The sequence below is a fragment of the Thermogemmatispora sp. genome (assembly GCF_042408735.1).
GTDB lineage: Bacteria > Chloroflexota > Ktedonobacteria > Ktedonobacterales > Ktedonobacteraceae > Thermogemmatispora.
The window spans coordinates 1-47,292 of record NZ_JBHOQV010000121.1 but is presented as its reverse complement, the minus strand read 5'-3'; the positions used below and the strand labels follow the sequence as shown (position 1 = coordinate 47,292).

General features: G+C 62.2%; 34 protein-coding genes and 1 rRNA gene. 14 read left to right on the top strand and 21 right to left on the bottom strand.

What is annotated here, in order from left to right:
* The 14 genes from ACFMO7_RS10870 to ACFMO7_RS10805 all read right to left on the bottom strand — a co-directional run.
* A 16S ribosomal RNA gene (locus ACFMO7_RS10870) occupies positions 1–136 on the bottom strand; the annotation flags it as partial.
* Positions 137–734: 598 nt separating this feature from the next.
* Positions 735–2,003, bottom strand: a complete 1,269-nt coding sequence (locus ACFMO7_RS10865) for an MFS transporter (protein WP_376795509.1) — start codon at positions 2,001–2,003, stop codon at positions 735–737.
* A 415-nt stretch (positions 2,004–2,418) separates the two neighbouring features.
* Entirely contained in the window at positions 2,419–3,315 is an 897-nt protein-coding gene (locus tag ACFMO7_RS10860) for a DUF1932 domain-containing protein (protein ID WP_376795508.1), read from the bottom strand.
* A 3-nt stretch (positions 3,316–3,318) separates the two neighbouring features.
* Positions 3,319–4,017: a 4-carboxy-4-hydroxy-2-oxoadipate aldolase/oxaloacetate decarboxylase gene (locus ACFMO7_RS10855; protein WP_376795507.1), complete on the bottom strand. Its 699-nt coding sequence runs from the start codon at positions 4,015–4,017 to the stop codon at positions 3,319–3,321.
* Positions 4,014–4,739 (bottom strand): PIG-L deacetylase family protein, encoded by a 726-nt coding sequence (locus tag ACFMO7_RS10850; RefSeq protein ID WP_376795506.1) that lies wholly within the window; start codon positions 4,737–4,739, stop codon positions 4,014–4,016. Before ACFMO7_RS10850 ends, ACFMO7_RS10855 begins: the two co-directional genes overlap by 4 nt.
* 141 nt (positions 4,740–4,880) lie before the next feature.
* The gene (locus ACFMO7_RS10845) at positions 4,881–5,798 is read right to left on the bottom strand and encodes a DUF6282 family protein (RefSeq protein WP_376795505.1); all 918 of its coding nucleotides are present in this window, start codon (positions 5,796–5,798) and stop codon (positions 4,881–4,883) included.
* 161 nt (positions 5,799–5,959) lie between these two features.
* A complete protein-coding gene (locus tag ACFMO7_RS10840) occupies positions 5,960–6,607 on the bottom strand; it encodes a GntR family transcriptional regulator (RefSeq protein WP_376795504.1) in 648 nt (215 codons plus the stop codon).
* Positions 6,608–6,612: 5 nt separating this feature from the next.
* Entirely contained in the window at positions 6,613–7,560 is a 948-nt protein-coding gene (locus ACFMO7_RS10835; RefSeq protein WP_376795503.1) for a VOC family protein, read from the bottom strand.
* Between the two features lie 470 nt (positions 7,561–8,030).
* Entirely contained in the window at positions 8,031–8,951 is a 921-nt protein-coding gene (locus ACFMO7_RS10830; protein WP_376795502.1) for a prephenate dehydrogenase, read from the bottom strand.
* Between the two features lie 182 nt (positions 8,952–9,133).
* On the bottom strand, positions 9,134–9,919 hold the full coding sequence (locus ACFMO7_RS10825; protein ID WP_376795501.1) for a hypothetical protein: 786 nt from the start codon (positions 9,917–9,919) through the stop codon (positions 9,134–9,136).
* Between the two features lie 178 nt (positions 9,920–10,097).
* Positions 10,098–11,351: a GTPase gene (locus ACFMO7_RS10820; protein ID WP_376795500.1), complete on the bottom strand. Its 1,254-nt coding sequence runs from the start codon at positions 11,349–11,351 to the stop codon at positions 10,098–10,100.
* A gap of 1,015 nt (positions 11,352–12,366) precedes the next feature.
* Positions 12,367–13,284 carry an LLM class F420-dependent oxidoreductase gene (locus ACFMO7_RS10815; RefSeq protein ID WP_376795499.1) on the bottom strand — a complete coding sequence of 306 codons (918 nt, stop codon included), beginning with the start codon at positions 13,282–13,284 and terminating at the stop codon, positions 12,367–12,369.
* Positions 13,285–13,328: 44 nt separating this feature from the next.
* Positions 13,329–15,398, bottom strand: a complete 2,070-nt coding sequence (locus ACFMO7_RS10810) for an arginine--tRNA ligase (RefSeq protein ID WP_376795498.1) — start codon at positions 15,396–15,398, stop codon at positions 13,329–13,331.
* A 487-nt stretch (positions 15,399–15,885) separates the two neighbouring features.
* The gene (locus ACFMO7_RS10805) at positions 15,886–16,473 is read right to left on the bottom strand and encodes an acetate uptake transporter (RefSeq protein WP_376795497.1); all 588 of its coding nucleotides are present in this window, start codon (positions 16,471–16,473) and stop codon (positions 15,886–15,888) included.
* Positions 16,474–17,200: 727 nt separating this feature from the next.
* Here ACFMO7_RS10805 and ACFMO7_RS10800 point away from each other — a divergent pair.
* The gene (locus ACFMO7_RS10800) at positions 17,201–18,388 is read left to right on the top strand and encodes an acetyl-CoA C-acetyltransferase (RefSeq protein WP_376795496.1); all 1,188 of its coding nucleotides are present in this window, start codon (positions 17,201–17,203) and stop codon (positions 18,386–18,388) included.
* Between the two features lie 237 nt (positions 18,389–18,625).
* Positions 18,626–19,462 (top strand): LLM class flavin-dependent oxidoreductase, encoded by an 837-nt coding sequence (locus tag ACFMO7_RS10795; protein ID WP_376795495.1) that lies wholly within the window; start codon positions 18,626–18,628, stop codon positions 19,460–19,462.
* A gap of 114 nt (positions 19,463–19,576) precedes the next feature.
* Here the strand turns inward: ACFMO7_RS10795 and ACFMO7_RS10790 are convergent, their stop codons facing one another.
* A complete protein-coding gene (locus tag ACFMO7_RS10790; protein WP_376795494.1) occupies positions 19,577–20,500 on the bottom strand; it encodes a prenyltransferase in 924 nt (307 codons plus the stop codon).
* A 942-nt stretch (positions 20,501–21,442) separates the two neighbouring features.
* On the opposite strand from ACFMO7_RS10790, the gene ACFMO7_RS10785 reads away from it, so the two are divergent.
* The 7 genes from ACFMO7_RS10785 to ACFMO7_RS10755 all read left to right on the top strand — a co-directional run bounded on the left by ACFMO7_RS10785 (position 21,443) and on the right by ACFMO7_RS10755 (position 30,014).
* Positions 21,443–22,285, top strand: a complete 843-nt coding sequence (locus ACFMO7_RS10785) for a heme NO-binding domain-containing protein (protein ID WP_376795493.1) — start codon at positions 21,443–21,445, stop codon at positions 22,283–22,285.
* Between the two features lie 976 nt (positions 22,286–23,261).
* A complete protein-coding gene (locus ACFMO7_RS10780; protein ID WP_376795492.1) occupies positions 23,262–23,903 on the top strand; it encodes a Chromate resistance protein ChrB in 642 nt (213 codons plus the stop codon).
* 286 nt (positions 23,904–24,189) lie between these two features.
* Positions 24,190–24,354: a hypothetical protein gene (locus tag ACFMO7_RS10775; RefSeq protein WP_376795491.1), complete on the top strand. Its 165-nt coding sequence runs from the start codon at positions 24,190–24,192 to the stop codon at positions 24,352–24,354.
* A gap of 604 nt (positions 24,355–24,958) precedes the next feature.
* Positions 24,959–25,828 (top strand): hypothetical protein, encoded by an 870-nt coding sequence (locus tag ACFMO7_RS10770; RefSeq protein WP_376795490.1) that lies wholly within the window; start codon positions 24,959–24,961, stop codon positions 25,826–25,828.
* Between the two features lie 212 nt (positions 25,829–26,040).
* Positions 26,041–26,622, top strand: coding sequence for a cob(I)yrinic acid a,c-diamide adenosyltransferase (locus ACFMO7_RS10765; protein WP_376795489.1), 582 nt, complete (start codon positions 26,041–26,043; stop codon positions 26,620–26,622).
* A 123-nt stretch (positions 26,623–26,745) separates the two neighbouring features.
* Positions 26,746–27,336: an RNA polymerase sigma factor gene (locus ACFMO7_RS10760; protein WP_376795488.1), complete on the top strand. Its 591-nt coding sequence runs from the start codon at positions 26,746–26,748 to the stop codon at positions 27,334–27,336.
* Complete coding sequence (locus ACFMO7_RS10755; RefSeq protein WP_376795487.1) at positions 27,333–30,014, top strand: hypothetical protein; 2,682 nt, start codon at positions 27,333–27,335, stop codon at positions 30,012–30,014. The genes ACFMO7_RS10760 and ACFMO7_RS10755 overlap by 4 nt, the downstream gene beginning before the upstream one ends.
* A gap of 173 nt (positions 30,015–30,187) precedes the next feature.
* Here ACFMO7_RS10755 and ACFMO7_RS10750 read toward each other — a convergent pair whose 3' ends face one another.
* The 4 genes from ACFMO7_RS10750 to ACFMO7_RS10735 form a co-directional block, all read right to left on the bottom strand.
* Positions 30,188–30,967 carry a PHP domain-containing protein gene (locus ACFMO7_RS10750; RefSeq protein WP_376795486.1) on the bottom strand — a complete coding sequence of 260 codons (780 nt, stop codon included), beginning with the start codon at positions 30,965–30,967 and terminating at the stop codon, positions 30,188–30,190.
* Between the two features lie 14 nt (positions 30,968–30,981).
* The gene (locus tag ACFMO7_RS10745; RefSeq protein ID WP_376795485.1) at positions 30,982–32,220 is read right to left on the bottom strand and encodes an NAD(P)/FAD-dependent oxidoreductase; all 1,239 of its coding nucleotides are present in this window, start codon (positions 32,218–32,220) and stop codon (positions 30,982–30,984) included.
* Complete coding sequence (locus ACFMO7_RS10740) at positions 32,217–32,930, bottom strand: O-methyltransferase (protein ID WP_376795510.1); 714 nt, start codon at positions 32,928–32,930, stop codon at positions 32,217–32,219. Before ACFMO7_RS10740 ends, ACFMO7_RS10745 begins: the two co-directional genes overlap by 4 nt.
* A 236-nt stretch (positions 32,931–33,166) precedes the next feature.
* Entirely contained in the window at positions 33,167–37,669 is a 4,503-nt protein-coding gene (locus ACFMO7_RS10735) for a DUF6788 family protein (protein WP_376795484.1), read from the bottom strand.
* A 520-nt stretch (positions 37,670–38,189) separates the two neighbouring features.
* Between ACFMO7_RS10735 and ACFMO7_RS10730 the strand changes: the two genes are divergently transcribed.
* The 3 genes from ACFMO7_RS10730 to ACFMO7_RS10720 all read left to right on the top strand — a co-directional run bounded on the left by ACFMO7_RS10730 (position 38,190) and on the right by ACFMO7_RS10720 (position 42,429).
* On the top strand, positions 38,190–40,556 hold the full coding sequence (locus ACFMO7_RS10730) for an AAA family ATPase (RefSeq protein WP_376795483.1): 2,367 nt from the start codon (positions 38,190–38,192) through the stop codon (positions 40,554–40,556).
* Positions 40,557–40,821: 265 nt separating this feature from the next.
* A complete protein-coding gene (locus tag ACFMO7_RS10725; RefSeq protein ID WP_376795482.1) occupies positions 40,822–41,712 on the top strand; it encodes a sulfurtransferase in 891 nt (296 codons plus the stop codon).
* A 291-nt stretch (positions 41,713–42,003) separates the two neighbouring features.
* The gene (locus ACFMO7_RS10720; RefSeq protein ID WP_376795481.1) at positions 42,004–42,429 is read left to right on the top strand and encodes an iron-sulfur cluster assembly scaffold protein; all 426 of its coding nucleotides are present in this window, start codon (positions 42,004–42,006) and stop codon (positions 42,427–42,429) included.
* 192 nt (positions 42,430–42,621) lie between these two features.
* On the opposite strand, the gene ACFMO7_RS10715 is transcribed toward ACFMO7_RS10720, so the two are convergent.
* Together ACFMO7_RS10715 and ACFMO7_RS10710 are read right to left on the bottom strand one after the other, a co-directional pair.
* Positions 42,622–43,230: a uracil-DNA glycosylase family protein gene (locus ACFMO7_RS10715; protein ID WP_376795480.1), complete on the bottom strand. Its 609-nt coding sequence runs from the start codon at positions 43,228–43,230 to the stop codon at positions 42,622–42,624.
* Positions 43,231–43,303: 73 nt separating this feature from the next.
* Positions 43,304–43,945 carry a flavin reductase family protein gene (locus tag ACFMO7_RS10710; RefSeq protein ID WP_376795479.1) on the bottom strand — a complete coding sequence of 214 codons (642 nt, stop codon included), beginning with the start codon at positions 43,943–43,945 and terminating at the stop codon, positions 43,304–43,306.
* A gap of 702 nt (positions 43,946–44,647) precedes the next feature.
* On the opposite strand from ACFMO7_RS10710, the gene ACFMO7_RS10705 reads away from it, so the two are divergent.
* Positions 44,648–45,703, top strand: a complete 1,056-nt coding sequence (locus tag ACFMO7_RS10705; protein ID WP_376795478.1) for a FecCD family ABC transporter permease — start codon at positions 44,648–44,650, stop codon at positions 45,701–45,703.
* Positions 45,700–47,082, top strand: a complete 1,383-nt coding sequence (locus ACFMO7_RS10700) for an ABC transporter ATP-binding protein (protein ID WP_376795477.1) — start codon at positions 45,700–45,702, stop codon at positions 47,080–47,082. Before ACFMO7_RS10705 ends, ACFMO7_RS10700 begins: the two co-directional genes overlap by 4 nt.
* The last annotated feature ends 210 nt before the right edge of the window (positions 47,083–47,292 follow it).

Here is a 47,292-nt window from a genome sequence, read left to right as displayed (position 1 = left end):
CCCCACTGCAGGGCAGGTTACCCACGTGTTCCTCACCCGTCCGCCACTCCCTCCCCTCGCGGAAAGGGCGTTCGACTTGCATGTGTTAGGCACGCCGCCAGCGTTCGTCCTGAGCCAGGATCAAACTCGCCATCCAGTTCTTTACTAAAGAGCTGATGTCGAGTTCTATCTTCAGCGGCTGACTCCCCAGCCTCCGCTGAGCAAGCCGCCGCCGTACATTCTGCTTCTTTCTGGACGTCAGGGCCATCTGCGCTGTCTTGCCTGACGAACCCACCTCTGGCGAGCGGACCTCTTCAAAGAGGGCCTCCGCCCCGTGGTTCGTCAGCCGCGAACACAGCACATCCGCCTCTGCTGTTTTCCACTCTTCAATTGTCAAGGTACAACGCCTGACCTCACTCAGGCCGTCACCCGCTTGCTCACTGAGCCTCCTATCCGCCAGCTCGCTGAGAGCAGAATCTCCCTACCAAGCGCAAAACCTGGGAACAGAAGGTACTGGCCTGGCTGCCAACGTTGGCTTCGGGCAGCCCACCAGCGATGAGCGGGATAGCCGACTTTCGCTGAGTGGCCTCGCTGGCTTTTTTTCTTTCCCCGCGAGGCGAGTGTGATTATCTCACAGCCCGGAGGCGTTGTCAAGAGGGTAATGGCCAATTTGCCAGAAATTTTCCCAAAATGGGAAGCGGGTCCTAAAAAGGGGCCCGCTTCTGATGGGGGTGAAGGGAGAAGAGCGACAAGGTTCAGGCGGTGGTCACGATTTCCTGGGCCTCGAGTGAGCCATGCCCGACCTTTGTTGGAGCCGTTTCCTTGAGACCGAATGCCAGAAGGGCACTCACCAACATCCCGGCGGCGGCGATCCACATCGGTGCTACCAGGCCCCAATGATCGGCGGCTACGCCACCCAGCCAGGGGGCAAAAGTACCACCCACCAGCTCACCGATAAACTGGGTCAGACCAACCGCGCTGGCTACCAGCCGGTAGGGCAAGGATTCGCCGGGGATAACGACCAGGAAGAGCGGAAAGACCGCCTGCCCCACGGTCGTCAAGAAAGCGACCACCATCATGGCGCCCACCGGGGCCCGCAAGAGGGCCAGACAGATCGGCGATAGGGAGGCGACGAAGGCAAAGAGGATCAGGGTCGGCTTGCGGCCCAGACGGTCGGAGATGGCCGGGCCAACAAAGCCCCAGACAAAGGTTCCCAAACCCACCGCCGACATGATCAGACCCATCTCATCGGGCGAATAGTGACTGACCTCGGTCAAGAAGGTTGGGGCGAAAGTAGTAAAGGCGAATAGCCAGGTCATCGAGAAGATAGCGATCAGCACACAGAACCACATGTTGCGGTGGCGGAAGACGGCGCCGATGTCGGCCAGACGCACTTTGGTGTGCTCGACTGCTTGACTCTCCTGAGCAGTGCCTCGGCCCGGCTCGCGCATCCACTTGAGCAGCACGAAGAACATTACCAGGCCAGGGACGCCCACCAGATAAAAGGCCTCATGCCAGGAGTAGTGCACAGCAATCTGGGTGACAATGATCGGCGTCAAAAACGAGCCGATTAGCCCCAACGAGCTTTGAACAAAGCCCAGGTTGAAGCCGCGGCGCTCGGGCGTGGAGGCCGCTATCACACTCGCCTGTGCCAGCGGCAGCACCGGCCCCTCGGAAATGCCCATGAGGCCACGCACCAGGATCATCTGCCAGAAGCTGCGCGCCAGGCCGGAAAGAAAAGAGAAGAGCGAGAAGGCCAGGGTGATGGGCAGCAGGACTTTTTTCCGTGAGCCAACCAGATCGGAGATCGAGCCAAAGATGAACCCGGAGATCGCCCAGCAGACGGCCAGGATCGAGGCAATCAGGCCAATCTCGGCATTGTTGAGCTTCAGGTCGGGAGCTATGAAGGGGAAGAGGTAGACAATGCTGAGCCGCTCCATGAAGACGAAGCCAAAGGTGAAGAACATCATGAGAACGACGCCGTTCTCATAGCGGAAAAAGGTTCTCTTCTGCGGCGAAGCCATACCGGCAAACTCCTTTTTCTTGTCTGCTCGTTCGTTCGTCCACTTGATATGAAGAGTGATAGGCTGGATGGCACGCCGCGCGGCCCGGTCCGTGACGTGCCCTGCCTGATCGAGCGCTTCCTACCATGGAAGCCAGAGCCTCTACTCCTTGGATACCATCGAGGCGGCCAAGCCCCTATCAAGCGTTTGTATACATGTTGGACCCCTTCCAGCCCGATCAGTACTGAGTTAGGCTGACCTACCCGCTATAGCCAGCGATAGCCTGCAGATGACCCTGTCTAGCGGTTGGCCTCTCGTCCGTGTGGCCCAGTTGCAACGCTCGCCGCTATAGCTGGAAGATCTCATTCGCTGGTTTCCTCTTTGGCCAGGGAAGCTTCCTGGCTTCTGCTGTGCTCTACCTCCTCTCAAGGCCCATCTATGGCTGGAGTCGGCCTAATAAGGTGCGATAAGACCCGCCTGGCCTCTGCTCATCGCCCCCAGTAGCCTCGCGCTGGCGCTCAGCCGTTATTAAGCCGGCCAGCCGTTCCGCCGACCAGCGCAGGCGTTGGGCCGCTCCCGCAGCCGCCAGCGGCTCAATGGCCAGGCTGGCCAGCGTCGCCGCTGCCTCCTGCATCTCATAGGCGCGCCGCCCGGCATGCGCTGCGTGGCGCTCCAGCAGATAGGTACCGAGGTCACCAAGGGGCTTATCGGGAAAGGAAGCGTTGAGCGAGGCTACGACTTGCTCTGTGATCCCCACCTTCTCTGCCGCTAGAAGGGCTTCGAGAAAGAGAGCCTCCAGGCCCTTGAGCACCACGCTGCGGCACATTTTGAGCGTGGCAGCGGATCCCAGTGGACCATCCAGCACGGTTATGTTCATGCCATAGGGAGCCAGCGTCTGCGCCAGGCGCCCGGCTCCTGGTCCATCGGCTACCAGCGGGACACGATGCCGCAGAGGCACCACCGCTGACATCACTGCCACGCTGGTGTAGGTGGCTTCGGGGGCGAGCTGAGCTATGATCTGGCCGATCTCGGCCTTGACCGCCGGCGAACAGGAGTTGAGGTCAGCGTAGATCGTATCCGCTCTTAGATACGGAGCCACTTCACGGGCAACAGCCAGAGCAACTTTGGCAGTAACGAGCGAGAGAATCAGATCGGCTCGTGCGGCCAGCTCGGCCAGGCTAGCTACGAGGTGCACACCACAACGACCAGCACGTGCAGCGAGCGCTTCTGTGGAGACAATATCGTAGGCGTACAGCTCGCCCAGGCCCTCCTCAGCCAGTCCCGAGGCAATGGCAGAAGCGGCCTCGCCAAAGCCGATAAATCCGAGATGCATCGGCTAGCCCTCCCAATCGGCGTAGCGGACATACTCAACCCCTAGAGCCTGGAGTTTGGCGCGCAGGCCATAAATATCAAGGCCCAGCTCACCGGCGGCCAGGCGCTCGCGCGTGGCATTCTCTTTAGCAGTGCGCGCGGCGGCCTGGGCAATGGTCTGCGCCAGACCTTGACGGGGAACACGGACCACCCCGTCCGCATCGCCCAGAATCACATCGCCGGGCCTGATAAGGGTCCCTCCACAAACAACCGGAATGTTGACGGCCCCAGCAGTTTCTTTGACAGTGCCACGGGCCGAGATGGTCCGCGACCAGACAGGAAAGCGCATGGCACTCAGAGCGGCCACATCGCGCACCCCAGCGTCGACGACAAGACCAAGAACCCCATGCGCTCTTGCTGAGGTGGCGAGCAGTTCGCCAAACATGCCATCCATCGATGGGGCCTCCGTGGCAATGACCAGCACGTCGCCAGGCCGACAGACTTCGATGGCAGCATGCACCATGAGGTTGTCGCCCGGGGGACAGAGAACTGTGACGGCGGCCCCCGCGACGTGCGCGTCGGGATAGATGGGCCGCAGGTAGGGCAGCAACAGCCCCTCTTTGCCCAGAGCCTCATGGACTGTTGCCACCCCATAGGCGGCAAGCTGCTCAACGAGCGCCGGCTCGGGACGTGGAACTTCTGTGACAACAACAGGACGCTTCATACAAACTCACCTCCAACGGCGGGATAGACGCGCTGATAGGCTTCGGCGTAGACGACGCGCTGGCCAGAGTTGCGCCCCGCCTGCGTCCCCCGCCGCCTGGCGACATCGGTGTAATAGGTCCAGAGATGCTCTTGAGCCGCCATGCACTCCATTGCCTGGCGCTTTTTGTCAAAGACTGGCGTGATGTCGAGCAGCAGATCGATGCGAAAACCACACTGCTCCGGCTGATGTGGCTCGTAGAGAAAGACCGGCGGTGCCCCAATGACAGGATGGGGAGAAGGATAACCATGCGCCTGGGCCAGGATGCGGCACTCAAGCACAAGCTGGCTGGTGCGCGGATGGTCCATGTTGTAAGGATCCTGCAGAGAATGAGTCAAGATGATGTCAGGTCGATATTGGCGGAATTCCTGGACGAGGACGTCACGAAGCTCCGGAGTAACATCGAGTGGGTAATCGCCAGCATCCAGGAAGCGAATCTCGGCCCCGAGAATCGCCGCGGCACGCTCGGCCTCAGCACGGCGGATGGCCTTAATCTCTTCCAGAGCCTTTCCTTCCTGCCACAGGCGCGCCGACTCGCCTCGCTCCCCAAAGGAGAGGCAGAGGACACGCGCACGCCAACCACGCTGCGCATAGAGGGCAATGGCCCCCCCAGCGCGCCAGACAAAGTCGGCAGCGTGGGCACTCACAACCAGTAATGTGCCGGAATCTGTCGCCTTAGTCATAGACACCGTCTCCTCACTCAACCAAGAGATGGACTAAAACGCGTTTCCCTCTGCCAGCCTCCCCTACCTCACACCGCTGCTGGCAACCTCTTTCTCCTTCTTTCTTTGCTAAGATGACCAAAACCACGGATCTCTCCTTCCTCATCCTCTCTCCGCAACCAGGCGAGCTGGATTGTCAACCAGCATGCGCTGAACCTCACAGCGCGTGAAGCCCTCTGCAAGCAGGCGGGAGGCGAAATCAAGAAGGCCGTTAACGACCGTCGGATTCGAGCGCTGGCCAAGGTCAGATGAGAGGACGGTCCGCTCAGGACCGACGGCGCGAATGGCGGCGAACAGCTTTTCCCAGGGGCATTTGTTGGTGTAGAAGGTGGTGTAACAGCCCTCAATATAGGCCCCCATGCCCGCCAGGCGCTGTTGGTCCTCAATAGAGAGAGCCTGTGAAGGGAAGAGAGCGTGGGTGACCACGATGCGCTTTACACCAGTCTCCCGCGCTGCCGCTACAACGGCCAGGATCTCATCGCGGGCCAGATGGCCCGTGGCCAAGACCATATCGTACTCGGCCACGCAGGCAAGACAGGACCGTACCTCGGCACGCAGGCGTCCGCGCTCATCAAAGACACTAAGTGGCTCTGGAGCATAGCCTCTGGCGCGAATCTCTGCCTGGATACGGGACCAAAACGGCTGGTGTCGCTCCCCTCGGGCCGCCTGCTTCTCCGGGGCCTCGTTGGCCGCATCGACGGTGGGCAGCCAGACCACGCGGGTTCCGGCCCGACCGGCGATATCAACGGCTACCGGATTGAACCCCCCAACAGCATGGTTGAGGGCCACAGCTCCGAAAACCTGTGCGCCCGCAACGGCGGCAGAGACAACCTTAGCCCGCTCGACTGTGGGGAAGTAGTGGGACTTGAGAACGAAGCCACGCCAGCCCAGGGCCACAAACTCGCGGGCCAGCGAGAGATCATCTGTACTGCGCTCGATTAGATCCGGCTCGATGTGGAGGTGGATATCGATAGCACCGGCCAGCAAGCGAATGAGGCCCTCACGCTCTCTCGCGCTCAAACGCTTCACTCTCCTTTACTATTATGCTTAGCTCGTCAGGGCCGAAGCTTCAGCGGTCGTTCGGCCCTGCGAAGCAGGCTGGAACAGAGCTTCAGCCGCCGGCTGCCCGGCACAGCGGGCCAGACCTCCCTGAGCGGCCTCCCCTTGCCCTGCTCGGGCCGTCAGGGGCCTTGCCTCAGGCGGCGCAAGGTCTCGCATACTCCTGAAAGGTGGGCGCGCATAGCCTGCTCGGCGGCATCAGGATCATGGGCGGCAATTGCTTCAACGATCGCCGTGTGCTCACTTAACGAGGTAGTCGGACGACCAGGTGCCAGGATCGTGCGGTACTGGTAGCGCACGCTCTGCGAGCCAAGCGTCTCCAACAATCTGGCCGCCGTGCGGTGGCGAGCGGCCTCGGCGATCGCCCGATGCAAGGCCGTATTGATGGCCGAGTAAGAGACGAGATCGCCTTGTTCGACGCAGGCCCGCATCTGGGCTAACAGGTTGCGCATCTGGGCCACATCCTCGGGCCGGGCCCGCAAGGCCGCGAAGCGAGCCAGCAGCGACTCTATGGCCATACGAGCCTCCAGGATCTCTACAGCCTCTTCATGAGAGACGAAGCGAACACGAGCCCCACGATTTGGCTCGCGCACTACCAGCCCTTCTTGTTCCAGGCGAGCCAACACGGTACGCACGGTTGCGCGCCCCGTCCCCAGACGGGCCGCCAGATCAAGCTCGACCAGGCGCTCATTGGGTTGAAGCGTGCCGTCAATGATCCAGTTGCGCAGACGCTCATAGCAGGTCTGTTCATTCAGCAGTTGAGTTCCCATCTTCCTCAAACCACCGGTGTGCCATAGGTATGGAAGGTTTCGACCGTCTTGTTCCCCCAGGCTTGACCGCGAGCACGCTCTTCCTCTGTCCAGGTGATCGGCCTCCAGTCGGGAGCCAGGACCAGATAGCCACCGGAACAGACCTCGATGCGGTTCTTGCCTGGCTCGTAGACGTAGACAAAATAGGTCTGGTTAATGGCATGCTTGCTGGGGGCAAACTCAATGAAGACGCCGTGGTCAACAAAGAGATTGGCCGCCCGCCAGATCAGCTCGTTGGATTCGACGTGAAAGGCGATGTGATGCAGGCGTCCCCGAGCCCCCGTGGCGTCCTGCGTGTAGACCAGGTCGTAGGATTTGTTGGTAGCCCGGTACCACAACCCCGGACGCCGACCATTGTTGAGCAAAATCTGCTCCGTCAGACGCAGGCCCAGATAGCGCTCGACAAACTCACCATCCGCCTCAGCCTCCGAAGAGAGAAAGTTGACGTGGTCAAGCATCTTGACCCCTACTCCACGCCCGGTCAACTTCTGCGGCTGGTTCTTTAAGGCCGGACGCAGATGAGTGGGAGGCTGATAGTACTCGGTCTCGTAGTAGAGTTCCAGGAGATGGCCGTCGGGACCGCGAACCTGATAGGCCCGGCCATGACCGAGATCCCCTTCAATCCACCTTCCTCGAAAGCCTCCTTGCTCTAGCGCAGCTACGCGCCTCTCCAAAGCCTCTGGACTCATGGCCCGCAGCGCCGTGTGACCAACCCCAGCCTGCTCGTGGGCGGTTAGCTTGAGGGAGTAGCGCTCATAGTCTCCCCAGCAACGGAGATAAGCTGAGCGCCCAAGGCGGGCCACTTCTTCCATACCCAGGACCTCGACGAAGAACCAGAGGCTCTCGTCAAAATTGGGTGTCAATAGCTCAACATGTCCCAGATGAGCAATGTCAAAGCAGAGCGCTTCGGACATGGCTCAGCAACCTCCTTCGTAGCGGGTCAGATACGACTCCCGCCAACAGCCCCGACCAGCGGGCGCGCCAGGCCACTCCGCCTGGCAGGGCCACTCTTGTGCTCTCCACTGTGTCGGCAATATTGTCAACAATGGAGCGGCCCATAAAGAGCACTCGCTTCCTCCAGGCCAGGGAGTGCCATGCCAGCCACCTCGCCCGCCCCGCTTCGCACCTGACTACCTGTCATGGTGCCAGCTCAATCCGCGGGGCGACCACAAATTGTCAACACAATTGTTGACAATATTCCGACAAAAAAAAAAGAAAAGCGATTCACGGCGGCCACGAAGGCTCTTCGCGAGGAGCAACGCCTGCATTGGCGTGCTCCTCACAACTGTTACAATTGTAGCATATTTTTGCCGCAGTGTCAAGGCAAGGCGCCCCTCGCGGGCAAGGAGGCGCGCAGTGTGCCCAGTGGAAGTCAGAGGAGAATCTAGCTGCCTGCCGATGAATTGTGGCCTGGCTCGCCCCGCTGGGGTTTGGGCACACTCGTCGGAGCAAAAGCGGCCTGCCACTGCAGGCGTAGCTCTTGAGCGTGAGCGAAGATCTCATTGAGGTGGGGGTCACGGGCCGCGATGCGATCGCGCAGTCGTGTCAGCGTCAGCAGGTACTCATTCAAGCTGCGGACCAGGGCCTCGCTGTTGGTCAGACAAATATCGCGATACATCTCGGGGCTGCCAGCGGCCAGGCGCGTCATATCGCGGAAGCCGCTGGAAGCCAGCATGGCGGCATCGCCCCAAGAGGGAGCATCGGCGGCGGTAGTCATGAGGGCGATGGCGGCCACAAAGGGCAGATGGCTGACATAAGCGACCTGGCCATCGTGTTCTGCCGGTTCGAGAAAGCGAATGCGGGCCCCCAAGGCTTCCACAAAGGTCGCCACCTTATTGACAGCGCTGGGGCGTGTGCGCGGCGTTGGCGTCAGGCAATAGATGCGTCCCTGGAAGAGGCTCGCATCGGCAGCCTCGACCCCACTGACCTCCTTGCCGGTCATCGGGTGTCCCCCTACAAAGGAGACGTTTTCCGGCAGAAACTCCTCCGCCCAGCTGATGACCTGGGCCTTGGTGCTGGCCACATCGGTGATAACAGTTCCAGGAGTTACACAGCCGGCCAACTGCTGCAGGAGGGCGCGCATGGCCCCCACAGGGGTGGCCAGCACCACCAGCTCGGCCCCGCGCACGGCATCGGCCAGAGCATCATATGCCTGATCGATGGCCCCGACCTTTCGGGCCTGCTCACACACCCCGCGCCCCAGGTCATAGCCGGTAACCTCGCGCGCCGCCTTCGCCCGGTGGAGGGCCAACCCGATAGAGCCGCCAATCAAGCCTAATCCGACAATCGCTACGCGCTGAAACATAGGCCATCCTCACATCAGTCCAGCAAAATGATGATGACGATCAGTGATCGCTGAGTTGATGAAGCCGCAGTTACGGAAGCAACGGAGCCGCCAACGGCCTCGGCAGGTCGCGTCTACCCTCGCGTTGGCGTCGGCGGGAAGGCAAAGAGGCGAGCCAGGAACCGGCCCGCTCACTATTTCAACTAAAAGTAGGGCAGGCTTTCCAGCCAGACTACCCCATCGGGGCCAATGGCCGCCCCCAACATGGCAGTGACCTCATCGCTGAGCAGGGCGCGCTGCTCCTTGCGATATTCGCGCAGGAAGCGCGGCAAGACCTCGGGGCCAGTTCGCTTCAAGAGGTCAAGGGCAAAGCGCTCGAGGAGCAGATCGAAGCAGAGATAATCTTCTGCCGAGGTCTCCTCGTCCCAGCTGAAACTGCGAATAGTGACCGGGGTCTTGCCGTCATCTTCCGCTAGAAAGATTTCGGCATATAGCTCATGCAGGTCTCGATTGACTACGTCCTGCTGGCCATCGAGGCGGTGGGAGAGCCAGAGCGCCGCAAATTGCAACTGCCATTCATCGGCCCAGAGCGGGTAGTCTTCCGGCCAGGGGCGTGGGTCCTGCTCCAAAAAAGCATAGGCCAGCTCGTGATAGAGGAGGAAGGTCAGCTTCTCGGCTGTCGGCTCGCCAATGATGGGGTCAAGCTGGGTCGGCACGACCAGCGAAGGTGGCTCCGTCGCATTGGTAAAATAGGGCAGCCGGGTCTGCGCTTTCCCCAGATCCTCATCATGAGGCACCTTCTCCCAGTCAGAGGGCGCCACCAGGATGATCTCCAGCTCCGGCAGCGGCAGGTTGAGCAAACGGCCTAGCTCTTCCGCCGCCCGATTGAGTTTCAGCAGGAGATGCTGCGCTTGCTGCTCGTACCCCCGCGGATAGTAGAGCAGGAAGCTATTCAGCAGTGTCCGATAACGCTCATAGGGGAACGACATGTTCTTCTTTCTTCTCGTTGTAGTCTCATACCAGGCCAGGGACCCTGTGACTGCAGGCTCCTGGTTAGACCGGCCAACAGGATGCCACGTCACACCTGCCGAAGCGCTGCCCCGCTATCGCGAGATAAGCACGGGCCGACCGGGGGCCGGCGGGCAAGCTCTAAGCGCGCTTTTCCCCCTAACCGGTCCGGCCTGACTCCGCCTCCGCCGCGGAGGGCGTCGACTCTGTCCCTTGAGGCAAGAGCCGCTCCTGCTGCTTGTCTTCGCGAACGTAGCGCTGCAGCTCCTCGGCGGTCTTCTCGCGGCGAAAGCGCTGATAGAACTCATGATAGAGCTGCCGGAGCCGTCGGGGCGCCAGGCTCTTGCCGCTATCGTAGTATTCCAGCGCTACCTGGCCAATGGCCCACGTTCCAGCCGCCGCAATGGCCCCTGCAACCAGGTCGCCGCCAATAGGTACCGCTTTGGCCACTTGCTCCGCCAGATAGCGGAAGCCCGCTCCGCCAGCCATAGTCAGCACCAGCTCACGCGCATGGCGCATTGCCTCAGCGGAGGAGATGGGTTCTCCATAAAGAGCGGCCAGGCGGAGCACCAGGCGAACCTGGGTTCCCAGGATGATGGGGATGTCGATGAAAGGCACCGGCTCCAGACCGGCGGCCAGGCTGAGCAGCGTGGCATTACGGATGATTCGCTGGGCTGCACTGCGCCGGAAGGCCGGCAGCTCTCGTCCGATGACTAGAGCGGCTTCGGGGCTGGATTCAATGATGGCCGGGATTAGCTCTTCGGCAATATTCTGCCCGTTCTGGGCCGAGATCGGGATCACTCCGGCTACGCCAAGGCGTACGGCGATCTGGGTCGCCAGACGATCGCCATCCAGTCCCGCCGGCAAGGCATCAACCTTGTTGACCGCAATGACTGTGGGCTTGTTGGCGGCTTTGACTTCGTTGTACAGCTCTCGGTCCTCCGCCTGCAAACCCCGGACGCCGTCGAACAGGAGCACAATGACGCTGGCCTGCTCCAGGGCATCTCGGGTGATCTCCGGAAGATGGCCGGGGGTATCGATGAGCGTGAACGGGCCAAATTCGGCTGGTACCAGGGTTCGCGTGGTGCCAGCTTCCGGGGAGACCAGGGAGATGTTCTTCCCCATGATCTTGTTAAAGAGGGTGCTCTTGCCAGAATTGGGCCGCCCGACAATCACTACCGTGTGACCGAGACCGGCCATCACTTCCTCATGAGCCTGCTTCCAGTTCACAGCCCGCATGAAGGCTTGCATCAGCGCCAGATTGGTGGGCAGGTTCTTGAGGACATTGATGCCCAGCTCGCGGACGCTCTTCGGACGGTTGCTTTTGCGAAAGGCTCGCGGGAGCAGTTGCTCCACAATGTTCTTCTTGGTCGTTTCCTCACTGGCTGAGGAGTTCGGCTTTTTCTGGGCCACGCGCGTCGTCCTTCCCTGTGCTATTCGTGCCTCGATGAGAGAAAAGCTGCAACCTCAACAATGGCACTTTTCGTAACCATTATAGCTCTTGTGCCCAGGTGAGGCAACCGCCAGGCTCGGCGCCAGCACTGAAGGAAGATCCTGGTTGCTTGCTTCCAAGCGGTCGTAGCACCTCAGCGGCTGGCGGGAGCCAGCTCCTGGCAGGGTAGCTCGCTCGCACTCCCCCTGACAGGGCGCTCCGCTTGTTGGCACGCTCTTCCCCTCGACATCTTCTTCCCCCTCTCCCTCTTCAGAAACCTTTGCGGGACTTTTTCCCACCGCTTCCCACCGCTTCCCACCGCCTCACCCCAGCGCCTCACCGCCGGCTCAGCGATCTCGCTGCCTGGTTTGCGCTTGAGCTTTAGCCCCACGGCTGGCTTGCTCCAGGTCTTGTTGAGGCAAGCGGCTCTTTTTTGCAGATCGCACCTTGCCTGCATGAGACCAGCGGGCAAGAGCAATTGTGCGCTTCAGGATAGGAACTATCGAGCGAGCCGGCTGACCTCGGTGGCCAGGTCCGCGTGACTCCTATCCAATCGCACGCCACCAGCTTCTTTCTCCCGTTCTCCGCGCCCGGGCCACAGCCACAGGCAACGCCGGGCGAAGGCTGGTGACCCTCTCTCGCCCTGTCCTTGTTCTCCAGACTTCGACTTTGAGGTCGATCACAGCCGCGGTCAGCGATGGGTCGGCGCATTTCTCGCCAGTCCCTTCCCGGCGTTCAGACACCAGGGCTATGACCACCTCTACTTACTACTACGGAGATAGCAGAGGTAGAGAGACGCTGGCCGGCCAGTCGTCCCGGCCATCTAGCCTTTGCAATGGCTGATCGACTCCCGCAGGGGCGGTCAGCAGGTACGGTCTGCCAGGCGCTCCGGAGAGAGCCTCGGGAGAGCTGGCTGGCCGCGGCAGATGTGGAGAGGGTCCACAGCGGGCAGCCAGGCCCCCGAGCACAAGGTCAGCCAGGAAAGGCTCCCGCCTCTTACTGAGGTCCGGCCTGCTGTTCTTTTTGCCTTGCCGCCTCCGCCGCGGCCTGGAGCGGCAGCACGACCTCCTCGGCCAGGCGCGCGACGATGTCCGGCGCATAGGGCGCGCGCAGGTTGAGAATGAGGTGCGTGGCGCCCGCCTCGACGAAGGTTTGTAGCGCTGAGCGGAGGGCCTCCAGGGGACGGCCCTGCTCAAGAGGTAGCTGAATCGAGCGCTCGATCTCCTGCGGATTACGTCCAATGGCAGCACAGTGGGCATCGAGTACAGCCTGCTTACGCCGGAACTCGTCGACATCGCTGCCATTATAGTTCCAGATCGAGGCATAGCGCGCCACCACGCGCAGCGTCAGACGCTCGCCGCTGCCGCCGATGACAAAAGGGGGATGAGGCCGCTGGAGCGGCTTCGGTTCACACGGCGCCTCGTAGAGGCGATAGTAGTTTCCCTCGAACGTCACACGCGGCTCTGTCCAGAGGCGCTTGATGACTTCGCAGGCTTCTCCCAGGCGCCGAATACGCTCGCCCGTTGAGTAGAACGGCAGGCCATAGGCGCGGTGCTCGCGCTCGAACCAGGCCGCCCCAAGGCCAAAGTCAAGCCGCCCCCTCGAGATCAGATCGAGGGTCGCCCCCATCTTGGCCAGGAGAGCGGGATGACGGTAGGTGTTACCAGCCACCATCAGCCCCAAACGCAGCCGCTGCGTCTGGGTCGCCAGGGCCGTCAGCAGCGTCCAGCCTTCCAGCATCGGCCCCTGACTCTGCTCCTCCGGCCCCAGCGGGATAAAATGATCGAAGAGCCAGGCGTGCTCAAAGGCCGGCTGGGCATCGGCCTCTTGCCAGACCCGCAGAACTTCCTCATAGCTTACAAACTGCTGCGCCGTTTTGATGCCAAAGCGCAACCTTGGCCTTCTTACAACCATTGCCTTGATCTTTCTACTGCTGTGCTCTTGCGATTGTCACAGGCTCAGACGCGCTCAAGCGGAACGAAGCCGAGCGTGCGCAGCACATTGTTCATCACCTGGGCCGTGGTCCGCACAATCCAGGCGCGGAATGCCTTGACACGCTGATCCTCTTCCTTAACGATGGGAGGTGTGTGCTCGTAGAAATCGCTGAAGTGCGCGGCCAGGTCGTAGGCATAGGCAGCCAGCAGATTGGGGGCCAGGTGGCGCGTGGCCTCCGCCAGGCGGCGCGGATAGGCATCGATATGGCGCAGCAGCTCCCATTCGCTCTGTTCCAGAGCAGGCGGCAGCTCGTCCAGGTGTTCGGGCACCTCGTAGCCGCTCTCCTGCAGGCGACGGAGAATGCTGTTGGCACGCGCGTAGGCGTACTGGAGATAGACCCCCGTGTCTCCGGTTGGCCGGAGGACCTCCTCCATATCGAGGGCGATCACCTGTTGCAGGCTAAAGCGGATCATAAAGTAGCGAATCGCCGAGGCCCCCAGAATAGCGGCGGTCTCGTCCGGCAGATCCGGCTTGACCTCTTTCATCCGGGCGATGGCCGCGTTGATCAGGTCGTCGGCCTTGATCTCGATGCCCTTGCGGCCCGACATCGGATAGAATTCGCGCCCGTCTGAGGTATCGATCCCGAGGCTGGCGGCAGTAGCGGCTGAGAGCGTGACGATCTCGTAGGCCAGGTGGGTCGAGTTTTTGGCCTGCTCCTCATAGCCCAGGCGGCGCAGGCTCTCGTAGACCACTTGCTGGGCGTAGGACTGGCGCACATCGATGACGTTGATGACGCGCTGAGCATGCCCGAAGCGCAAGGGATCTCCCTCGTGGCTGGTCTCTCCCTGACGCGCCGGCGTGCGCATGGTCCACAGCAGGCGCCCATCGTGCTGACGGCCCCAGGGCACAAAGGTAAAGTGGACATCGAAGGCCGCCTCATCGGTCAGCCCAAACTTCCAGAGCTGGTAAGCGATATCCTTGGCGGTGTAGGTCGCCGTCCCATCGCTCTTGACTAGCACCTTATCCAGGGTATGCTCGCCCTCTTCGTCCTGGGCTTCGCCTTCACCAAAGGGTAGAATCCAGCAGCCGGCCAGCTTGCCGCTCTCAGGACGCCGCAACAGGCCACGATTTTTCAGGACCTCGAAGGTTTTGCGCCAGAGGCCACTGTGGAGAATGGCCGACTCCCAGGTGAGCAGGTCATAGGAGATATTCAGCCGGGACATGGTCTTGAGATGGGCCTGAACAATGCGCTGAGAAAGGTCGGCGGCCAGGGCCGCATAATCCGCCTCTTCCTCCGGCTGACCAGCCTCAGCTTCGCTGCCGCGCTCAATGGCCCGCAGCACAGCACGACGCCGCTCCAGCAAGGCTGGCTCCTCGTCGTACGCCTTGCCTACGGCCACATAGACACGCGAGCAGTAATAGTCAAATGGCTCACCTGGCAGAGGCTCATCGCCCTCGGGCAAATGGAGCCGCCCCTCCTTCAGGAGGGTGAAACCGACCACCACATCGGCCACCTGGACCCCGGTATCGTCGATGTAGTTCTGAGCCTCTACCTGGTAACCCTGGGTGCGCAGCATCCGCACCAGCGTGTCTCCCAGGCAGGAGTTGCGCAGGTGACCAACGTGGGCCGCTTTGTTGCTGTTGATGTTCGTATGCTCAACCACCACCTTGGTGCCTACTCCCGCCTCGCTTTGCCCAAAGTCAGGGCCGGCCTCCAGCACGCGCACCATGATGTCCCGGCTCACCAGTGGGCGGTTGAGACGGAAGTTGAGATAGCCCGGGCGCGTGGCCGTGACCTCCTGCAGCGCTGGCAGGTTCAGCGAGCGCAGATAGTCGGCCAGGGCTTCGGCAATGACCAGCGGTGGCCGTCCCAGGCGATTCTTCGCGGCCCACGGCATGAGCGGAACGGAGTAGTCCCCAAAGCTGGCCTGGGCGGAGAAGCCCAGGTCGATGGGGAGTTCCTCAACAGGATAATCGATCTGTTCCCGGGCCAGGTAGTTCCTCGCCGCTTCTCTAACCAGTGCGCTGAGATACTCATGGAGATCTCTCGGTGCCGCTTCGGCGGTTTCCTGTGCCTCTGTGCTTGTTGTCATACGGCCTCACTAAACAATCCGCAACACGGACGAATGAAGTTGGGTCATTCTAGAGTGAAACGTTTGCGTTACACTATAGCGTAGCTCTCTTGACCGGTCAAGGCCCAGGGGACCACGGGGGACCAGTCCGCTGTCGCCGTCCCGCTCTTTCTCTTTCTCTCAAAGAAAGGAGAAAGAGAGGCGGCAGGCAGACCAGGGCGACGAGACACGGTGCGTATCAACAGGAGGAGAGGGCCGGAAGACAGGCTCTCTCTGGCACAGCAGGCCACCAGCCAGCCAGATAGGACGGTCAGCCCGCCGTCGACAAGAGAGCCGGAGGAACAGAGGTCAGGAGAGAATCAGGGCGGTCAGAGCACTGCTTGCGTGGGCCGATACCAAAGGGGCGTGACAGGTGGCTGGCCTGTCACGCCGACACCACTCTCTCTTCGCTTTCGCTGCGGAAATCAGACGGACCTTTACCGGCGAGAGCGACCGCCAGGAAGCGGACTCAGGCCATTGGCCCAACCGGCAAGCGGAATGGTCCCTGACCACTCTCCAGAATGCCCGCCCAGGAGCGATACCAGGCCAGAAGGGCGGTGACGATGCCGAGCCAGCCAGCAACATTGGTGATCACCGAGTTGCCGCTGAACTCAGCGATGCCCAGCACCACAAAGGTCAGGAAGAGGAAGAAAAGCACCGCCATCAGGGCCAGGTCGGTACGAAGAGCGCTCAGGAAGAAGAGCAGGGTAATCAGCCCCCAGGCCAGCATGAACCAGCCCAGGATAGGACCGGTCACCAGCAGCTTCTGCCAGACGGTAAAGCCAAAGGCCAGCCAGAAGGCCCCATAGGTCGAGAAGGCCGTGGCTCCAAGGGTGTTGCGGTTGCGGAATTCCCACATGCCCGCCAGGAACTGCGCCAGGCCGCCGTAGAAGAGCGCCAGACCAAGAACATCATTGATACCATTGCTGGAGACAAGACCGGCATTGACAACGCTAAGGACAAATGTGGTCAGGGCAAATGCGGCCAGGCCAAGTGGAGCGGGATTGGCAACTGCGGCGGCAGCCGGTTCGCTGCGCTCTGCTGCAATCTGGGCCATTGACGTTCCCACCTTTCTGTCGAGATTTGTTGATCTTTTGGCCCGATGGACCTCACCTCCCGGTTTCGGCGCTTAGCTCGCTTGCGGGCACTGCGCCGCCCGGGCTGGTACTCTCCACAGGCGCCTCTGCCTGCTACCTACCAGGTAGGAGGTCGCCACACCAGATGTTGCAAACACCTTCTATCCGCCTCGCGCTCGCTCAGGTACCCCTTCGCTTACGCGCTTCCACAACCAGGCATATATCTATTTATGGATGAGATTGGCGCCCAGTACCTCCCTTTCTGCAGTTGGCTACTGCTCAGTAACTATGGTCGCATCAGAGGAGTGGTGTACGTGATTATTATAACACATTTCGCGGGCTGGCGGAACGTGGTTCTATGGCCTTCTAAGGAACAAACTGACTCTAGCGGCCCGCTCCCCAAACACTACCTCGTGAGATGGCTCAAGAGCAGCCGCGTCAGAAGAGGTAGGGAGGGGAGAGGCGGTCTCTGACAGAAAAGGGCTGTCGATGCGGTTCTTGGCCCTCTCAGCGGCCAGGCTGGGATTCAGAAGGCAGAGGAACAGCTCGGCCTGGGCACTCACCTGCCGATGTGGTACACTGGCTAGAGGATGCGCGCCGGGGCGGGGTCTGCCGACAGAGGCCGGTCTTGCCTTTGTGACGATCGCGCTCTCACCTGCATGCAGATGCTACTGTCTTTCCCTTCACCATCAAAGATGAGGTGCTTCGATGCCGCAAGATATCTTCGTTATTGCAGGGGCACGCACACCGGTAGGTGTCCTGCAAGGCTCTCTCTCAGAGATCAGCGCTATCGATTTGGGCGTGATCGCCGCCAAAGAGGCGCTGCGACGGAGCAGGGTGGAGCCGGCGTTGGTTGATCAGGTTGTCATGGGCAATGTTCTGCAGACCAGCAAGGATGCCATCTACTTTGCTCGTCACGTCGCTTTGAAGGCTGGCCTTCCGATCGAGGTGCCAGCGTTGACGGTCAATCGCCTGTGCGGCTCGGGTTTGCAGGCGATTGTGAGTGCGGCTCAGCTCCTCCTGCTTGGCGAGGGCGATATCGCCCTGGCCGGTGGGGCCGAGAACATGACACAGGCGCCCCATGTGATTCGGGGCGCCCGTTTTGGGTTTAAGCTGGGCCAGACTCCCCAGCTTGAAGATAGCCTGTGGGAGGCCCTGATCGATACCTATATCGGCTGTGGCATGGCCATCACGGCGGAGAATCTGGCCGAGCGCTATGGCCTGACGCGCGAGGAGGTCGACGCCTACGCCCTGCGCAGCCAGGTCGCGGCCCGCCGCGCCCAGCAGGCCGGCTGGCTGGCAGAGGAGATTGTCCCTGTGACGGTGCGCGATCGCAAGGGGAATAGGGTAGAGTTTAGTCAGGACGAGGGTATTCGCGATACGTCGCTGGAGGCCCTGGCGAAGTTGCCAGCTCGCTTCCGAGAAGGCGGAGTGGTGACTGCCGGCAACGCCAGCGGTATTAACGATGCAGGGGCATGCGTGGTCCTGGCTACCGAGGAGGCTGTGAAGCGCCATCAGCTGCAGCCGCTGGCACGCCTGGTTTCCTGGAGCGTGGTGGGCGTGCCCCCCGAGATTATGGGCATCGGGCCAGCCCCGGCCATTCGCCAGGCTCTCAAGCGGGCCGATCTGCGCCTGGAGGACATGGACCGTATCGAGGTCAATGAAGCCTTCGCCGCTCAGTATCTGGCGGTGGAAAAGGAGCTGGGCCTGCCGCGGGAGAAGACGAACGTCAATGGCGGTGGAATCTCGATTGGCCATCCGCTAGCTGCCAGTGGGGCCCGGCTGACGATTACTCTGCTCCATGAGCTGCGCCGCCAGGGCTTGAAGTATGGGGTGGCTTCGCTCTGCATCGGAGGTGGCCAGGGTATCGCTGCTGTCTTCGAGAATGTGGCCTAGCTCTCCGCTCTGGCTGGAGTTGCTCGGGAGCTGCCAGTCCTGCGCCTCCGCCTGTTCTGGGCCACGAGCAGAACCTGGCTTCTAACAACAGGGATGGCCCAGGGCCGGCCCGGCTGGGTTCAATGGCCGGCCCTGGGCCTGCTTGCCTCCGAGGTCCTGACTGCTGAGGCTGGTCCAGCAAGCCAGTGATGGAAGGAAGCGAGCGCAGCCGATCAGTCTGGAGGAAAGAGCACACCGATGAAATATGGCCTTGTTTTACCTCTAGCAGGTATCGAAGGCTCGAGTCAGCGCCTGATTGAGTACGCCTGCGCCGCCGAGGCAGCCGGCTGGGATGGTCTTTTTCTGGAGGACTATACCGTTTATTGGGCCGAGGGACAGCTCACGTTTGATCCCTGGCTGCTACTGACGGCTATCGCGTTGCGCACGAGCCGTATACGCCTGGGCATTACGGTGATTCCTCTGCCCGTGCGCCAGCCCTGGAAGGTGGCACGCGAGGCGGTGACGCTGGATCATCTTTCCGGCGGCCGCCTGATCTTGGGCTTCGGACTGGGCGATCTTCAAGATCGCTACTTTGGCGAGAGCGACGATCTCAAGGAACGGGCCGCCAGACTCGATGAGGGACTGGCAGTCCTGGCGGGCCTGCTGAGTGGCCAGCCTTTCTCTCATCGCGGAGCTTATTACCAGGTGGCTCCTGTAGCCTTCAGGCCCAGCCCGCTCCAGCAGCCGCGTATTCCTATCTGGATCGGGGGATTCTGGCCGCGTCAGGCTCCCGCTCGCCGTGCCGCGCGTTGGGACGGCTTTTGTCCAGCCAAGCTGCCAGGCGATGAAGAGGATGGACAAATGCGGCCCACCGATGTCGCGGCTATCCGGCGCTTCTTAGAGGCCGAGCGCGGCAGTCTGGAAGGGTTTGACCTGGTGGTCGGCGGAAGCAGTCCCCGGAACCAGGCAGAGGCCCGGAGGCAGGTTCGGGATTTTGCCGAGGCAGGGGCAACCTGGTGGATAGAGTTCGCCCTGCCTGGGCCCGGTCAGGCTGCCGAGGCACTCCAGCGCATCCAGGCCGGCCCGCCGGTCTAAGGTTGAGGCCCCTTGAGGCTTCTCAGGGCCTCTAGAGGAGTCTCGCGCCTCAAGTCCGTCACAGCGGTTATGGCCCGGGAGCAGGGCAGAGACCTCGCTGCGGACAAGCGCCAATCAGAGGTGGGTGAAACCCCGCACAAGCAGAGCTAACAAGAGCAGCAGCGCCGCCAGCAGGTTGCTGCTCATGTTTTGGCCCATGAGGACCAGGTAGTGCTGCAGCTCACCTCGGGCACGTCTCAGGACCAGGTAGACGGGGATGACCGTCAGGGCCGCCAGGACCGCATACCAGGGGAAGACTCCAAGAAGGATGTCGACGATGATGAGCAGGGCGGTGAGGCCCAGGAGCAGCTTCCCAAGCTGCCGCGCTCTGGCCTCTCCCAACAGCACTACTGGCGTTTTTTTGGCCGCTTCGCGATCGGCCCGCCAGTGAAGGAAGTGATGGAAATAGAGGACCAGCGTGGTGTAGAGTCCAACGGGCAGGGCAGCCAGTATGGCAGATAGGCTAACACTGCCCGCCTGAACGTAGTAGGAGCCTACAAGCGGGAGCAGGCCGAAGGAGAGAAAGATGTCAAGTTCGCCAAGACCACGCCCGCGATAGGCAAGGCGCAGGGGTGGCGCAACGTAAAAGAAGGCCAGTAGGAACCCTCCCACGGCGAAAGCAAGCACCCAGGGGCGCCAGAGGCTGAGGACGAGACCGCACAGCAGGGCGACCGCGAAGAGCAGTAGCCAAAAGCGCCGATATTCGGCGAGCGTGGCTTTGCCGCTGAAGAGGGCCTGTGAGCCGGTGGCAAAGGCCTCCCCCCGGTTTTGTAGCTGACGGGCGCGTGCGTCGGTGCCCGCCGCAAAGTCAAAGACGTCGTTGATGACGTTGGCCCCAAGATGAGCGGCCAGCGCCCCTACCAGGGTGAGCAGGAAGAAACCCCACTGGAAGCCATAGCCCTCCTGCCAGGCTAGAACAGCCCCGAGAACTACTGGCGCCCCCATGACGGGCAAGGTGCGGGCCCTGGTCAGCGTTGCCCAGCTACTCAGCTTTTCCATAGTCCGTACTGGAACCTCCTCATGATAGACCCCTGCTTCTTGGTCTGCCTCTGCTTTGCCGCCGCTCCTCTCCTTGCCTCCTCACCTACCTGACCCCAGCCGAGGCTGGCTGCCGGTAAGACGCTCTCTTCGACAGCCCCTGCTCCTCACCCACCCGATCGACCATCGGCGATACTACCTCCTCAATTATAGAACACGGCTGCCCACCACGAGGAGCACCCACGCACGGACCAGGTTTCGCTTTCTCCGTCAGGTTGCTCTTTCCCTTGCTGTCGGATGATACACAAGAACATCGCTGAGCCAGTATAAAAATCCGATTAAATATTCTTGTATAATTTTCTTTTCTATATTGATAGAACAAAGAAAGAAACATATAATATCATTGTGCCCAGAAATCACCGCCCACGAGAAAGGTTGGACGGGGACAGGTGGCACTCCTGGGCTCCCAGGAAAGGAGTAGCGACAGCTACGGCTAGAGAGGCAGGCCCATGGGCTGATCGTCAGTGTCTTTTCGGCATCTTTGTTTTATGCTAGCCCAAAAAAAATAAGAAAAAGGAGCAATAATGTTCTGTCGATAATGGCTCAAGAAACAGGATGTACGGAAAATGTAAGAAGGTCGTACCTTTCTTGAAGGGTGACCAGGGAGGAGTGGAGGACATGGCCGCCGGGCAAGACCCAAGGGTGAGAGGAGCAAGGGGGCACCTCGCCGCCTGCTGCCGGAGACCGGCTGTTGTCAGAGTAAGGAGGGCAGACCCCAGACGCTGAGAGCCAGTACAGGCGGCTCCTGCTTCAGCCACACGGATGCTCACAGGGGTTGGGTACTTTCCCTTTGAGGGCTGGAGGCAGGGGTGAGGTGAAGTCAGACGAGGCGAGCCAAGGCAGGGTAGGCCAGGACAATGTGGGCTGGCCTGCCACGAGGTTCTGTCTGGAGGAAGGTGTATTATGCAAGGGTTAATCGTTGTGACGTGGGAGCGGTATCTCTATGAGCGCTTTGGCAGAGGACTTTTAGAGGTCTACCGCAGAGCCATCGGTTTAGAGAGTCACGGGACCCCTCTGGCGAGTCGTATCTACAAAGATGAGCAGTGGCTTCTCGGCGTCGAGGCCGCCAGCAAACTGACGAAGCTGAGTCCAGAGACGTTGCTGCGCGAGTATGGACGCTACTTCCTGCTCAATGGCCTTACGGGACACTTCTGCGCTTACCTGTTGAGCCAGGTGCGCAGCGGGCGCGCGCTCCTCCTGGCCATGCGCGATGCCCATGCCCAGATGCGACGCGCCTCGTCTCAGCTCATTCCCCCAGTCTTTCGCTACGAGAGCATTTCCAGCAATCCAAATGAGCTGTTGCTCATCTACAACAGCCCTCGCCATCTCTGCTCTCTGTTGTGGGGAGCCATTGAAGGCGCGGCGGAGCGCTACGGCGAGGCCGTGCGCATTATCGAGGTCGCCTGCATGAAAGATGGCGCCCCTGAGTGCCGGCTGGAAGTGCAGTTTCTCCCCGGCAAAGGCCAGCCACTCGAAACGCCAGCTCAGACGAGCCAACGGCTCGCGCGCCTGCGTCTGGCTCACCTGGTCCTGCTCGCTTTGCCCGAGCAGGATGGCCTCACGCTCTCCGAGCTGGCAGAGCGGCTGCGCCTGCGCCAGGTCGAGAGCGAGCAGTTGCGCCCGCGTTTGCTGCTCGAGGCTCTGGAGCACCTGCAGTTCGCCGGATTGGTGAAAAGCAATGCCGGCCAGGATGGAAGCGAGCTGTTCCATCGCCGCTATTGGCGCGCTCCTACCTCGGGGAAATAGCGCCCGCTCTGGGTGAATGCAGGCAGGCTGTACGGCTGCCCCTCGGCGAACGGTTGGCTTTCCCCCGGCGATTGGGAGCCTGCCCGTGATGGCGGCGGCAGGTCAACCTCCACCTGCAGATCCTCTGCCGGCAGCTCTCCGGGAACCGTAACAAGTGTTGCTACTCAACGTCGCCGAGCTGGAGCGAAGCCAGGGTTTCATCCTGCAGATAGCAGGTGCGGTGGACGGGCCAACTGGTAGCGGCGCAGGCCAGGACGATCTGCTCTATCTCCGCTGCAAGAGGAGGTGAAGGAGTGAAGGAGCGGCCTCTCCCACTGGCCCTCTGGCCACAGGCAGGTTTGGGGCTACCAGGCTCCCTCGCCAGAAGCCGGACATCCGCCCTGGGCTATGCCAGGCAGATCGGATCAGCAATGTCGAAGGAAGGTGCGCTCCGCCAGGTCCACTTTACTTCCCTCAGCTACATGCTCTTTGTGGGAGGCATAGATGACAGGTGATCGCCGCCCTGACTCCACGCTGAGGCCAGGCCCATCAGATGGCGCTCAGGGCCTGACTGTGAGCCTGGCCGCTGCCGGTAGTCCTCGGCCTGAGCCATTGGGAACAGCATGGGTCCCAGGTTCCGCTAGCGGATTGCCGCTTGACTCAGGCTGCCTCGGAGACCTTCCTTTACTGCCCCAGACAGCAGCTTCCCTCTCCGGCCGCGTTCGAGAGCGCCAGCGAGAGTGGCTGCTTGCCGATGCAGCCCTTCTTCTGTCTAGCGCTCATCTCAGGCGTCCGGACCGGCGACATGTTCGAAGTGCCCATCCGCCGCGGACCCTTCTGGCCGCTGCCCCCTGCTCGAAGCCAACTCACTCTCCCCTGCTCTACTGCCCAGGATGCGTTCCTTCTCTCCTCATGCTTGACTTCTTCCCCTCCCATCGAGTAAGATACCAGGTGCTAGTAACATATGTTACTGGCATTTCCTCCGGGGGGATAGCCTATGTCTGAGCGCAGTGGTACGCGCTGGTTGCAACTGACGTATAAAGTTCCAAGTGAACCTTCGCAAAAGCGAGTCTGGGTCTGGCGCCGCCTGCAGCATCTGGGGGCCTACCCGCTCCAACACTCGGTCTACGTCCTGCCTTTTACAGAGGAGGTCGAAAAGCACTTTCGCCAGCTCGCCAGCGAAATACGGGAGATGGGGGGAGAAGCCAGCCTTTTCCTCCTTGTTGCCCTTGATCCTGCTGACGAGGAACGTATGCTGCAGACGTTGCTGGAGGCGCGCTATCGTGAATACGAGCAGGTTATCGACCTGGCCGAGCGTTTCCTGACTCATGCCTCCTCTCTGATTGAAACCGAGTGCCACAGCGAGGTTGTTCAGGCAGAGCTGGGCAGTTGCCTTGAGAAACTGCACGGGCTTTTTCGCAGTGCCCGCCGCCACGACCTGCTTGGCTCACTGACCGCCACCAAACGGGCCACGGCGGCCGAGCTGCTGGCCGGCTGCGAGCAGCTGTTTCGCCTTCTAGTGGAAAGGGATTATGCGCGGGCCCGTCGCCTGTTAACTTTCTATGGAAGGCTCTCTGCAGAGAGCGAGGAGGCAAGTCAACAGCTGGCCGACTCCTCGACGGTCGCCGGCCAGCTCTAGCCAGAGAGAAGACAGCAGCAACGCCCAGGTCAGCGATCAATCAGACAAGCGGATCAGGGGGCAAAGACGGTTGCCGTCTGCCTGGTATGGTTGCCTGTCTTCACCAGTCCAATTGGCTGGCCTGAACCGCTTGCTGGGCCAAAGCGGCCAAAGAGGTTGAAAACCTCCAACTGTGAGCTGCCGTTAGCCGTATCTATAGTAGAGCGAGGAAGGCATGTGGGAAGCCCACAGCTTCCAGCTTTCTTCGCCACTATTGCGCTCGCCGCTTGCGGCGGGAGGAGAGGTTATGCAGCACCAATCTCTAAGACAGACAACAGCAGGTAAGGCCAGGGTTGAAGCGCTGGCGCTACGCGAGACCTTGCAACGCTATCGCCTGCTCCTGGGCATGCTTGCAAGCGCCGCTTCGGCGCTAGGCACCTATCAGCTGCTTCGGCTCCTGTTCCTGAAGTAAGCGGCCCAAGGCTCCGGCTCCCCTTCACCTCTAGTGGAGTGGGGTCAGCCAGGGAGGGCCAATCTCCGGCCCTGAGCCGGTTCGCTGCAGGGGCCGGCCTCCGGAGCGGAGCCACCTGCTCCGCGCCATTCCTGTCCGTAAAGCTCCCGGGCGAGGAAACGCTGCAAGCCAAGCCAAGCGGATCACCTGCAGTGAAGAAGCCTCCGCCAGGGCGCCTCAAAGGCGAGGCAGCCTGGCGTTTGCTATCGCTCATCGTCTGCTACCCAGTCTCACCTCGCTTTCTTTTCCCTCGACTAAGCCACCTTTCTTCCGCCTTTCGCCGTCCATGACCATGAGGCTCTCAGCCTCCGTCGGGCCGGGCCGTCTCCTATCAGGACAATGTCCCTCTTTCGCCATCTCAAGGCGGGAGAACAAAGAGGGGAGAGGAAGATAGGCTTTTGGCCCTCATGGGCAGGGCCGGCCCCTTTCTTCTCTTTTTCTCCCATGGCGAAAAAGGGAGAAAGGGGCCAGGCTGTGGGCTTGCGTCCCTCGGCCAGAGCAGGTAGAATCAGCTACATATGGCCGGGTCAAAGCTTGCCGCGGACAGGGGGACACAAGGAGAAGCGTGAACACACCGCTCTCAGGGTCAAATTCTTCGATCCCCGCGCGGCCCGTGCGCGACAATAGCCCCCGTCGTCTGATGGTCACCGCTGGTGTGGTGATCTTTGCCATTCGTGATTGGACACTCTGGGTGCTGCTGCGTGAAGGGCCGTGGGGACCGCCCATGCGCCTTGTCCTGAGCAATGAGACGGTGACCGAGGCGGTGCTCCGCACGCTGCAGGCAGTGCTGCTCTGGCCCGATGAGGCCGCCTTGCTGCAGTTAAAGGCGGGCTGGGTAGAGCAGCAGGTCTATGTCTGGGGGAGCGCCGAGCAAGGGGCGGCCGTTTCTCTGATCCACAGTGTGCTCCTGCGCGCTAATCGCGATGAGCTGCGCCCCAATCTGCACCGCCATCCGGTACCGAGCCTGCGCGTGCAATGGACGCCGGTGGCCGAGGTCGAGTCCGGTCAGCGCCAGCTTGATCCCGAGGCGCGGCCCGTGCTGGAGATGGCCCTCAATACGCTCCGTTCGGAGATCCAACGCAACCCCGAGCTAGTGCTGCGCTATCTGGCTGATATGGCCACTCCACGCCGCGATAGTATCGAGTGGTGGCGCCAGGAGACCCATACGGCCCTGAGTAAGGAGACTCGCCCGCTGCGCGCTCTCCGCGAACCACCCAGCGGCGACGGTACCCTGACGCTGGCCGAGGCGACGCTCCTTTACCGCGCTTTTTTCCCTCCCGATGAACAGATCGACCTCTCTAACCTGCGCCGCCGCTTCCTGGCCACTAATACCCTGGAACCCCTCGATGAGGAACGCCCGGTGCGCGGGCGCGAGCTGGATTGGCGCCGCGTGAGCCGCGCCTACCGCTACCGCGGTCGCGCTGAAGGCGAGTGATCTGTGCTATAGTTAGGTAGGTAGGTAGGAGCCGGGCCACGGTCAGGGTCGACCTCGGTCCCCTTAAGGGGCCTGCACGAGGTGCTCTCTGCCTGGCTGAGACAGCTCCCGCTCTCTGACTGGACTGAGAGGAAGAGGCGCGAGCGCGTCGGAGAAACAACGAGACGGAAGCAGGCCAGCAGGAAGGCAGACAAGAGAGGAGAGTGGCAAGCATGGCCAAAGTGACGACTCACGGCGGCGATACAGGCTACACCGGGCTGCTCGGGGAGCAGCGCGTCCCGAAGTATGATCCGCGCCCTGAAACCTTCGGCACGGTCGACGAGGCAACTTCGGCCCTTGGGCTGGCGCGCGCTGTCGCCAGGGACCAGCGGGTCAAGGACCTTATTTACCGTCTCCAGCAGGATCTCTACCTCTTAATGGGAGAGCTGGCGACTCCCCCCGAGAATTATGAGAAAATTGGGCTGCGCATCACCGCAGAGCATGTGCAGCGCCTGGAGGCAGAGGCCGAGCGGTTGAAGCGCGAGGTGGAGATTCCCAACCGCTTCATTATTCCCGGCGATACCCCCGATGGGGCCGCCCTTGATTTCGCGCGCACGGTGATCCGCCGCGCCGAACGCCTGGCTGTGAAGCTGCTCCACGACGGGGTCATCCACAATGGCGAGGTGATTCGCTACCTGAATCGCCTTTCCGATGTGGTTTTTATCCTGGCACGCTATGTTGAGGTACGCTCTTCGCTGGCAACCCTGCCCGACACAGAACCAGGTCAGGTCCCTGGCTCATCCCCAGCCGAGTAGGCCGCTGCCACCCATTGGTACCCTTTTCTTTGGCTCGATCAGGTCGACCGCAACAAAACGGCTCGCCTGTGCATTATCTCCTGTGAGGGACCCAATTTTTCCTTTCACCTGGTGATGGGGCGTATGAAGACTCTGGAGGATGAGTCTCGGCTGACGATCGAGGCGTGCCACGGCTCAACAGCAGCCTTTGAGGCTCTGGTGATCTATTATGAGCCGCGCATCAGGCGCATGCTCTATAGCTTAACACACGATATACAATTAACTCAGGATCTCTGCCAGGAAACCTTCCTGGCAGCTTTTCGTGCTTTGCCCCGCATGAAGGGGGAAGAGCTGCAGTTTGCCCCCTGGATCTACCGTATTGCCTTGAATCAGCTGCGCAGCGAGTGGCGCCGTCGCCGTCGCATCACCTGGGTTCCCTTCACCAGTCCAAGTGGCCAGGGCGATGATCTTTCAGAACTTCCGCCCGAGGAAGCCCTTGTCAGCGATGAGCACTTCGAGGAGCAGGTGATGGAGCGCGATCTGGTGGCCCGCGTGCTGGCCCAGCTCCCCCCGGCCTCCGCTACCTGCCTTCTCCTCGACGCCGAGGGCTTTTCCTACCGCGAGATTGCCGAGATTATGCAGGATTCGCTGCCAGCCGTGCGTAGTCGCCTGGCTCGCTCACGCCAGGCGTTTCAGCAGGCCTATAAGCGGCTTGATCGAGGAGGCCAGTCATGAAGCGAAAAGAGCGACCTGATTCATCGTCATGTCCTCTCAGCATCCATTGTCTGCGTCTGCTCGATGAGCTTGATGAGCAACAAAGGCCGGAACGCGCCAGGAGCGAGCCGACGTCGTCCAGCCCGCATAGCGAGGAAGCTGAGTTAGTGGGACGATTGCGGCGTCATCTGCCCGAATGCCAGATCTGCGCCGCCCTGGTGGCCGAGGCCCGCCACGAACGCGACCAGCAGCGCCAATTGCTGCGTCAGTTCCTGGAAGAGGCCGAGCGCCGCACCCCTTCAACTCAGGAGCTGATCCTGCGGGCGATCCGCTCAGGCCAGGCGCCAGGCGAGCGCGCAGCTGAGTCGCTGGCGGCCCTCAATCACGCTGATCATGGCGGGCAGAACCACCATCGCCACCTCCCCCTTGCCGTGCTCAGCCGGCTTCCCGAGTCAACTTCTGGGCCACTCTCCTTGACGCGACCCGCCCGGCGTTCCCCTCTGGTGGAGACGCTGGCCCTGGTGGCAGTCATTCTGCTGGTCCTGATCTCGACGGGAAGCCTGGGCTACCTGCTGCTCCTGCGTCCCTCCACCCAAACGCCCGCTTCCTCGCAGCCAACGGCTATCTCGCTTAAGGCTACCTATCAGAGCCTGGCCTGGAAGGCCGTCCTGATGGTCGATTCTGCCCCGGACTCGGCTGGCCGCTATCCGCTCTATAACTATGACCCCTTTAGCGGCCAAAAGCACCTGGTGACTACCTCCTGCTGCGAGGGGCCTTCCGCTGTCGACGGAATCGCTCACAGCGGGCGAGACCTGCTCTATCATGAGAGGGAGGGTCAGACCTGGCTCTATCGCACGCTGTCGCACCCCTCTCCTCTTTTCCGCTGCCTTTGCAACAACATCAGCGCTGTCTGGACGACGGATGACCGCTATGTGCTGATCAATGCCGATCAGACGCTCTATCTGGTTGACCTGCTTGGTACGAGTAAACTTCTTTATACCTCGCCCATGCTCGCAGATAGTCGGCTGCTCTTCTACTACAACGATTTCTTATTCCTCTCGCGCCAGGAGGGAAAGAACGAGGTGCTCTATCGCCTCGATCTGGCCAGCGGCGAGCAGCATCCAGTGGCCGTTCGGCCGCTGGAGAGCAGCCAGCAGGCGGGGATCTCCTCCCACGGCCGCAGCTCATGGCTGCTCAGTCCGACCGGCTCGACGATCTACTACAGCGCTGGCTCCGGCTTGAAGGCGACGCTTTACACGGTCAATAGCGATGGAAGCCAATCACGCCCGCTCGGTCGCCAGGGCATCCCTCTCGGCTTTGCCGAAGATAACCGCCTGCTTTTCCTGCAGGAGGTACGGGGCGCCTTTGAGGTGAAGAAGCTGGGTTCTACTCCCCAGGAAGATCAACTGGTGGTCGTCAATGCAGCGCCTGGCGCCGACAATGTGCTGGCCGATGAAGTGGCGCTAGCCCCTTATGGCTGGGCTTTGCTGACCGAGGCCCTCTATCCCGACCATTCGTTGCGTCTGTGGGCCACTGACCTGACAACCCATGCTCAGAAACTGCTGCTCTCGCTGCCAGCCTCGATGGTCACCCGTGGGAATATCCCGCAACTTGTCGGCTGGGATCAGCTCGCCGTGGGGCCAACCGCTACACCCACGCCCTCGACAGCTCAGATACCCGCGGGGACAATGTCTGCCGCCGACGACTGGAACGGGCTGCTTCTGCTCTCAAGCACTCAGGACGGGCAGATCTCGGTCAGCAACTATAACTACGCTACCGGGCAGCTCCAAACTCTGCTCTCGGGATTGCCCTCTCAGACAGAGATCGATGGGATCTCTCCCGATGGGAGTCTGCTTGCTTACCATGTTCCTGACACAGCGCATACGAACTACTACGTTGTGGACCTGCGAGCAACGCCGCCGCTTATGCGCTTCCAGTACGAGAGCGCAGGAGGCGGTGGCAATGCGATCTGGCTGAGCGCTCAGACGCTGCTGATCAATGCGCCCTCTGCCCTGCTGCAGGTCAACATCCTTCGGCCGCAGCCCAAGGCGATCATGCCTTCGCTGCCGAACGCGCGCCTGGTCTTCTACAGTGCTCCCTATCTCTACTTCGCCCAATCGCTGACCGAGAAGCGCTCGGCCCTCTTCCGCCTGCCGCTGGGGGAGACCTCCACCCAGGGGCAGGCGATCACGCCGGCGGTGGCTGCGACCGACTTCTGGCTCAGTCCCGATGGCCGTACCATCTACTACGCCAGCAATCAGTCAGGGTCTGCCGGGATCTACGCCGTTGATAGCGACGGCAGCAATGGCCACCTCCTGCGTCCCTGGGGAGTACCCATCGGCTATGCCGCCGACAATTCGCTGGTGGTCATGCGCTATCATCAGGGCAATTTCGAGGTAGTAAAACTGGGGCTGGCGCCTCTCCAGGATGAGGTTCTGTTGGAGAACGCCGCTCCCGGGGCGGCCAAACTGTGCGATACTCTCGGTGGCGACGCTCAGGCGACCTCGGTGGACCAGGGGAGAATCTGCAAGAGCGCCGTTGCTCTCGCCCCCTATGGGCATCATCTGGTCGTGCAGGCTCACTACGCTGACGGACATGCGACTCTGCTGGCCTACGATCTGGATACCGGCCAGCAGCTCTCGGCACAGACAACCCCGACGAGCCGCCTCGTCGGCTATAACCGCTATCCACCGGCCTGAGCACGCTCAAGCCAGGATGGGCCGTCTTCAGGGTGGGGATCTTGTCCGCCAGTGGGACGGACTGAGGGAGGATTTGAGGGAGATCCCTCAGTCCGTCCCACTGAGGACTCTCCAAGGGGGGAAGTGACAGCAGCCTGGCACTCAGGCCCTGACTTGCTCCCTGGCCTCTCCCTTTAGATACGGTACTCTTCAGGGTTCATGGCACGCCAGATGCGTACCCGTCGGATGCCAGCCTCGCGAAGGAGGTGTGCACTGGCTTCGTGGCTATTGGCCAGGCTCGAAGGATAGTGAGCATCGGAGCCGACGCTGACCGGCGTTCCCTGCAGGGCACAGGCCCGTAGGAGACGACGCACCACCTGAGGATAGGTGGCGACGTCAAAGCCATTGATTTCGAGAGCGACATCGCAGCGTGTCGCTTCCGCTGCAAGCTGCTCTAGCTCTTCGTCAATGTTGGCAGGTAGATGCGGATTCTCGACGAACAACCTCACCGGATGGCTGACCACACTAAAGAGGCCAGAGCCAACTGCCTGACGCAGTAGCTCCATATAGCGATGCCAGGCGCGCTCTGCCTCCGGCGGCCCTCCCCAGCCTTCTTCGTTCTCAAGCAAGCGGCCATCAATCTCATGGACCGAGCCGATGAGGAAATCCCAGGGATAGCCCTGCAGCAATTCATGGACGGCCTCGATCTTGCCAGGAATAAAGTCGATCTCCAATCCCAGACGGACATCAAACTGCAGAGCCTGCCCAGCCTCCTGGACGGCCTCAATATAGTCCACCAGGGCCATCTCCGGCCCTTCCAGGGGCATATGCGTCAGCAAGGGGCGCACCTCGCGCATCTGAAAGACATGCTCAGAAAGCCCCAGGACCCGCAACCCGCGCTCCCTGGCCTCACTCACCATCGCCCTGGCCGAACTGCGGGAAACGTGGCTATGAAAGTCTGTATCGATCGTCATTGCTTCTCCTTCGTTCAAAGCAGCCGCGTCACGGGCAGCAGCCGGCCCTCGCGGAAACGCCGGAGGCTGAACTGCTCGATATCCAGCGGACTGCTTTTGCCGGTAGTCACATATTCGATCAGGAGCTGGGCCGCCAGGGGAGCGTGCATCAGGCCATGCCCGGAGAAACCACAGGCACAGAGAAAGCCCTCGACCTCGGTGGGACCCAGCACCGGATGTTCGTCGGGCGTCATCTCATAGAGGCCGGCCCAGGCCTGTCGCAGATGCAGACCGACCAGCGCAGGAAAGCGCCGCGCGATGACGCGCTGGATCTGAGGCCAGACGCTCGGATCAAGCCTTAACTCAAAAGCCTCTGGGGCCAGAGCAAGGCTGGCTGCCTGCTCCTCGGGAGTGGGCTGATGTGGCAGGCCCAGGAGTAAGTTGCCATCGCGCCAGCGGAAATGAAAGCCGCTGGCCTGTTCGACGACCATCGGCAGCTCGGGCGGCAGTCCGGTCACTGCCTCGCAGAGATAGAGCTGACGTCGCAAAGGATAGACGGGGAGATCGGTGATTCCGACAAGGCGCGCCGTCAGCGCTGCATAGGCCCCCGTGGCATTGATGACCAACGGCGTGAGGAATCGTCCCTGCGGGGTCTCTACCGCCCACACACGCCCCCTCCGTGTCCGAATGGCCACAACGGGGCAATGCTCGTAGAGCGCTATGCCCTGGCGACGGGCCTCAGCGAGGAGAGCCTGCGTCATTGCCGCCGGATCGGTGTAGCCATCGGTCGGGCAGAAGCTGGCGCCGTACAGATCATCCGCCAGCAGTCGCAGCCCCGGCCAGCGCGCGACCACCTGGGCCGGCGTCAGCAGCTCGCTGGGTACGCCAAGCCGTTGCTGTAGGGCGACGTAGCTCTGCATGGCCCGCCAGCGCTCAGCGTCGCTCACCAGGAAGAGATAGCCATACTGGTAGAAAGGGGGAGGCAACAGGGCAGCCGGCCTGGCCTGGGCCTGCATCTCAGCGATGAACTGCCGATAGAAGTGCCGCCCCTCACGCGCGAAGATAATATCCAGCTCGTCGGCGAACTGCTGGCGCAGTCCCCCAGTGGCACGCCCGATCGAGCCGGAGGCCACCGTCTGGCGCTCCAGAACGACGACCTCGCGCAGGCCGCGCCGGGCAAGCTGATAGGCCAGGGTAGCGCCCATGATGCCTGCACCAATAATGGTGATGGCCGCCGTTCTCCTGGCTCTGGCGCTGCTTGCCACAACGCTCACACCTCGCGCACCAGGGTGACCGTAAAACCGTCGCGATAGCCCTCATCGATATTGAGGGCCAGGGAGAAGAGGCGGGGATCGCTCGTGATGCGCCGGCAATACTCGACAATGCCCGCCGTGACTTCATCCACAGGTTCACGGCTAAAGCGGCCATCGCGCAGGCAGTTGTCAGCCACAATGATGCTACCGGGATGGCTGAGCTGCAAGGCCCAGTCGAGGTAGCGTGGATAGGGCGGCTTGTCGGCATCGATAAAGATCAGGTCAAATGGTCCCGCTCCCTCGCTAACGAGGGCGGGGAGCAGCTCCAGGGCCCGCCCAAGGCGGATCTCTACCCGCTCACTGACACCAGCCCGCTCAAAGACGCGGCGCGCTACCTCGGCATGCTGAGGATTCATCTCCAGCGTAATCAGGCGCCCGTCGGCAGGTAAGGCCCTCGCCATCCAGAGGCCACTATAGCCCCCGAGCGTGCCGATCTCCAGAATGGTTCGCGCCCGACAGACCAGCGCCAGAAACTGCAAAAGCTTGCCTTCGATAGGCGAAATATTGATCTGCGGCAGCCCGGCCTCGGCACTGGCCCGGAGCGCATAGCGCAGCGCATCATCCTCCGGGGCGAAGACGTGGTTGATCTGCTCCTCCAGCTCCCGCTGGATCTGCACCAGACGGCGCAGGGCCAACAGCTCCTCCTCAGCCGTTGTTCTTTGCTCATGCACGTCGCTCAAGTCGCTTTGCTCCTTTGCCTGGAATGGCCACTCATAACGATGCTGGCTCCCGAGAGCAGCGCCTGGGCCGCAGGGAGTCAGCTCCGAGGGAGCATCTCAGCCCTGTTGGCGCCCTCGCTCCTGACTCGCTTTCATTGTATGGCTGCACGGCAGGTAATGTCAACCTGGCCCACAGCCCCTTACCCACGTCTCGGCCTCGCGGGCGAGTGGGGCCAGCCAGGCCGCTCTCAGGGCATAGCCTTGAGGGCGGCGGTGAGCAGAGGCCGTGAGGGCCAGGCCGCGAGCAGCGTCTCGGCCCACTGGAGGTCGATGGCCGCCTGGGCCTGCGCAAAGAGAGCCTGGGCCTCACTCACACAGGCATAGGCCCGCGCCGCCCGCGGATCCTCGACGCACCGTCCGCTCCCCACCAAGGCCAGATGGACGCCGTAGCTATGCAGAGTGCGCGCATAATCGAGAGTCAGTTCGCTTGCCTCAAAGATCTGCGCCGCCCGTTCGAAGTGCGTGGCCGCCTCCTCGGCCTCACCCTGGACGGCCAGAATGCGGGCCAGCAAACGGTGCGCATGGCCCAGCGTCAGGCGATTCTCTTGCCGGTCGGCAATGGCGACCAGCGCGAAGGCCGTCTGTCTGGCTACCTCTAAGCGATCGAGCAAGAAGGCCAGGTAAGCCTGCAGATAGCGACCCTCTAAGGCGACTTCAGCGTCCAGACCCTCATAGCGCAGCGCTCGCTCTAAGGAGCGCTGGCCCCGCAGAAGCAGACGGCGATAGGGGCAGCTCTCGCGACAGCGACCGTCACCTAAGCGGGGATGAGCGGCAGGGTGTTGACGCTGGCGTAAGTAGGCCAGGCAGACAGCGCTGGCCTGGGTCAGCCGCACTTCGGTCAGGACAATGCGAGCATGGGCGACGGTACGAGCATGGCCGATCGCCCGCCCGGTCAGCAAGGAGCGCTGGACGCAGCGCAGAGCCTCGTCGAGCTTGCCAGCGCTCTGCAAGCTTTCAGCCAGAGCGATATTGCACCAGGCCATATGTTCGCGCTCCTGAGTGCGCTCAGCCAGGGCAAGGCTGCGCCGGAAGCAGGCTTCGGCCTCGCGCAGATCTCCACAGCGACGCGCCAACTCGCCCAGGTTACCGGTGACGAAGGCCATATTAGGCAGATCGCCGGTGCGCTCCGTCAGCTCCAAGGCCCGCCGCATGTAGAGCCGCGCCGCCTGATGGTCGGCCACCAGGGCGTGGGCCGCCCCCAGATTGCCGCAGATCTGAGCCATGGCCATGAGACACTCATGCTGCTCATAGATGGTCAGGGCCGTATGCAAGTGCTTGAGGGCCTCGCTGGGCTGGCCTAGACGGGCAGCGATCACGCCGAGAGTCTCATGGGCGTGGCCCAGCTCCAGGGGATCACCGGCGATAGCGCGCTCGCTCAGGGTCGGCAGATCCTGACCGGCGGTCAGGGGCAGCGGCTCCTGGTGCATGGCCTTCTCCAGCATCGCCAGCATCTGCTCAACCTGGCGACGGGCCTCATCGTAGTTGCCCTCCAGAGCAGAAAGGTTGCCCTCCTGCAAGAGCAGGCAGGCACTGGCCGGACTCTCAAGAGCGTCGGCCTCGCGCAGAGTTCGCTTCCCCTCCTCGAGGCAGTGGCGGGCCTGGGCAAAATCACCGGTCCGGAGCCAGGCCAGGCTCATCTCGCGCCAGATGATGGCCTGAATTTGGGCCTCGCGCTGACGTCTCTGCTGGAGCTGTGCCGCTTCCGGCAGTGGCTGCTGACGCTCCCAGATCTGCAGCGAGCGCTGGCGCAGGGCCAGAACGCGCGCGTAGAGGCGGCGCGCCTCGCTGTAGTTCCCTTGCATCATGCAGCACTCGCAGACATGCTCTAAGAGGCGGGCAAAGTGCAGCAGATCCTCGTCGCCGGCGTTCGGTAGGAGCTGCTCCAACGCGGGGGCGGGATCAGCCTCGGGCGGGAGCGAGTCGACGTTGACCACAACCTGACGCTCCAAAGGAGGTGGGGGCGGCGCTCCAACCAGGGCGAGGAGGGCCAGGCGGTAGTAGTATTGGGCCTCACCATAAGCGGCCAGGCGATAGGCTCGATTGGCCGCCCGTTCAGCGTAGCGCGCTATGCGAGCGCCCTCGCTGGCACCGCGGATCAAGTGGTAAGTGACCGCCGCTGCTACCTCCTCTTCGCGCTGGGGATTGAGTGTGAGCAGGGCCTCAGCCGCGCGACGATGGAGCTGGATGCGGCGCGCCACCGAAAGGCTCTGGTAGAGATGGCTTTCGATCAGCGGATGCCAGAAGTGGTAGCTGACCTGCCTGCCATTCTCCTCCTCGATCAGCAGGCCAGCGCGCAGGGCTTCCTCCAGCAGATCGAGTATCTGCTCCTCTTGCGGATGCGGAAGCTGACCGCTGTCCATGAAGAGCAAGTGGCTGAACTCGAAGGGCGCCCCAAAGACCGCCGCTTTGCTCAGGAGGGTCTGACAGGCGGTGCTGAGCTTGCTGAGGCGCCGATCGAGGACGGCGGCGATGGTCGCCGGCAGGGCCAACCGGGCCTCCCCCGCCGGGGTCGAGATCGCCCCGCCCTCGCAGGCCTCGCGCTCCAGGTAACGGGCCAGCTCTTCGGCAAAGAAGGGATTGCCGTCAGCCTGGGTCTGAATACTGTGCACGAGTCGGGCCGGCAGGTGAGAAACGAGTTGGGCAATCTGGGCCGCCGTCAGCGGCTGGACGGGCAGCGCCAGAAGGACCTGCTCGCGTTGGAGGTCCTTGATAAGCGTGCGCAGGGTATGGGTCGGTAAAAGTTCCATGTCGCGGCAGGTTCCCAGGAGCAGGATCGGCTGCTCGCGCAGGTGACGGGCGAGGTAGCTGAGCAGCTCCAGACTGCTCTCATCGGCCCAGTGGAGGTCATCCAGGACCAGGAGCAGGGGAGCACGACGACTGAGGGCTGTCAGCAGACTGTGCGTGGCCTCCCAGAGGTGGAGGCGCTCTTGCTCGACTGGCAGCGCCAGCGAGGTCACCGTCGGCTGCAGCAACTCATGCAACTCGGGCAACAAGGCACAAAGGCGCTGGAGATGAGAAGCGGAGATACCCAGGTCCGTCAGGGCCTGAGCAGTGGCGAGCGCCTGGCCGGAGAGCCGGCTCTGCAGGAGTGACCGCAGCAGCTCGATCCAGGGACAGTAGGGGATGGCTCCTTCTTGCTCATAGGAGCGGCTCCAGACAACTTGCCAGCCCTGACGCCCGGCCTCATCGCTCAGTTCCTCGGCGAGGCGCGTTTTCCCAATGCCGGCCTCGCCAGTCAAGAGCAAGAAGTGGGGCGATGAGAGAGCCGGCTCGGCTGCCTGGCTCGCCCGGCTGTCGGCTCTGGCAGCCAGCGCCTTCGCCTGGTCAGGGGAGTCGCCCGCGGATCTGGCCGGCGACAAATCCAGGAGCAGCTTGCGCATGATCGCTAACTCGCGCTCGCGCCCGATCAGCGGTGTCCGCTTATGACGTCCCGAGGGAAAATGCGGGTTGCTCATGGTCCGCGCTGGGAGCGTCGGCCCAGAGGGGCGGGCGCTGGCCGGCCCTGGACGCTCTTCGGTACTGGGCTCGTCTGGCAGAGCGACGGCGGCAGAGGAGCGGGCCGGGGCGGGAATCAGGCTCGATGCCGCGAGGGCGGACGAGGTCACTGCAGAGCTGGCCGCTACCAGCTCGCCGCTGCGCAGGGCCTCGTAGAGACGCCGTGTCTCGGGCAGCGGCTCGCTGCCATATTCGCGCTCCAGGACCTCGGTCAGGCGCTGATAGGCTTGCAGAGCTTCGACACGGCGGTCCAGCTTCATCAAGACCATCATTAACTGGCGCACCGCCGTCTCGTGGGTGGGGTCGCTCATCAGCAGCCGATCCAGTGGCTCTATGGCGCTGGCCAGAGCGCCACGCCGGACGCGTAGCTCGGCGAGCTGCAGCAGTACCCCCATCCAGCGACGGCGCAGGGCTTCCCGCCGCGGCAGCGCCCATTCCGAGTAGAGTTCCTCAACCAGAAAGTCGCCACGGTAGAGGGCCGCCGCTTCCTCCAGGAGCCGCTCGACCTGCAACGGATCGCTCGTCTGCTCGGCCAGCCGGATTTTCTGCTCAAACTCATCGGCATCGACCCAGATGACGCTCCCGTCAGCGAGTTCCAGCACCTCATGCTGGAGACGCAGGAGCGTAGAGGAGGCCGGGCGGCGGATCTCTGGCTCGAGCAGCAGGCGCAGCTCATGGACGGCGCCGTTGAGACGATTGGCCGCCGTTTCGCTGTCGAGATCAGGATCTGGCCAGAGCGCTTCCATGACCTGCTCCCGTCCCATGCGCCGCAGCGGATGAGACAAGAGGCAGCCCAGGAGCGCGCGAGCACGCCGCCGCTGCCAGCGCCGCCCGTCGTCCTCGCACCAGTCGTTCCCGCTGCGTCGCTCGACGCGAAATTGGCCGAGGACGTAGATGCGCAGGAGCGGTCTGGCTTCGCCGCGCCCGGCGCGACGCTCGCGCTCCCCCGCAGCGAGAGTCCGACCGCCGGCAGCCGCCGGGGCACGCCGCGCAGAGACAGAGACCGCCGATAGCCGTTGGCCCGCCTGCTCTACCTCCGCTGGCAGCTGCGCCCCGATGTACTTGCTCATGGTCCGCCCGTTCTCGCTCCAGTAGGCATACCAGTAAGGGCCATGTCCAGCTCCCTCACGGCACTTCCGGCAGCGCTGCTTGCCGCAGCGCGTGTACTGCTGGCGATAGGTCACCTTGCTCTCCATTGAGTCCTTTCCCTCTGGCCCAGGCCATTGGTCGAGGTCAGTTGCATCGACGCTCTATCCTTGCCGCACTACGAGAAGCGCTTGCAGAGTGGTAAGAGTAGTAGTCAGCAAGATTGTCTGGAAGAAGAAACATCAGACCCATAGTCATCTTGGCCGCCATACCATACCTTGCAATGAGAGCTATCCCGTCATCAGGAAATATATACGAGTTCATTATAAGACGCCAACCGTCCTCATCAGTATTGATTCCTTAACCAATAGCCCGATTGGACAGCCCCAGCCACTCAGGAAAGGCTTGCCGTCGCGGGCCGCCGCCAGCGCGGTTGACAGGTCAACAGCGGCGGGCTAAGATAGAACGCAAGGAGAGGCGGGGAGCTAGCTGTCTCCCCTTGCTCGCTTGTCTACATCGCCGCGCCATCGGCAGTCTGACGGCCTCCACAGATCGGACGCCCGGCAGATCGACCGACCGACTAATCAGCCAGCCTACCTACTTGCTTGACCCAATAGAGAAGCGCCAGGCATGCCAACGCTCGAAGGTTCTGTTGAGAGCATCGTCTTTCATAACGAGGAAACGCACTACACCGTTGCACGTTTTCGCCCCAGCACGAGCGCCGGTCGAGACTCGTCTCGCTCGTCTCGCGACGGCCTGTTGACTATCGTTGGCACGCTGCCAGGAGTTCGGGCCGGCGAAATGCTGACCGTTGAAGGCGTCTGGGAATATGATCCGCGCTATGGCCGCCAGCTCCACGTGACGAGCTTTAGCCAGCGCCTGCCCACGAGCAGCGAGGGCATCATTCGCTACCTCAGCTCCGGCCTGATTAAAGGCATCGGCCCCAAAAAGGCCCGCACCCTGGTCGAGCACTTTGGCGAGCAGACGCTGGCCATTATCGAGCAGCAGCCCGAGCGTCTGGCCGAGGTACGTGGTCTCAGCGAGAAGGACCGCGAGCGCATCGTAGCGGCCTGGACGCAGCAGCAGGAGATGAAGGAGGTCCAACTCTTTCTGCAGGCCCACGATATTTCCTTGCATCTGGCCAGTCGCATCTATCGCCAGTATGGGGCCGAGAGTGTCAGGGTGGTGCGCGAGAATCCCTACCGGCTGGTCCAGGATATCTATGGGATCGGCTTTCGCACGGCGGATGAGATCGCGGCCAGGCTGGGTCTGCCACGCGATAGCCTGCCACGCCTGGTGACGGGTCTGACCTATGTGCTGGCCCAGGCGGCCAACGAGGCTGGCCATTGCTATTTGCCGGAGGATGAGCTGTTACGGCAGGCGGAGCGCATTCTGCAGGTGCCTCAGACGGCTCTGGAGCTGGCTTTAGAGCAGGGGCAACACGAGGGCGAGCTGTTTGTGGAGCCGGCACTGCCTGGCGAGGAGAGCGGCGAGCAGGGCGGGCCGCTCGATCCAGCGGCCTCCGACTGGCTGCCTACCAACGGCCTCGTCGCGGCCCCCGCGGCTCCCACAACCGCCGCTGAGGCTGAACCTGAGCCTGCCTCACTCCTGGAGCCTGCCCCAGAGAGCAGCCGGCGTCGCGTCTACTACGGCCCCTTCTGGCATGCCGAGCGCGGTTCAGCCCGCCTCCTCAAGCGGCTGTTGCGCACACCCAGCCGTCTGCCCGCCGTCTCGCCGGCCCTCTGGGAGCAGGTCTTTCGTCAGCTCGAGGTCAGGCGCCAGCTCCAACTAACGGAGCGGCAGCGCGAGGCCGTGCAGACGGCTTTTCGCTGCAAGGTGAGTATTCTGACCGGCGGCCCCGGCACAGGGAAGACGACTTCTCTGCGGGCTCTGCTCTTGCTGCTGCGCCGCCAACGGGTGGCGGTGGCCCTGACAGCCCCTACCGGACGAGCCGCTAAACGTCTCAGCGAGGCTACGGGCCTGCCTGCTCAAACGCTCCACCGCCTCTTAGAGTACACGCCTCATGACGGGACCTACCAGCGCCACGAGGAGCGCCCCCTGGATTGTCAGTTCGTTATCGTCGATGAGTGCTCGATGGTCGATATTCTCCTCTTCTATCACCTGCTCAAGGCCCTGCCGCCAGAGGCTCACTTGCTGCTGGTCGGCGATGCCGACCAGCTTCCGTCGGTCGGCCCCGGCAACGTGCTGCGCGACCTTCTGCGCAGCGCGGTCATCCCAACGACGCACCTCAGCGAGTTGTTTCGCCAGGCCCGCCAGAGCCGCATCGTGGTGAGCGCCCACCGCGTGAATGCTGGCCTCTTGCCTGTGGCCAGGAACGAGGAGGGCAGCGACTTTCTTTTTCTGCGCGAGAGCGATCCGCTGCGGGCCCGCTCGCTGATCCTCGATCTGGTCGAGCGCCGTCTGCCTGCCCGCTATGGTCTGAATCCGCACGCCGATATTCAGGTGCTCTCGCCCATCTATCGTGGGCCACTGGGTGTGATCAGCCTGAACGAGCTGCTGCAGCAGCGGCTCAATCCGCGCTCCGAGGGCGAACTGCTGCTTGGCAAGCACCACCTGCGCGTCGGCGATAAGGTGATGCAGGTGCGCAACGACTACGATAAGGGGGTCTTCAACGGAGATATAGGCTGGGTACGCCGCATCGATCACCAGAGCGCGACCGTGACGGTCGAATTCCAGGAGGAGGCCGGTCCCCTGCTGGTCGAGTACGAGTTTGCTGAACTGGACGCGCTGACGCTGGCCTACGCGGTCACCATCCACAAGAGCCAGGGGAGCGAGTATCCGGCGGTAATTATTCCTCTTGTCTTGCAGCATGCGCCCCTGCTGCAGCGGAACCTCCTCTACACCGCCATTACGCGCGCCAGACGGCTCTGCGTCCTGGTGGGGCAGGTCCAGGCTCTGGAACAGGCCATTCGCAATGACCGCGTGGCGCAGCGCCATACAGCCCTGGCTGAGCGCCTGAAAGCTTTGTTGGAATGAGGCTCCTCTTCTTCTTTTTTGTTTTTATGCTGCCTGCAAGAGGGTGCTCCTACTTCACTGGCCTGAGCCTGGCTTGCCTGGGACCACGTGCTGCGGTAGAATAGAAACTGGATCGAGATAGTCAACTACCTACCGCCCGAGCGTCTCAGCCATCCCGTTCGGGCGGCTGCTCTTTCAGGTGGCGCCGGGTCGGTAGGTCTCCTGTATCTGTTCTTGATCGTGTCATGAGTTGTTCGTTCTGTTACGGAGTAGGGAGGACGATCCTATGCCAGAGACAGAGGCCACAACGGCGGGCCAGGGCCAGAGTACGCCCGCTGGTTACGCTCATCCCGAGGTTCTGGTAGAAACCGAGTGGGTAGCGGAGCATCTCAACGATCCTGCGGTGCGCATCATCGAGGCCGATGAGGATGTGCTGCTCTACGAGACGGGCCATATTCCAGGGGCCGTGAAGCTGGACTGGCATGTCGATGTTCAGGACCCGGTGACGCGCGACTTTGTGAACCGCGAGGGCTTCGAGCGCCTGATGCGCCGCTGGGGGATTCGCAACGATACGACGGTAGTGCTCTACGGCGATCGCAATAACTGGTATGCCTGCTATAGCTTCTGGCTGTTCACGATGTATGGCCATAAGCATCTGAAGATCATGAACGGTGGACGGCAGAAGTGGGAGGCCGAGGGGCGCCCGCTGACCAAGGAGGTGCCTCATTACGAGCCGAGCGATTACCAGGCGCCGGAGCCAGATGAGTCGATCCGCGCTTTCCGCGAGGATGTGCTGGCGACACTGCACAAGCCTGGCTACGGTCTGGTTGATGTGCGCTCGCCCCAGGAGTATACCGGCGAGTTAATCCATATGGTAAACTATCCCCAGGAAGGGGCCCAGCGTGGTGGACATATCCCGGGGGCGAAAAATATTCCCTGGTCGATGGCCGCCAATCCCGACGGCACCTTTAAATCCGCCGACGAGCTGCGGAAGCTCTACGGCGAGCAGGGGATTACGCCCGAGAAGGACGTGATTACCTACTGCCGCATCGGTGAGCGCTCCGCCCACACGTGGTTTGTGCTGACACAGCTACTCGGCTATCCGCGCGTGCGCAATTATGATGGCTCCTGGACCGAGTGGGGCAATATGGTGCGCGCGCCAATCGAGAAGCCCTGACTGGTCCGGCTCTCCAGTCTGCCGCAGACCCTTTCTGGGCCGGCCTCCCGCCTCCTCCGCTGGAGGCAGGAGGCAAGCGCGGCAGGAGAGCAGAGCCGAGCGAGACTCCTGGAGAGAGACAGAAGGTCTGGACTGGAAAGGCAGGGGCTGCCCCGGGACAGAGGTAGGCAGCGCACTCAGCCGCGGTCGGCTTGCGGAGAGCATCGGCCTGGTCAGGCGGCCTGGTCATGGTCTGCCTCTGTCACTGCGGTGGCGCCCCGTTGCTTTTGCTGGAAAGTCTAGTGATGCTCTATGGATAGACAAGAAGCAATTGAGTTTCTGCTGGACCACTACGAGAATCCGCGCAACTACGGCCCTCTTGAGGATGCCGATGTCAGCCTGAAGGGCGGCAATCCAGGCTGCGCCGATGTGATTACGATGTACGGGCGTTTCGACGAGCAGGGACGCCTGGCAGCGGTGCAGTGGGAGGGCGAAGGGTGCACGATTAGCCGCGCCGCCGCTTCCTATGTGACTGAGTTGACGCGCGGGATGACGGCAGAAGAGATTGAAAACCTGAGCTTTGAGGATCTGATCGAGGATCTGGGGCGCGAGGTCGTGATGACACGCCCAACCTGCGCGACCCTGGCCCTGGGGACGCTGAAGCGCGGCGTACATGAGTATCGTATGCGCAAGCTCGCTGAGCAGGGCGAGGCTCCCCAAACGAGCCAGGAATCCTGAAGGCGCACGCTCGACAGTCGACCTTTCGTCCCGTCTCTCCATTGGCCCGCCTCTCTCGACGGCCCTCCTCGCTTATGCCAGCATGGCAAGGTATCAGGAGCAGGGGAGACCTCTGCGGCACATCGGCCAGGACCATGCCTGGCTGCTGATGCCTTTAGCTTCTGGCAATCGATGAGTTGGGGAGCAGGTTGGCTAGAGTCCCAGCTCGCGGCGCCACTCGGCCAGCAGCTCAAGGGCGCGTTGGAGCTGCTCCCGGTGGTGAGCCGTATTGAGCCAGCGACTAACCCCCGAGGGATGAGGGAGGGGAAGCCAGCGCCTGCCGTGTTCGAGGCGCGCTGTGCCGATTACTTCCTCGAGTCTGACTTTCCCCCAGAAGGCTTCTATGGCCATGACACCCACAAGAAGTACGACACGGGGACGCAGCAGGCTTAGCTCGGCTTCCAGATAAGGACGGCAAAGGGCCAGCTCGTGGGGCGAGGGCCGCCGATCACCCTGCCCACGGGGAGCCGGCCCGGGATAACAGCGTGTCAGTGAGCTGAGGTAGACGCGCTGATGGAGGTAGCCCGGCGGGAAACCTGCTCGCTCCAGCCAGGACTGCAGGAGGCGCCCTCCCGGACCACCAAAGGGTATACCACGCTGCTGCGAACGCCAGCCGGGCGCCTGCCCGATCACTATGATCCCCCCAAGAAGGCCCTCATGAAGAACAGGACTCACTACCGGCAACGCTCGCTCCAGATAGCCCCGCTCCTGACAGCGACGGCAGGCACGCAAGGCCACCTGGAGTCGCCTTAGCTCTTCCAACCTCTGTATCCTTTCTTGCTCTAGATCTGCCTGTTGTTGCTGTTGCTCTTTATCGCCAGGGCACAGGTTGGATTCAGACAACATCGCTGGGTGCTGGCAAGGGTGAGAGACTTGGCTGCGCGTAGTCGCTAGCCAGATGACGATAGCGGCCCCGATAGTAGGCCAGCGGCTGCTTTTCAGGCTGACCAGGCTGCCCGTTGCCATCGTGTAGAGCGATATCTATGCTGGCTGCCTCATGCTCGGAAGGGGCGGCGTTGGCCTGGACGCTGGGAGCCGAGGGTCGATCGTGGGTTCCCAGGGCCACGACCTCGCCCAGCAGGATGGCATGGTCGCCACCGGGATAGTCGGCCACCAGGCGCGCCTCAACAAAGGCCAGGCTCCCTTCGAGCAGGGGCGTTCCTCTGGCGCTCAGGCGATAGGGGGCGTGGCAGAAGTAGCGATAGCGCTCTTCTGATGGTACGGCAAAGCACCGCGCTAGCTCTTCTTGCTCCTGGCTCAAGATATTGACTGCAAAGACCTGGCTCTCGCGAATGGCCTGCAGCGTTCGGCTCTTGAGGTCAATGCAGACAAGGATCAGCGGGGGGTCCAGCGAGACAGAGGAGAAGGCGTTGACGGTCAGCCCCACCAGGCCAGCGCTGCCCCTTGTCGTCACGACCGTTACTCCTGTGACAAACTGCCCCAGGACCTGGCGAAAGAACTCTTTGTCGATAGACATTAACGGCTCGATCCCTCTTCTTCCTTCCTTCACCATCAAAAGCGAGCGAGGGGACTGTCAGGCCACCTGTGCCTTGCGTCACAGCCTCGTCGCTTTGTCGCAGGCCCGCAAGCGGCTCTCCCTCGCCTGCCTACATGTAGTATCCGGGGCCTGTCGGCGCCTGACACTGGCCTTTCGGACAGAACTCCGTAGCAGAATCGTAGCATATGTGCCGCTTCTCTGCCAGCGAGGTGGATGCAGACCAGCCCGGCTTGAAGCCTTTCCATTGACAGGCGGGAAGATGAGGGCGTATAGTTACAGCGAAAGCCCGAAGGCGCAGTCCATCGGCAGGCCTGTCACCGGCTTTCAGCTCCGCCGAGTAGACGGCCGGCGTGCTCAGGGGGAGCGAGGCAGCCGCCCCACCTGCGATGCTGCCACTCGCGACGCGCAAGGAGCCGGAGGACTGCTCCCTGGCCAGAACGGATGGCGGTTCGCTGATCGGCAGCCTCCGGAGGCTGCCGGCAGGGAGGGGCGGATGGGACGGCCTGGCGCCGTGGTCGCCTGCCTTAGCGGGCCAGGACAGGCAGCTTCTTGCTGCCCGCCAGGCATCAGGTTCAGGTTGGGATCTCTGGCAGCGTATGATTTGGTGAGGGATTGACGATCGAGACCAAGAGTAGCAGTGAATCGTCTGCGCCTGCGCTGACTCTTGCCGAGGCTCAGGCCGTGGGTGTCAGACGTCGCCTGACTCCCCTTATCTTGACGATTCTCTTCGTCTTGTTGCCGGTGACGCTACTGGCGGCGGTCAGTACCGGCTCGACGGCTATTCCTTTTGCAACGGTTGTGCAGATTCTGCTTAATGGCAGCCATCTCTTTCATTTTCGGCAGAGTTGGGACCCGGCCCTGACGGTCATCGTCTGGGACCTGCGCCTGCCGGAGGCCCTGGGAGCGGCGCTGGTGGGGGCAGGATTGGCGGTAGCTGGGGTCCTCTTTCAGGGCATGCTGCGCAATCCGCTGGCCGATCCGTTTCTCATGGGTACCTCCTCGGGGGCCGCTCTGGGCGCCGTGATTGCCTTCATTCTCCCGCTCGATACGGCCTACGGCCTCTTTTTCTCGCTGACCCCCCTGCTGGCTTTCAGCGGAGCCTTGTTGACGGTGCTGCTGGTCTACGCTATTGCGCGCGTGGGAGGACGCACGCCGGTCGTAACCCTGTTGCTGGCCGGGGTGGTGATGAACGCTTTGCTGGTCGCCGTGCAGACCCTCATTCTGACGCTTAGTCCCCAGGCTCAGTTTAATCTGCAGGCTCTCTTTACCTGGCTCTCGGGGGGCATCAGCGTCAATAGCTGGTGGCCGGTGGCGATCGTGGGAAGCCTGATTCTGGCCGGGGTGGGGGGGGCCTTGGTTCTGGGACCGGTGCTGGATGCTTTCGCGCTGGGCGAGGAGGGTGCGGCTCACCTGGGCCTGCACGTTGAGTGGTACAAGTTTCTGCTGATTATGCTCGGCTCGTTGCTGACAGCCGCAGCGGTCTCGATTAGTGGCCTGATCGGCTTTGTGGGGCTGGTGACGCCGCATATGCTGCGCCTGCTGATCGGCCCACGCCATCGCCCCTTGATCGCGGCTTCGGCTTTGGGGGGGGCCTCTTTTCTAACTCTGGCCGATTTGTTGGCCCGCACGGTGATCGCTCCAGCAGTTCTGCCGGTCGGGGTCTTCACGGCCTTGATCGGGGCCCCGTTCTTTCTCTATCTGCTGCGTCAGAGCAAGAAGGAGTACCGATGGTCGTGAATCTCAGATCCGAGAGCAGAGATCTTCTCTCGTCGGGGGAGGCTCCGCTGCTGGAGGTGCATCATGTGACTTTCGGCTACGGTCCGCAGCCGCTCTTTTTTGATGTCTGTCTGCAGCTGGCGGAGGGCGAGATGGTGGGTTTGTTGGGACCCAATGGTTCGGGCAAGACTACCTTGCTGCGCTTGCTGAGCGGGGTGCTCTCTCCAACCCAGGGAGAGATCCGCTTGCTGGGGCGGGCACTTGGCCGCTGGCGACGGCGCGAGCTGGCGCGCGTGGTGGCGGTGGTTCCCCAGGAGCTGCAGATGCCGTTCGAGTTTACGGTGGAGCAACTGGTGGCTCTGGGCCGCCTGCCATTTATCCGGCTGCTGGGCAGCTACAGGCCGCAGGACCGGGCGCGCGTTGAGGAGGCGATGCGCGTGACGGGCGTGGCGGGGCTGGCGGAGCGGCCTTTCAACGAGCTGAGCGGCGGCGAGCGGCAGCGGGTATTGGTGGCAATGGCTCTGGCTCAGCAGCCGCGCCTGCTGCTGCTCGATGAGCCGACCGCCCATCTGGATATTCGCTATCAGATCGAGGTTCTAGAGCTGGTGCAGCGTCTGAATCGCGAGCACGGGATGACAGTGATGGCAGCGATGCACGATTTGAATCTGGCAGCTCGCTATTTTCCGCGCCTGGTGCTCTTTCAGCGAGGAATTGTGGCCGATGGCGCTCCGTCGGAGGTGCTGGAGCCACGCTTGCTGAGCCGGGTCTATGGGATCGCGGTCCAGGTGGGGATTGTGCGCGGCACAGCCCATTTCAGCGTGGTGCCGCCAGGCAGCCACGAGGCCGAGGAGGCGGAGATGCCGGAGCCACCTGCGCGGGTATTTGTGATGGCCGGCGGCGGCTCTGGCGAGCGCCTGATGCGGGCTTTGGCGGATTGGCATGTTCCTTTTCTGGCCGGGGTGCTCAATATCGGTGACAGTGATCATATGCTGGCTCTGCGCCTGGCGAGCCGCGTGCTCAGCGAGCAGCCTTATGCCCCACTCTCTCAGGCCGCGCTGGAGGAGCTGCGCACGGCTCTGGCAACTGTCGAGACGCTGATTATTTGTCCGATGTACGTGGGACCCGGCAATGTGGCTTTGCTGCGCGAGGCGCTGAGGGCGGCACAGCAGGGCTGCAGGGTGCTCTTGCTGGCTCCAGAGATGGCCGAGGTGACTCCGTCAGCAGCTGATGAGCGCTCCGGCAGCGGCCCGCTGGAGTCAGCTGCTCTGCTGGCACGAACGGGGATCGCGGCCCGCGATTTTACTGGCGGCGAGGCGACGCGGCTGGTTGAGCAGTTATTGCAGGCCGGGGCGCGCGTAATCAGCCGACCGGCAGAGGCGCTGGCACTGTGCACCGTCTGAGAGAGCTGGGATGGGACCGGCTCCGAGGTCTGGGGAGGATGAGAGAGGGGCGGGACTGGGGGGAGAAAGGGACCTCGCAGGCCCACGCTTGCAAACGGGGTTTTGTATGTAGTATATTGCTTTGTACAGCATGATAGAGTCTCGGAATGCGAGCCTTGTTCTCGATGAAAAATCGATGCCATCTTCAAAAGGCAGGGTAGACGGCATGGG

Excerpts from the sequence above, each read along its gene's own strand:
- ACFMO7_RS10825 (WP_376795501.1), bottom strand. The coding sequence starts at position 9,919 with ATGTCGTTCCCCTATGAGCGTTATCGGACACTGCTGAATAGCTTCCTG.
- ACFMO7_RS10855 (WP_376795507.1), bottom strand. The coding sequence starts at position 4,017 with ATGAAGCGTCCTGTTGTTGTCACAGAAGTTCCACGTCCCGAGCCGGCG.
- ACFMO7_RS10735 (WP_376795484.1), bottom strand. The coding sequence starts at position 37,669 with ATGGAGAGCAAGGTGACCTATCGCCAGCAGTACACGCGCTGCGGCAAG.
- ACFMO7_RS10790 (WP_376795494.1), bottom strand. The coding sequence starts at position 20,500 with ATGGAAAAGCTGAGTAGCTGGGCAACGCTGACCAGGGCCCGCACCTTG.
- ACFMO7_RS10775 (WP_376795491.1), top strand. The coding sequence starts at position 24,190 with ATGCAGCACCAATCTCTAAGACAGACAACAGCAGGTAAGGCCAGGGTT.
- ACFMO7_RS10815 (WP_376795499.1), bottom strand. The coding sequence starts at position 13,284 with ATGGTTGTAAGAAGGCCAAGGTTGCGCTTTGGCATCAAAACGGCGCAG.
- ACFMO7_RS10760 (WP_376795488.1), top strand. The coding sequence starts at position 26,746 with ATGAAGACTCTGGAGGATGAGTCTCGGCTGACGATCGAGGCGTGCCAC.
- ACFMO7_RS10860 (WP_376795508.1), bottom strand. The coding sequence starts at position 3,315 with ATGCATCTCGGATTTATCGGCTTTGGCGAGGCCGCTTCTGCCATTGCC.
- ACFMO7_RS10765 (WP_376795489.1), top strand. The coding sequence starts at position 26,041 with ATGGCCAAAGTGACGACTCACGGCGGCGATACAGGCTACACCGGGCTG.
- ACFMO7_RS10755 (WP_376795487.1), top strand. The coding sequence starts at position 27,333 with ATGAAGCGAAAAGAGCGACCTGATTCATCGTCATGTCCTCTCAGCATC.
- ACFMO7_RS10865 (WP_376795509.1), bottom strand. The coding sequence starts at position 2,003 with ATGGCTTCGCCGCAGAAGAGAACCTTTTTCCGCTATGAGAACGGCGTC.
- ACFMO7_RS10810 (WP_376795498.1), bottom strand. The coding sequence starts at position 15,398 with ATGACAACAAGCACAGAGGCACAGGAAACCGCCGAAGCGGCACCGAGA.
- ACFMO7_RS10720 (WP_376795481.1), top strand. The coding sequence starts at position 42,004 with ATGGATAGACAAGAAGCAATTGAGTTTCTGCTGGACCACTACGAGAAT.
- ACFMO7_RS10725 (WP_376795482.1), top strand. The coding sequence starts at position 40,822 with ATGCCAGAGACAGAGGCCACAACGGCGGGCCAGGGCCAGAGTACGCCC.
- ACFMO7_RS10785 (WP_376795493.1), top strand. The coding sequence starts at position 21,443 with ATGCAAGGGTTAATCGTTGTGACGTGGGAGCGGTATCTCTATGAGCGC.
- ACFMO7_RS10835 (WP_376795503.1), bottom strand. The coding sequence starts at position 7,560 with ATGTCCGAAGCGCTCTGCTTTGACATTGCTCATCTGGGACATGTTGAG.
- ACFMO7_RS10780 (WP_376795492.1), top strand. The coding sequence starts at position 23,262 with ATGTCTGAGCGCAGTGGTACGCGCTGGTTGCAACTGACGTATAAAGTT.
- ACFMO7_RS10830 (WP_376795502.1), bottom strand. The coding sequence starts at position 8,951 with ATGTTTCAGCGCGTAGCGATTGTCGGATTAGGCTTGATTGGCGGCTCT.
- ACFMO7_RS10750 (WP_376795486.1), bottom strand. The coding sequence starts at position 30,967 with ATGACGATCGATACAGACTTTCATAGCCACGTTTCCCGCAGTTCGGCC.
- ACFMO7_RS10800 (WP_376795496.1), top strand. The coding sequence starts at position 17,201 with ATGCCGCAAGATATCTTCGTTATTGCAGGGGCACGCACACCGGTAGGT.
- ACFMO7_RS10850 (WP_376795506.1), bottom strand. The coding sequence starts at position 4,739 with ATGACTAAGGCGACAGATTCCGGCACATTACTGGTTGTGAGTGCCCAC.
- ACFMO7_RS10795 (WP_376795495.1), top strand. The coding sequence starts at position 18,626 with ATGAAATATGGCCTTGTTTTACCTCTAGCAGGTATCGAAGGCTCGAGT.
- ACFMO7_RS10710 (WP_376795479.1), bottom strand. The coding sequence starts at position 43,945 with ATGTCTATCGACAAAGAGTTCTTTCGCCAGGTCCTGGGGCAGTTTGTC.
- ACFMO7_RS10730 (WP_376795483.1), top strand. The coding sequence starts at position 38,190 with ATGCCAACGCTCGAAGGTTCTGTTGAGAGCATCGTCTTTCATAACGAG.
- ACFMO7_RS10840 (WP_376795504.1), bottom strand. The coding sequence starts at position 6,607 with ATGGGAACTCAACTGCTGAATGAACAGACCTGCTATGAGCGTCTGCGC.
- ACFMO7_RS10805 (WP_376795497.1), bottom strand. The coding sequence starts at position 16,473 with ATGGCCCAGATTGCAGCAGAGCGCAGCGAACCGGCTGCCGCCGCAGTT.